Genomic DNA, 57,671 nt, shown 5'->3' with positions numbered 1-57,671 from the left:
GATTTATAATCCATTTTTTCATAGTTGATTGTATATTTTTTTAATGTGAAATTAAAGAAAAATCTAAATGTTTACGCTCCAAGTCGGTGTGTTTAACTTTTACAACAACATCATCTCCTAATTGAATTATATTATTAGAAGATTGCCCTACAACGGCGTATTGTTTTTCATCAAAAATATAATAATCGTCTTTTATATCTCTAATTCTAACCATTCCTTCACACTTATTCGATTTAATTTCAACGTAAATTCCCCATTCAGTAACACCAGAAATTACACCTTCAAATTCTTCATCTTTATGATCTTGCATGTATTTTACCTGCATGTATTTAATAGAATCTCGTTCTGCTTTAGAAGCTAATTCTTCCATTTTAGAAGAATGTTTACACTTTTCTTCATATAAATCTGCTTTTGGAGCATCTTTTCCATCAAGATAATGTTGTAATAAACGATGCGTCATTACATCTGGATAACGTCTAATTGGAGATGTAAAATGGCTATAATAATCAAAAGCTAAACCATAATGACCAACATTTTGTGTGGTATAAGCAGCTTTACTCATGGTTCTAATTGCAAGCGTTTCTACCATATTAGATTCGGCTTTACCATTAACATCTTTTAAAAGCTGATTTAAAGATGCTGTAGTGGTTTCTTTAGATTCTGTGTTAATCTTATAACCAAACTTACTAATAATGTTCTGTAGAGCTGCTAATTTCTCGTCATTTGGTTCGTCGTGTACACGATAAATAAATGTTTTGTTAGTTGGTTTTCCTTTAGAAAATCCAATAAATTCGGCAACTTTTCTATTTGCTAACAACATAAATTCTTCAATCAATTTATTAGCATCTTTAGATTGTTTAAAGAACACGCCAACCGGATTTGCATCTTCATCTAAATTGAACTTCACTTCTACTCTATCAAACGAAATTGCGCCATCTTTCATTCGTTTTTTACGAAGAATTTTAGCCAATTCATCTAATTTTAAAGTAGCTTCAACTATTTCTGGAGCAACTTCATATTCTTTATCAATTATTGAAATATCAAGCGGCATTGTATACGGCTTAATATCATCAGAAAGTTTACAATTTTCTATAATTGATTGTGCTTCTTCATACGCAAAACGCTGATCAGAATAGGTCACTGTTCTACCAAACCATTGATTTACAAGCTGTGCTTTTTCATTCAATTCAAAAACTGCAGAAAATGTTAATTTTTCTTCATGCGGACGTAAAGAACAAACACCGTTAGAAAGTACTTCTGGTAACATTGGTACAACTCTATCTACTAAATAAACTGATGTTGCTCTATCATACGCTTCATCATCTAAAATAGTTTTTGGTTGTAAATAATGCGAAACATCTGCAATATGAATTCCTATTTCATAATTACCATTTTCTAATTTTGTGAATGATAATGCATCATCAAAATCTTTTGCATCTTTTGGATCTATGGTAAAGGTTAAATCTTTACGCATATCTCTACGTTTTGCAATTTCTTTTTCGGTAATTTCTATAGGAAGTTTTGCGGCATCTTCTTCTACTTCTTTTTCAAACTCAAAAGGCAAACCGTATTCTAATAAAATAGAATGAATTTCCGTATTATGTTCTCCTGGTTTACCAAGAATTTGGGTAATTTTTCCAAACGGATTTTTAGAATTTTCTGGCCAGTCAATCATTTTGACCAACACTTTATCGCCGTCTTCTGCTCCGTTTAATTTATTTTGTGAAATAAATAAATCGGCATACATTTTATTGTTATCTGGTACTACAAAACCAAAGTTTTTATTGAGTTGTAAAACTCCCACAAATTCGGTTTTTACTCTGTCTAAAATTTCTACAACATCTGCTTCTTGTTTGCTACTTTTACGTCTACTGTACACATAAGCTTTAACAGTATCGCCTTGTAAACCTTTACCAAGATTGTTTGATGGAATAAAAATATCTTTTTCAAAATCATCACAAATAAAATATCCATTTCCATTAGATGTTAAATCTAAAGTTCCTATATGATATTTACGATCTTTGTTAATTTGATATTTTCCTCTATCGCCTTCTTTTATTTTTTTGGTTGCAGTAAGTTCTGCTAATTTTTTAAGAATTTGCGTTTTTCCATCAGTATCTACAATACCTATTTTAGCAGCAATTTGTTTGTAGTTGTATTGTTTATTAGTGTCTTCATTTAGAATTTTAAAGATATTTTTAGTTAAGTCTTTAATAATTCTTCCTTTCTTTTTATAAATTTTGTTTTTCTTTTTTGACATTTATTATTGTTCTATTTATCACTTCCAAAGTACAATTAATTAATCATTTTTACTATTAAATAATAGTTATGTATTTTGGCTGAATTATTTGTTATTATTTATGATACATTCTTGGTTTGTAATTGCAAATCCTACTTCAGGAAATAAAAAACTTTCTAAAAAATGGAAAGATATTGCGCAGTTATTAACCGAAAAAAACATCGATTTTTCTGTTGGGTATACAACACATTCTAAACACGAAATTGAATTGGTACACACTGCTATTCAACAAGGTTATAGAAATATAATTTCCGTTGGTGGAGATGGTACACTACACAATGTAGTAAACGGAATTATGACGCAAAGATATGTAAAAACTTCTGAAATAACAGTTGCAGTGATTCCTATTGGTACTGGAAACGATTGGATTAAAACCCACAACATACCAATAAACATAGAAAAAGCAGTTGAAATTATAGAAAAAAAGAAAATAATTTTACAAGATATTGGGGTTCTAAAATTAGAAAATTCAACCACTTATTTTAATAATATTGCCGGAATTGGTTATGATGGTTACGTTGTTAATAAATTAAATAAGTTAAAACGTTTTGGATCAATTTCGTACGTATTAAGCGGAATTGCAGGTTTACTTTTTTATAAAAAAACAACCTTTAAAATTGAAATTGCTAATAAAATTATTGAAACTAAATGTTTAATGACTTTATTTGGGATTTGTAAATTTTCTGGAGGTGGAATGAAAATGACTGATTATAAAAACGCTGCTGATGGTTTGTTTGATGTAACAATTGCTAAAAATATTGGTTTGTTAGATTTAGTTTTTAATCTTCCGAAGTTATATAACGGTAAAATTATCAATCATAAAAAAGTAGAGACTTATCTTACTAAAGAATTAAAAATAATACCGCAAACAGCTGATAAACCTTTTATACAAGTAGATGGTGAGTTAATAGGAACTGGAATTGTTACGGTTTCAATAAAAGAAAAAGCTATTAAGTTTGTAATACGTTAAAGAAATCTTAATAAAATTGTAACGTTTGTTAAATGTATTCGTCTTTATAGAAAGGAGTTACATTTTTTAACATGAAAAATCTACGTAAAATCATCGCTTTATTTGCATTTATATTTATTGCAGGAATATTTGTTACTGTAATAACTATAAATACTTCGTTGCATAAAAAAGCTACTCCAATAGAAACTGTTGAGATTCAAAAAGACTCACTTACACTTTATAAAGTTGAAAAGAAGACTGTATAAATTATCTAAAACTTAATTCTGATTTTTTTAAAAGACTTGAAATTGAAAAGTATTTCATTTTTAAAATTGAATCAAATTAACAGTTATCAACATTCTATATTATAATTATTTTTCTTTTATAAATTTTAAAAAACAAATGATGTTTATAATAGTGTGTTAATAGCTACTATAAAATTCTTATTTTTTATTTTAATATGTGAGTTATTAAAAACCATTTACATTTTATGAGTTATTTAAAAGCTTAAAAATCAACTTAAAAATGTAGTTATTAACAATAGTTATAAACAGCAATTAACTAAAAACTCTTAATAGTTAACAAACCAATCTATGTAAATAAATTGTAAATTTTATGTTGATAAACATTTATGAAAAACTCATAAAAAAAGTTGTGTATGTGCTTAGCTCCGCTGTATTGAAATAAAAATTAGATTCACCAAATAAAGTTACGAGTTTCTCATTACAACTTCTTAACATTCTCTTAAAACGTTAAAAACTTAAAAACTAAAGAGTTATTAAAAATGCTAAAATTTTGATTGTTTATAACTGTTGATAACCGTTAGTTTCTGTATTTTTGTACCATACAACACAATTAAAATCAATCTATTATGACAATCGCTATTGGTAACGATCACGCAGGAACACAATACAAGTTCGAAATTATAAAACATTTAGAAGAAAAAGGATATAAAGTTATCAATTTTGGAACCGATACTAACGATTCTATGGATTATCCAGATGCTATTCATCCAACAGCTAATGCTGTAGAAAGTGGTAAAGCAGCAATGGGTATTATTTTATGTGGAAGCGGAAATGGCGCACAAATGACAGCAAACAAACATCAAGGAATTAGAGCTGCATTGTGTTGGAATAATGAATTAGTTGAATTAACTAGACAACATAATAATGCTAATGTACTTACAATTCCTGCACGTTTTGTGTCTTTACAACAAGCTATAGGTTTTGTAGATATTTTTCTTGCTACAGAATTTGAAGGAGGAAGACATGCAAATAGAGTAAATAAAATTTCTTGTTAATGAAATTTACAGTAAAAAACTTTACAGAGTTAACTATTAATGAGTTGTATGCTATTTTACAATTACGCTCAGAAGTTTTTGTTGTGGAACAAGATTGTGTGTACCAAGATATTGATTATAAAGATCAAAAGTCTTTACATATTTTAGGTTTTAAAAACGATAAAATAGTTGCGTATACACGTATATTTAAACCTGGAGATTATTTTGATAATTCTAGTATTGGTAGAGTTGTTGTAGCTGCTGAAGAAAGAAAATACGGTTATGGACATCATTTAATGAAAGCCTCAATAGAAGCTGTAAATACTTATTTTAAAGTTGAAGAAATTACAATATCTGCCCAATTGTATTTAAAGAATTTTTATGAAACTCACGGTTTTAAACAAATAGGTGAGCAATATTTAGAAGACGGAATTCCACATATTAGAATGGATTTAAATCCGAATTAAAAGTTTACTCTAAAACTTAAATTTGGTGTAAAAGGTAAAGAATAATTATCTATCCGTCTCACATTATTTTCTGCTGTTTCATCAACAATATAATAAGAATCAATAATATTTTTTCTATCAGTAATATTGGTAAAACCAATACGTATTGTAGATTTTATTGCTTCAGAAAATTTAAATTTATAACTTCCAGAAACATCAACTCTAAAAAAATTATCTAACCTTTCTTTGTTTGGGTTATCGTAATTTACAATAGTGTTGTTTCCATTTTGTATAGTTTCATTACCCTTAATAGGCTTGGTAAAAGGTTTACCAGAACGTAAAACATTACCTAAAGAAATTTTAAAGTTTTTTGTAAAACTATAGTTAAAAGCGGCACTTAAAGAATGTGTAATATCTAAACTATTAGAAAATGTTTGAGGATTAAAAATATCAAACTCATAATCGTTTTTAGAATAGGTATAACTTAACCAAGTACTAATATTTTTAGCTTGTTTATTTACTAAGAACTCTACTCCTTTTGTTTCGTAATTTCCAATAGAATTAAAAGTTTGAGTATTGTTATAGAATCCTTGATTTGCAGCTGTTATTCCACTTACTTTTTTATAAAAACCTGTAATATCTAAAATTAGTTTATTCTTTGAATATGCTACTCCAAAGGAAGCTTGTTTACTTTTAATTATTGGTGTTTTATCGTTATCAGAAAGAATCCATCTTCTTTTTTCTATACCTAAAAAATTATCTTCAAAATCTATTTTTTGGGCAGTAGTTTGGTTTTTAAATTCACCTTCTAGTTTTAATGAAAATTCTGAATTTATTTTTTGTCTTATGTTAACTCTAGGTTCTAAAATGAATTTATTAAACTTATTAAAATGACTTACTCTAAACCCAAATCTTGCATAAGTTTTGTTTTTTTGATATTCAATTTCAGAATAAAAAGCACTTTTTAATAACACTTCTTTTAATGTTTTAGAAAAACTTGGAGCATTAACTGTAGTGGTATTTCTAATACCAATTTCATTAAATACTAAACCATTTGTAAAATGAAAAACATCAGAAAATTCATATTTAGAATGTAATTTAATTTCAGTTTCTAAAACGTTGTTAAATTGTGTTTGAAATTGTTCTGTTTCCTTATTATAATCTGAAGAATTAATTCTATAATCAGAGAAAAAGGCCGATAAATTTGTAGAAAATTTAGAACTCCAATCTGCTTCCCAATTAATTTTAGCTCCTAAATTTTCTTGTATTAAATTACTATTTTCTTCTATAGTATTGTTATTAGAAGTGTATTCTTCTTTAAATTCAAAACTATTTTTAATGTGAATAAAATTAGCTCTAATAGCATGGTTAAAATTTACATCGTATAAGAATTTAAAAGAATAATCGTAGAAATAAAAATTAGAATCAGCATCATTTTCTGAGTTAGAAGCAACCGAATTATTTTGAAAACTACGTGCAAAATAATTATTATATGTTGGTGTATTTAAATAATCTGTAAAAGATCTTCTTCCGGAAACATGAAACTCAATATTATCTTTAATAGGAACTCTTAAAAAAGCATCTGCGCTTAAGAAATTAAAACCACCACCTCCAGAAAATTTATTTGTAATTCTATTAGAAGTTTGCATGTTTATTGTTGAAGAAACTCCGTCCGAAAATGCACTACTTGTTCCATTTTTAGTTACTGCAACTTTCTTTGTTAAATAAGGGTTATAAGCTGATATTAAGCCAAAAAAATGACCAGAATGATACATTTTAATTCCATCCCAAAGCATTAAATTTTGGTCGTTTGTACCACCTCTAACATTAATATTAGAAATACTTTCGTTTACACTTTCTATTCCAGGTAAAATTTTAATTGTTTTTAAAATATCGGGTTCAATTAAACCAGGTAAAATTCCAAATTTTTCTGTGTTTAAAACTGTACTTCCATCTACATTTTTTTGTAAACCAGAAGTTAAAAATTGTGCAATTCTTACTTCAGACAATTCTTCAACTTCTTCTTCTATATAAATTGTTTTACAACCACCAGAAGAAAATAATTCTTTCACCAATATTTCTTTGGTTTTATTACTAATAAAAGAAATACTTACTTTGGCATTTACAGGTACATTTTGTAGATAAAAATCACCTTTTTCATTAGTTACAGTTCCTATTTTAGAATTATTTATTCTTACAGAAGCTAAAACTAGAGGTTCTAAATTTGTTGCATTAAATACGCTACCACAAATGGAAATAAGTTTATTTAAGTAAGATATAGTTACATATCTATTGTCTAAAGTATTAAACTGTAAAGTTGTATTTGTGTTTAAATAAGATAGGAGATCTTGGAGCGATAACCCTTTTTTAGGTGGCGTTATAGTAACGTTTTTTATATCATTATCTGAATAAGAAAACTTAATATCATACGTTTTTTCTAAATTCAATAATAATGAAGACAGTGCAATTTTATCAGAAGAGTTCTGACCAAAAGTTATACTAGTTATAAGTATAAAACTGATAAAAAAAAACGATAACTTATTTATCATAGTTAAAGATAGTAATTTTTTTACCATCAATTTTATAAGATAATTGTAAAGGAATTGTTATAGATTTTAATGCATTATTTACATCATTATGTGTAAAACCACCAGAATATAATATGTCTAAATTTATATCTTTAGTTTCTATAGTATATCCAAATTGATTTTCTATTTCTTCTAAAACAAAACGTAAAGCGGTACTTTTAAAATTGGACTCTTTTTCTAACCAAGATTTCTCATTTATATCAAAAGTATTTGTGGCATCTATTTTACCATTTACTACTTTAAAAATGGTTCCTTTTGGTAATTTAACAACAGTATTTTTATAGGTAACACTTACTAAACCTTCATAGGTTTTTACTTCAAAATAGTTTTCTCTTTCTTTTACATTAAACTGTGTTCCAAGTACAGTTACTTCTCCTATTTGAGTATTTACAGTAAATTTTTTTCCTTTTTGAACCTTAAAATATGCTTCTCCTTCTAAATTTAAATTTCTATTCTCTTCCCATTTATCTTTAGCATAAGAAATTTCAGAATTAGCATTTAAAATTACTTCAGAATTATCTGGTAAATTAAAGTTTTTTGTTTGTGCAAATTCTGTTTTAAAATTAGTGTTACTATTTGAAAATAGAAAATAAGTAGTTGTTAATAAAACAACTAAAATAGCAGCATATTTGTATAGTTTTTTAAAATTAAAACGAACAACTTTACCTTTTTTGGTTGTGTTTTGTGTTTTTAATTTTAAATCTTTTAATGCTTCTTCTACATTTACTTTTGGAGTATCTAACTGAGATGAATAATGTGCAATTTTTTCTAAAGTAGTAAACTCTTTAGTATTTTTTAGACGCATTAAATCTTCATCAGAGTTTTCTCTGTTTAGCCATTTTAAAATGTCGTTTTCGTTTTTCATTTTTGGTACTTCTATATATATAACAACTATAATGTGTTTTACCCTACTTTAAAAGAATACTAAATTCCTTCAATTTTTGATCTCAATTTTTTTAATGCTGATGACATTCTTTTTTCAACAGCTTTTTGAGAAATTTCTAAGAATTCTGCTATTTCTCTGTATTTTTTTCCATCAATTCTATTCATTAAAAAAACTTCTCTTTCTCCTTCAGTTAATTCTGAAATTGCATTTTGAAGTTTACTTTTAAACTCTTCTTCTTCTAATAAATATTCAGGATTTTGGTTATTAACATCTAAATAAGGACTAGCTTTTGCGTATTCAAAAACTACTTTATCATGTTTAACTTTGTTAAGAAAAAGGTTATTGACAACAGTAAATAAATAGGCTTTAGCTTTAGAAAAATCTACTTTAGTGCAGTTTTCCCAAATTTTTATAAATGCTTCTTGTGCTAAATCTAACGAAGTATTTTTATCTCCAGATTTATAGTATGCAAAGTTACTAGCATCCTGAATATGAGAAGTATAAAACTCATTAAAATAAACTTCATTACAAAGAGACTTATTAGCCATAAAAAAGGTTTTTTAAAAAAAAACGTAGTAACAAAGGTAGGTTAATTATATGTTTAGTTTATTTAGATATGTAAACAAGAAACATTAATAATTTAGATTGCTTTAATGCTTTATTAATTAAGTAGGAACTACTTATCTTCTTTTTTAGTCATCTTATAAATTAGGTAACCAAAACCAACTACAAAGTGTAGAATTACTACTCCAGCTACTATATATAAAGTTGTGTTAGAATTATTCATACAACAAAACTAAGTACAAGTTTTGCTACTTTATATGATAAATATCAAGTTAAATTATCAACTTCAATAACACCAGAAACTTCTAAATCATTTAATTGTATATCACCAATTCTAACTCTAATTAAACGTAAAGTAGGAAATCCAACAGCTGCGGTCATTTTACGCACTTGTCTAAACTTTCCTTCTCTAATAATTATTGAAATCCAACTTGTTGGTCCATGGCGTTCGTCTCTAATTTTTTGACTTCTCAGTGGAAATTTAGGATCTTCAATTAAAAAAGCTTTACTAGGTTTTGTAGTGTATTTTTTTCCGTTAAAACCAATTTCTACGCCATTTCTCAATTGTTCTATTGCAGTTTGCGTGATAATTCCATCTACTTGTACGTAGTATTCTTTCTCGTATTTTTGAGATCTAATTTCAGCAGAAACTTTTCCATCAGTTGTTAATAAAAGTAAGCCTTCAGACGGAACATCTAAACGTCCAATTGCCATTGTTCCTTCAGGAAAATCGTATAATTCACCTAATAATTTTTTCTTCCGCTTTGCGGGATTTACAAATTGAGAAATCATTCCCCAAGGTTTATGAATTATAAAATGACGGTGTTTTTGCATTGATTTTTTTGATGTTAACAATACTACAAAAATGACACTTATTTTTTAGGAAAATAGATTTATTATTTTGTAAATTGTCTCACTTTTTAAAAATAAAAATTAGAGCAAGATTTATGGCAGCAGCAGATAAAGAAAAAGCAGCAAAACTTAAAGCATTACAGCTTACTTTAGATAAATTAGACAAGACTTACGGAAAAGGTTCTGTAATGAAATTAGGAGATGTAGTTACACAAGAAGTAGATGCAATTTCTTCAGGTTCTTTAGGGTTAGACTTAGCTTTAGGCGTTGGTGGTTATCCAAGAGGAAGAGTTATTGAAATTTACGGACCAGAATCTTCTGGTAAAACAACATTAACATTACACGCAATTGCAGAAGCTCAGAAAGCTGGTGGAATTGCAGCATTTATTGATGCAGAACATGCATTTGATAAGTTTTATGCAGCTAATTTAGGTGTAGATATAGACAATTTAATTATTTCTCAACCAGATCATGGAGAGCAAGCATTAGAAATTGCAGACAATTTAATTCGTTCAGGTGCAATTGATATTGTTGTAATTGATTCCGTTGCAGCATTAACTCCAAAATCTGAGATTGAAGGAGAAATGGGAGATTCTAAAATGGGTCTTCATGCTCGTTTAATGTCGCAAGCATTACGTAAATTAACAGGTACAATTTCTAAAACTAACTGTACGGTTATTTTTATTAACCAATTACGTGAAAAAATAGGTGTAATGTTCGGTAATCCAGAAACTACAACGGGTGGTAACGCATTAAAGTTTTATGCATCTGTTCGTTTAGATATTAGAAGAAGAACACAACTTAAAGATGGCGATAAAGTTATAGGAAATATGACTAAAGTTAAAGTTGTTAAAAATAAAGTTGCACCACCTTTTCAAATTGCAGAATTTGATATTATGTATGGTGAAGGAATCTCTAAAGTTGGAGAAATTTTAGATATTGGTGTAGAATTAGGTATTGTTAAGAAAAGCGGATCTTGGTTTAGTTACGGAGAAACAAAATTAGGGCAAGGTAGAGATGCTGTTAAAGGCTTAATAAAAGACAATCCAGATTTAATGGAAGAATTAGAAGGAAAAATAAAAGATGCTATTGAAAATCAAGAATAAGTTTAATTAGAAGTTTTTATAATTATAAAACTGCTGCGGAAGTAATCAATCTGTAGCAGTTTTTTTATATTTTGAAATGATAAAAGTAACAGAAAGCATACAATTACAACCTATTTTCAGTTCAGACTCTGAAAGGCTTTTTAGGTTGATGAAAGAAGTATATCCGCTTGCGTATGCTCATTTTTGGACAGATAATGGCGCTTGGTATGTAAATACGCAATATTCAAAAGAAAATATTTTAAAAGAGCTTTCTCAAGAAAAAACTGAATACTATTTTGTGTTGTTTAAAGGTGAAATTATAGGTAATTTTAGAATTATTTGGGATGAAAAATTAGCTGATTTATCCGAAGAAAAACAAGTAAAACTCCACCGAATTTACCTTCACCCAAAAACACAAGGAAACGGTATTGGCAAAACATTGCTTTCTTGGTTAGACCAAAAATCGCTTGAAAAAGGCTATACAATTATTTGGTTAGACGCAATGGATGAACAACCACAGGCTTTTCAATTTTACAACAAATTAGGTTATAAATATCATTCACATACATTATTAGATTTTGACTTTATGTTTGATAAATATAGAAAAATGAGCCAAGTTTATAAAGTACTTAAATCTTAATAATCTATTTCTGATTTTTATAAACGAAAAGAATCAAGTCTTTAAAACCTTTAACCTCAACTTTTCTACAACTATTTTTTAAATGATTTTTTACAGCTGTATAATTTCTAATTAATTCTTCAGCAGTTTTTCTAATGGATTTATTTTTAACAAAACACTTCAAAACTTTAATGTCTCCTGTTGATAAATTATAAGTTTTTAAGAATTCAAAATCTAACTGATTGTAAGGATATTTTTCTTCATAATATTCAATTTTCTTAAGCTTATCTTCAGGTAATTTTACCACCTTTAAAAACTTAAATAATTTATTAAACATCTCTTAAAATTTAAACTCCAGTACTTCCAAATCCGCCAGCGCCACGTTCAGTTTCACTTAAAACGGTAACCTCTTGCCAGTTTACACGTTCGTGTTTTGCAATAATTAATTGCGCAATTCTTTCTCCATCGTTAATAATAAAGTTTTCATTGGACAAATTAACTAAAATTACACCAATTTCACCACGATAATCAGCATCAACAGTTCCTGGAGAATTTAAAACCGTAATTCCTTTTTTAGCAGCCAAACCACTTCTTGGTCTAACTTGTGCTTCAAATCCAATAGGTAAAGCTATAAATAAACCTGTTTTAATAATGGCTCTTTCTAAAGGTTTTAATGTTATTGCTTGTTCAATATTTGCTCGTAAATCCATTCCTGCGGCTCCTTCAGTTTCGTAGTTTGGAGTTGCGTGTTTAGACTTATTTATAATTTGTACGTTCATTTTAAAAGTTTTCACAAATATATCAATTCAAGTAAAAGCAAATGTTTAATTTTGAACAAATTGTTTTATTTTTAAATTACAGAATGAAAACCATACAAGAAGCTGTTGAAGCAACTATAAGAAAAACGCCTTTTATTGAAGAAGCGCTTAATGAGAAATTAATAAATGTATCTTCTTTAGCAAGAGTAATTTTACCTGAAGTAACTAAAATTTTACGTAAAGAAGTTAAGGTTGGGGCTGTAATGATGGCAATAAATAGGCTTTCTCCTGCAACCGATTTAAGGATTAGAAAGAACATAAAAAAGCTAGCCGTTAATCTAGGTGATTTTATTGTTAGATCAGAATTATGTGATTTCACCTTTAAAAACACACCAACTTTATTAAAAGAAATTGCGAAGATTTTAACCAAATCAGCAGCACAAACAGATACTTTTTTAACGATTTCTCAAGGTATTTTTGAAACCAATATTGTTACAAGTACAAGTTTAAAACCTTTTGTTGAAGATTTTTTTAAAAATGAAACATTAACAAGTACGGTTTTAGATTTGGCATCAATTACCATAAAATTACCGAAAGGAAACTTAGAACAATCAGGTATTTACTATTTTATTTTAAAACAACTTGCGTGGGCTAATATTGCTGTGCAAGAAGTTATTTCTACAACAAACGAAATGACAATAGTTGTTAAGGAAGATGAAATAAGTAATACTTTTTCTATACTAATGGATTTAAAAAAATAAGCTCGAATGAAAGATCCGTATGCTGCTCTTAGAATAAAAGAGTTTAACATTTTTTTATTCGTTAGGTTTCTATTGGTATTTGGTTGGTCTATGCAATTTATTGTAATAGAATGGCAAGTATATTCAATTACTAAAGATCCACTTTCTTTAGGTATTATTGGTTTAATGGAAATTATTCCAGCATTTTCCATGGCTTTATTTGCTGGGCATATTGTAGATCAACGAGAAAAAAGGAACCTTTTAGCCATTTGTACTGCAGCTTTTTCATTAATTAGTTTAGGATTATTTTTCTTAACTACAGAGCGTATAACTAGCAGTTGGTCTACAAATTCGGTTTTATATTCTATTTACGCTTTGGTATTTTTTGGAGGATTTTTACGTTCGTTCTTTGGGCCAACAATTTTCTCTTTAGTTGCTTTATTAGTGCCTAAAAAAATATATCATAATGCAGCAACTTGGAGTACAAGTACCTGGAAAACAGCTTCTGTTTCTGGAGCACTTTTTGGTGGATTTTTTATAAGTTGGATTGGTGTTGACAAAACTTTATGTTTAGTTTTTATACTTGTTATTTTGTCTTTACTATTTACTTTTTTAATCAAGAAAAAACCAATTTTAAATAAAAAAATTGGCGAACCGATGATGCAAAGTTTATCGGCAGGAGTAAAATTTGTTTTTAAAAATAAAGCTATTTTAGGTGTTTTAACCTTAGATATGATTGCCGTTTTATTTGGAGGAACTGTGGCAATTTTATCGGTTTTTGCACAAGACGTTTTAAAAGTTGGGCCAGAAGGTTTTGGTATTTTAAACGCTTCAATTTCAATAGGAAGCATTGTTACCATGTTTATTACAACCTACATTCCAATTGATAAAAATACAGGAAAAAAAATGTTGATTTCTGTATTTATTTTTGGTCTTAGTATTATTGCCTTTGGCTTATCTTCTATTTTTTGGGTAAGTATTTTAGCGTTATTTATTAGTGGAGCTGCAGATGGAATTTCTATGGTTATTAGACAAACTATTTTACAATTAAAAACACCAGATGAAATGCGTGGTAGAGTATCTTCGGTTAATTCTATGTTTGTAGGTTCTTCTAACGAGCTTGGTGCTTTTGAAAGTGGTTTAGCAGCAAAAATACTAGGACCAGTTGTTGCAGTTGTTTTTGGTGGAACTATGACCTTAATTACCGTTGTTGCCACAGGTGCTTTAAATCCAACCTTAAGAGATTTAGATTTAACAGAAGATATAGAAGCAAACGAAAAAGAGTAATTTTTTTATAAAAAAAACAGCAAGAATTATCTTGCTGTTTTTAATTTTATGCAATCTTTAATTAAGATTGTACTTCTAAAGAAGTGATAGATTTTACAGTTATTTTATCACCTGTTTCTTCACCATCGTCATCATATTCATCTATTTGTTTTTCTAACCAAGTAATGGTAAATTTTTTACCCTTGTTTTCATCATCAAAAAGATCTATTTGTACATCTTCATATATATCATAAAATAGAATTTCGATATTTTTTTCATCCTTAAAAGAATAAAAATCAGATTCAGTAACTCCAGTAAAAGTTGCAATAGTTTTGTTTTCTTTTTGAATTGATGTAAAAGAAAGAGATACGACAATAAACAGCACACAAAGTGCTGAGGTATATATTGTTTTCATTATAATTAATTTAAGTTTAAATTGTTTTTTAAATAAGCCACGTTCTTTTCTAAAAAGAAGTTGCTTTAGCCGAAGTAAGAAAAATTATAGATTCATAAGCCTTAAAAAATTAATAATGTCTATATCAAATATACTATTTTTTTTAATTGAAATTACAAGCTAAATTTATTTTTTCTTTTAATTCTTTTTGATGTTTTTTAGCACTATTTGCATCCCAATCAAAATAATTTATAAACTCTTGTAATACTAAATCTTGATATTTATAAACGCTGTTTATATCAAAAAATAAACGCCCAGTTCTACGCATAAAAAAATCGGTTGGTGTACAAACCATTTCATTTTCAATGGTAAACCAAACTTCTGCTTTTATCATTTTTTCTTGCTGATTTTCATCAGTTAAAGCATCAAATTTCTTTAAGATAACGTCAGTTTGTTTCCCGTAGTTATACACTAAATATTCTGCATCTTTTTGATCAAAATCTACTTCAGCAATTCTATTATATATTGCATCAGTATAACTTTGTACTTCGCTAGAATCTTTAAAAGTTCCGCCAGATAAAATTAGATTTTCGGTTTTTACTCCTTTAAACTTTTTATCATAACGACGACGGTATTTTTTAGCAACTAAATCTACAATACGTTCTGCCATTTTACGGTAACCGGTTAATTTTCCTCCAGCAATAGAAATCAACTCTGTGTCTGAAACAAAGATTTCATCCTTACGAGATAATTCTGAAGCCGACTTTCCTTCTTCGTGAATTAACGGACGTAAACCAGCCCAAGAAGATTCTATGTCTTCTAAAGTTAAATTTATATCAGGAAACATATTATTTACGGCAGAAATTAAATAGGTTGCATCTACTAAATTAGTTTCCACATTGTTTTTATCTAACTGAAAATTAGTGTCTGTAGTTCCGAAATAGGTAACGCTACCACGTGGAATTGCAAACATCATTCTTCCGTCTGGAACATCAAAATAAACCGATTGCTGTACAGGTAATTTTTCATGAGGAACCACCAAATGAACACCTTTTGTTAAATGCAAACGCTTACCAATTTTTGAGTTGTTTATTTGACGTAATTCATCAACCCAAGGTCCGGCAGCATTTACCACATATTTGGATTTTATTGTAAATTCTTCCGAAGAAAAAGTATCTTTTATTGTTGCTCCAACTACTTTATCATCTTCATATAAAAAGGCTGAAGCTTCCGCATAATTTAAACAAACCGCTCCTTTTTCTGCTGCAGTTTTTAAGACTTCAATTGTTAAACGCGCATCGTCTGTTCTGTATTCTGCATAATAACCTGCACCGTTTAATATTTTCTTAGGAAGTAGCGGTTCTTTTGCTAAACTTTCCTTTTTAGTTAGCATTTTACGCTTGTCTTCACCTTCTACAGAAGCCAAAATATCATAAACTTTTAAACCGATTGAAGTTAGCCAAGAACCATAAGTTCCACCATCAATTAGAGGTAAAATCATCTTTTCTGGAACTACTAAATGCGGCGCTAATTTGTGTACAATTGCACGTTCAGTTCCTACTTCTTTTACCAACCAAAAATCGAATTGTTTTAAATAACGTAAACCACCATGTATTAATTTTGTTGATTTACTTGAAGTACCAGAAGCAAAATCGTTCTTTTCTATCAGAGCAACTTTCATTCCGCGAGAAATTGCATCTAAAGCAATTCCTGCACCTGTAATTCCACCACCAATAATTAGTAGGTCGAATTCAGTATTTTGTAAATTTTGTTGTGTTTCTTTTCTGTTGAAGTACGAAAAATTCATAGACAATTTGTTAGACAACAAAACTAAGGTTTATTTGCCATGAATTCACGAATTTTTTGATTTGAAGATTTTTATTTTTAAATAAAAACAAAAAGTATTTGTCATTGCGAGGAACGAAGCAATCTCTACATTAATAAATAGATTCCTGCCTACGCAGGAATGACAAAAATTGTCTATTTAAACTGTAATTTCTGCCAGTTTTTATCTGCTTGGCTTTGCAATTTCTCAGGATTTTCTTTTGTCCAAAGTTCTAAAGTATTAGTTCCCCAAGAATTGTAAAACAGGTATAATTTACCGTCTCTAATCTCAAAAGTTTTTGGGTTTATGGAAACTTTCTCTCCATTTAAACCAATTGCGTAGGCACAATAACCACCAAATTGAGGTATATATTTTTCAGGAGAATTTTTAAACCTTTCTAAATTTTTTATTGAAGAAAAACGAAAAGAAACACCATTGTGTTTTGTTGTAATTTTTTTAGAACCTTTTACAGCTTTATTATTAAAATATTCAACAACGTCATAACCATTAGCAATAGCTCCTTTTTTGGTGTTATAATCTATTTGTTGACTATAAACCCCTGTTGAAAAGAGGAATATAAAAATATATAAAAACTTCATTTTATTTATGCTTTAAAGTTTCCCAGTTTTTATCTCCTTTTTGCTGCTTACTTTTAACATCTCCTTCTTGCCAATTTTCTAAAGCACTTCCAATCCAAGGATCATAAAAAAGGTATAATTTACCATCTCTAATTTCATAAAATTCAGGATCTATGTACATTTTTTTATTCTTCTCTGCAACAGCATATGCACAATAACCACCGTATTGTGGAATATATTTACCTGGATTTTCTTTGAATAATTTTAAGTTTTCTTCAGAAGAAAACCGAAAAGAAACACCATCGTGTTTTACGGTAAGTTTCTTACTTCCTTTTTTAACCTGATTGCTAAAATAAGCGACTACATCATAACCACTTGCAACAGCTCCTTTTTTGATATTATAATCAATGTTTTGCCCGAAAAACACAGTTGAAAAACTAAGAAATAGAATAAAAAAAGCTTGTTTCATTATAGTTGATTTTAATGTGTAGTCGAAAAAATGATTATGAAATTACAATTAAATCTAAAGCCATTTTACAATAAAGTTAATTAAGGATTAGTAGACCATAAAGCAGCACTTTTAAGCATTGCTCTTCTGGGTAGTTTTAACCCTGCAACTATTAATTCTGCAAAATCTTCAGGTTGTAAAACACTGTCTTCAGAGTTTTTATCTGCAATTCCTAAATCTATAGACATGTCTGAAGCAATTGTACTTGGTGTTAAGGTGCAAACTCTAATGTTATTTTTACGTACTTCTTTCATTAAAGATTCCGACATTCCAATAACAGCAAATTTTGATGCAGAATAAGCTGAAACATTGGCATTTCCATTTAAACCTGCGGTTGAAGAAACATTAATTATATCTCCTTCATTTTTATCAATTAAATGCGGTAAAACTTCTTTAGTAACATAATAAATTCCCATTACATTGGTTTGTATAATTTGGCTCCATTGGCTAACTTCCATATCGCTAAAAGAACCAAAAGCAGCAATTCCTGCATTATTTACTAAAATATCTATCGTTCCTAAAGTGTCTATAATAGTTTTAATACCGGTTTTAACTTCTTCATAATTTCCTACGTCAAATACGGAATATATCGCCTTAATTCCAAATGCTTCTAATTCAGCAACTGTTTCTCTTAATTTTTTTTCATTTCTTCCTGTAATGGCAACATCAATACCTTCTTTTGCAAATGCAATTGCAGTTGCTTTTCCTAAACCTCTACTTCCTCCGGTAATTATTGCTTTTTTATTTTTCATTTTATAGTTTTTTTAAGTTTGAATATATATGTTATAAGACCATTAAATTACAGCCTCTTATGTCTGAATTATCAAAACGACCAATAACTTCAAAAGTTCCGTTTTGGTGTGATTTTCCTAAATCTTGTGTGGCAATAAATGAGCAAGAATTAAAATTTGCCAAATCTACTACGTTGATTCCTCCAGATTTTCCTGGTTTTTGAATTGATAAAGCATCTTCTGTATCGCGTGTTAAAATTTTCATCCAAGGCGGACAATCAAAAACTCCGTTTCCCTTAGAGTAACCTTGACTTAATAATTCTGTCATTCCATATTCTGAATGAATTTCTGAAACTCCAAAACCTTCAGAAATAATTTTATGTAACTCGTTTCTTACCAATTCTTTTCTTTTTCCTTTCATTCCACCAGTTTCCATAATTATGGTGTTTTTTAGGTTAAATTGTTGTTTTTCAACCAAATCTAACAAAGCGAAAGAAACTCCAATTAAAAGAATTTTTTGCCCTTTTTGCTCCAAAAAAGCTAATTTTTGAACTAAATCGTCCAAATTATGCAAATAAAATCCACTTTCTGGATTTTTAGATTTGGTAATTAAATCATCAACCATAAAAACTAACGAAGAGCCTTTTCGTTCTAAATAATTAGGCAATAATGCTAAAACTGCATAGTCTTCTATATTTCCGTAAAAATGTTGAAATCCTTTTAAATAAGATTTTGTGTACCAAGATACATCGGTAATAAAATGTTTACTTGTTGTACTTCCTGTAGTTCCAGAACTTGTAAAGGTTTCTTGAATTGCTTCTGAAGAAGCAATAATTTCATGCGATTTAAAAAACTGAATTGGCAAAAACGGAATTTCTTCAACCTTTTTTACATCAGAAGGATGCACATTTATTAAGTCGCAAAAAGAACGATATGTTCTATTATTCTTAAACTGATGTTTAAAAACTTTTAGCGTAGCATTGGTAAATTGTGCTTCGGTTTGTATGTTAAAAATTTCGTCTTGCATGCAAGACAAAAGTAGTTTATTCCGTATAAATTTTTACCACTAATTCGTCTTTATCATTCATAGAAGCTCTATACATTCCAGCAGTGTTAAATTCAAAAGACATATTTCCGTTTTTATCAAGTGCAACAACACCTCCAGTTCCTCCAAGTTTTGTTAATTTATGTTGAATAACGTCTTTAGTAGCTTCTTTTAAGGTTTTATTTTGATATTCCATTTGTGCAGAAATATCATACGCAACTTGACTTCTAATAAAATATTCTCCCCAACCTGTTGAAGAAACTCCACACGTTAAATTATTTGCATACGTTCCAGAACCAATAATTGGCGCATCTCCAATTCTTCCCCAACGTTTATTGGTCATTCCTCCAGTTGAGGTTCCTGCAGCAATATTTCCATTTTTATCTAAAGCAACACAACCAACGGTTCCAAATTTTGCGTTTTTAATATCTGCATCGTAAAATGCGGCTTTTTTATCGTCATGATCTAATTCCGTTTTTGCTTTATTTTTTATTCGTTGTAAAGATTTAAAACGTCTTTCAGTATAAAAATAACTTGGATCTACAATCTCTAAACCTTTTTCTTTAGCAAAAGTAGCAGCACCTTTTCCAGAAAGCATAACATGGTCAGAATCTGTCATAACTTTAATAGCTAATTCTATAGGGCTTTTTACACTTGTAACACCAGCAACTGCACCAGCGTTTAATGTTTTTCCGTCCATAAAAGAAGCATCTAATTCGTTGGTTTCTTCATGCGTAAAAACAGCGCCTTTTCCTGCATTAAATAATGGAGATTCTTCCATAACTTGTATCGTTTTCATTACAGCATCTTGGCTTGTTCCTCCATTTTTTAAAATTGTATGCCCAACTTTTATTGCTTCTTCTAACTTTGCTTTGTATGCAGCTTCTTTTTCATCAGACATATTTTTCTTTAAAATAGTTCCTGCTCCACCATGAATTATAATAGCGAACTCATTTTGTTTTACAGTTGATGTTTTTTCTTCGGATGATGATTTAGTTTCGTTTTTACAGCCAAAAGAAATCAATAATAATGCAGTAACTAAAAGGATTTTTTTCATGATAATTTGTTTAGAATTAAACAAAAACAGTTAATTCTGTTTAATTTATAAATGTGTAAAATTATTTGTATTTTCGAACCTCTAAATTAAACAACTAAAATTTAACCACAAAATGACTGATTTTGGAATTAAAGAAGCCTTATTAGAATTAGGTTTACAAGACATAAATAACGGAACTTCTACAGGTTCTAACAATTTTTCTAACGGAGAAATTATTGAAAGTTACTCTCCAGTTGATGGAAAATTAATTGGTAGTGTAAAAGCTACTACAAAAGAAGATTACGAAAAAGTGATGGATGCTGCTACAAAAGCGTTTTTATCATTTAGAGACATGCCAGCTCCACAAAGAGGAGAAATTGTACGTCAGTTTGGTAATAAATTAAGAGAAAAGAAAGAAGCGCTTGGTAAATTGGTTTCTTATGAAATGGGAAAATCGTACCAAGAAGGTTTAGGTGAAGTGCAAGAAATGATTGACATCTGTGATTTTGCCGTGGGTTTATCACGCCAATTAAACGGACAAACAATTCCGTCCGAAAGACCAGGACATGTAATGAGAGAACAATGGCATCCATTAGGAGTTGTTGGTATTATATCTGCGTTTAACTTTCCAGTTGCAGTTTGGGCTTGGAACACTGCTTTAGCATGGATTTGTGGTGATGTTTGTGTTTGGAAAGCATCTGAAAAAGCACCTTTATGTTCAGTTGCTTGTCAAAATATTATTGCTGAAATTTTAAAAGATAATAACTTGCCAGAAGGAATTTCTTGTATTATAAATGGAGATTATAAAGTTGGTGAAATGATGACAACGGATACTCGTATTCCATTAGTTTCTGCAACGGGATCTACAAGAATGGGAAGAATTGTTGGAGCAACTGTTGCAAAACGTTTCGGAAAATCTTTATTAGAATTAGGAGGAAACAATGCAATTATTATTACACCAACTGCCGATTTAAAAGTGGTTGTTCCTGGTGCTGTTTTTGGCGCTGTTGGAACGTGTGGACAACGTTGTACTTCAACAAGAAGATTAATTATTCACGAATCGGTATACGATAAAGTAAGAGATGCAATTGTTGGCGCTTACGGACAAATTAAAATTGGTAATCCGTTAGATGAAACAAAACATGTTGGTCCATTAATTGATCACGATGCTGTAAATACCTATTTAGCTGCTATTGAAAAAGCAAAAGCTGAAGGCGGAAATGTATTAGTTGAAGGTGGAGTTTTAAAAGGTGAAGGTTATGAATCTGGTTGTTACGTTAAACCAGCAATTATTGAAGCTGAAAACCATTTTGAAATTGTACAACATGAAACGTTTGCACCAATTTTATATTTAATGAAATACTCTGGAGAAGTAGAAAATGCAATAGGAAAACAAAACGGAGTTGCTCAAGGATTATCTTCTGCAATTATGACAAATGAAATGAAAGAAGCTGAGAAGTTTCTTTCTTATGCAGGATCTGATTGTGGTATTGCAAACGTAAACATTGGAACTTCTGGTGCAGAAATTGGTGGTGCTTTTGGAGGTGAAAAAGAAACTGGTGGAGGACGCGAGTCTGGTTCAGATGCTTGGAAAGTGTACATGAGAAGACAAACAAATACTATAAATTATTCTGATGAATTGCCATTAGCGCAAGGAATTAAGTTTGATTTATAAGTCGATAATCGACACTTAATAACACTAAAAAGGCTTCACAAATTGTGAAGCCTTTTTTAATTCAAATAATTAAATAGAAATTATGCTGTTTCTAAAGCTGTTTTTATAACAGAATACGCATCTTTTGCTTTAGACATTTTTGCATATTCTAGCGCAGTAAATCCTTTTTCAGATTTTACATTTAATTTTGCTCCATGTTTAATCAATAATTTTGCAATTTTAGTTTTGTTGTAACGAGCAGCAAACATTAACGGAGTTAATCCAGTAGATTTTCTATTAATATCGGTTCCGTTTTTAATTAAACTTTCAACAGCATCGTAATTTCCAGCTACAATTAATTGGCATAATGCACTTAATTTTGGAGCTTCAATAGATGTTGTAACTAAAGAACTGTTTAAATTGTTGTTTGCATTTACAGTGTTAAATGATAATGTAAAGACTACTAAAATAAAGGCTAATTTTTTCATAATGTTAAGTTTTATAAATTTAGGTTTGTATTATATAGACTATTGAAATTAAATTTAGTTTCAACAAAATCAGAGACTTAACATTTATTTGTGATTATTTCTTAAAATACTCTTAATGAGGAAACAAACAGACTTAACCTCAAAACACTCAAAAAAGGTGACTTTTAAGCTAAAGTTGTTTCTTATAGATAGTTAGAAGAATAGTTTTATTTTTCAATATTATTTAATACTTTCACAATCAACAATTTAAATCACTAACTAATGAGTAAAAAAACAAGTTATTTATTGGGTATTTTGTTAACCATTATTGTCGGTACATTTTTGTACTGGAAACTTTGTTGTAGCGCTTGTTGCGGAGGAAAAACCTGCAAGTTAAACAAAGAAAAAGTAGACAGTGATTCGGTTACACCTGATAAAAAAGCAGCAACATTATGGCCTTTTAGTATTAAAGACGCTAATGGAGATTTATCTTTTTCAACAAAAGATAATTTTAAGTTTAATAGTTCTAATTTTAAAATTTTAGATTCTGTATCTTCATCAATTAACGATGGAATTTTAAATGTAAAGGAATATTTAGATGCTAATGGGAAAAAAAGATTTAACATTACTGGTTATTATACTAGTGATGAAAAAAACCCTTCAGCTTTTCCAAATTTAGGATTAGCAAGAGCAAATTCTGTAAAAAACCATATGGTTTCTAAAGGAATTTCTTCAAAATTAATAAACACTTTTGGAAAATTAAATGATGAAATGGCACCCGATGCTAACGGAATTTTTCATGGTCCATTAGGTTTTGATATTTTTACAAGAAGTGAAGATTCTTCTTCTTCTGATGAAGCATTAGCAAAAGCCTGTGAAGCAATTAAAGCTAATCCGTTAGTATTGCATTTTAATACAGGACAAGCAAGTATAAATTTAACGGCAGAACAACGTCAAAAAATAGCTGATATCTCTAGATGTGTAGATAAATTAGGCGCTAAAGTTCAAGTTGTTGGTCATACAGATAATACTGGTAATGCAGATAATAACATGGTTTTAGGGCAGAATAGAGCAGATTTTGCAAAAAAATACCTAGTTAACAATGGTATTTTAAGTAATAATATTAATGCTACTTCTAAAGGTCCAAATGAACCTATTGCAGACAATGCAACTGATGAAGGTAAAGCAAAAAATAGACGAACAGTCGTAACAATTAACTAAACAAACTTTAAAAATATAAATTATGAATTGGTGTATATTAATCCCATTATTAGTAGGTCTTATTTCGGCTATATTAGGTTATTTATTAGGAAAACTTCTTGGTGGAAGTGGAGATAATGATGCTTATAATGCTAGAATTGCAAGCTTAGAAGCAGATTTAAAAGTGTGTAAAGCAAGTAGAATTCGTTTAGAAAGTGACTTGTCTTCAGCAAAATCAAGTTTATCTAGCGGAAGTGGCGCTGCTAACATGGCATCTTCTTTTGCAGGTGCTGCAGCTACAGCAATTGCATTTGATGGAGCAGCAGCAAAAGCTGCTTTTGGTAAAAAGGTAAAAGAAAACGACTTAACAGTTGTTGAAGGAATTGGACCAAAAATTCAAGAGTTATTCCATAATTTTGATGTAAAAACTTGGGCTAGTTTAGGAGCAACTTCAGTAGAAAAATGTCAAGAAGTTTTAGAAAGCGGTGGTGCACGTTTTAAAATGCACAACCCAAAAACTTGGCCTAAACAAGCAGGTTTAGCTGCAGCAGGAAAATGGCAAGAATTAAAAGACTGGCAAGATGCTTTAGACGGCGGAAGATAATAGTCTTTACAATAGTTAAAAGCCTCATTACACAATTTGTAGTGAGGTTTTTTTGTTAATAATACGTTACTTTTCTAAGTACACGCATTGCTTCTTTATATTTAATATAGGTTGTTTTGTTATCTAACATTTTAATATAATTTTTAGCTTTTTTAAGTTGCTCAGGAGCATCTAAAAAACCATTGAGAAAGCAAATTAAAGAACTTGTTGGAAGCTTAAAAACTGCTTCATGTTCTGTTAACGAAAGCGGAATTTTATTTTCAATTTTAGTAATTATTGTAATGTTATTAGTGTAAATTTTTTCAATTACATTTTTATTGTATTGTGGTGGATCGAATAAAAACTCATTAACAATATCGTGCTTTCCATTGTCTTTAAAGTTAATAATTGTTTTCTCTAACGGATAATGGGTTTCATTTTTATCAATACCTAATAAAATGTACTCTGTAACTATAAAACTGTTGTTATTGTATTCAATTTGTACTTCATCTAAAGACGAATAAAACAATCGAACTTGCTCGTTTATCAACTCAATATCTACTCTAGAATAAAACTCTTTACTATTAATAATTGTTTTTTCTCCAGCCCAACACAACACAAATTGTTCTTTAAAAACTTTGTACTGTGGATTGTATTTTGGCTTATGGTTGTTTATAAAATCGAAGACACCATCTAAGGTTAATTCAATATTATTTCGAGCATTTTTTTCAATAGCTTCAACAATATCTTTGTTGGTGTTTCTAAGCTCAAAATTAGTTCCAAGAAAAGGCATTGAGTTACTTCCTCTTCTGTAAAAAATAGTTTCTCGCCTATATTTCCAAGCGTTTTTAAGTAAAGAAGTGATGTTGTTGTTTGAATGAATTGTAACCAAACCAATTACCTTATGTCTCGGTAAACGCGGAAAAGCAACATTCTCGTATTCAATTTTTGGTGGATTTTTTAAATACGCATTTACTAAATTCTGAATCTTACTATCATCAAAAAAATCGACTCCAAGAATTTTACTTTCTTCATCTTCGATACCAATTACTATGTAAGAATTATTAGCCGGATTAGAATTAGAAAGTGCGCAAATATGCTTTAAAAACTTCGCTTTTCCTTCTTTAGAATTTAAGGATAATTTTTGCTTTTTATCATAAAAACTATTCTCATCGTTATGAGAAAGTAGATTTTTGATAAGTAAACGTTTGTTAATCATTTACGATAAAGATACCAAAGAGTATTGTTTTTTTTAAAAAAAGCATTGATTTCTCTTGCATATTTATTTATTTATTTATTTATTGTGTGAATATTAATCAATAAATATTTACACACATGAAAAAATTATTATGTATTGCATTATTTAGTATTGCAATTATGGCAAATGCTACTGACAAAAAAGAAATTATCCTTAAATTCTAAAGAAGTTAAAGTTGAAAAAACCGATTTTAATTCAGAAATTTCTGAAGATGATGTGCTTTTTGGATGTAGCAGTGAAGGGAATCAATGGTATGATATTTGGAGAGAAGAAGGACATTCTCATAGAGAAGCAAGATCTTTAAGAAGAGCATTTGTTAGAGAATGTAGAGGTGGAGGTTGGAATTGGGTTTTTGGAGTATACACTTTTGGAAGTGTAGGTCTTTAATAAAATAATTTTACTTAATACAAAAAAGTTTATTGTTACTTCAATAAACTTTTTTTAATTTTTACGTAATGAATAATAAAACGATACACTTATTTTTAAGTTTTTTATTAATAAGCAATATAATATTTTCACAAACCTCAAAACAGTATGCTAAAGCAAAAGTTAGCTACAGTGTTAAAACACATTTAGACAAAAATTTAAAAAGTTATAAACTTTTACAACAAAGAATGCCGGAATTGGCAAAAAAAAGAGAATCGATAGCATCAGAAATTGATTTTTCTTTAACTTTTAATGATTCTATTTCTATATTCTATTTAGAGAAAAAATTATTTTCTAATAATAGCGCAGCTGTTTTTGCACTTATAGACGCAGGCTATTTTGGAAGAATTAAACAGCAACCCAACAATTATGTTACTGAAGAATTACAAGAAGATTTTGGAAAGTTTTTAGTATCTCGCTCATATCAAAAATGGGAGCTACATGATGAAACCAAAATGATTGGAGAGTACTTATGTTTTAAAGCTACCACATCACATACCACTACGAACCCTAAAGGTAAATTGTTTAAACATAATTTTACAGCATGGTATGCACCACAGTTACCCTATAAATTTGGACCTGCTGGTTATGGTAATTTACCAGGTTTAATTATAGAGTTACAGGGAGAAAAAGCTACTTATGGTGTTAAAAAAATACAATTTTATGAAACTGTGGAAAAAAGTAAGAAAAATAGAATGCCAAAGCTAAAAAACAAAAAACTTATTACTGAAGAAAAATTTGAAAAACTGGCTGCTGAAGACGAGAAACGTTGGAGAGCACGTAATAAATAACCTTACTTTTCTTCTTTGTTTAAACAATGAATTTTAAAAAATTAATAGTTTATTACTTTTTATTCTTTTGTGCTGTAACTTTCACACAAAATAATAGAGTTATTGTTGGTGGTGTGGTTACAGATAGTTTACAAAACCCGTTACAAAATGTAACTTTAATAGCTAAACCTAAACAACAAAATATAAAAATAAAATATGCTATAACAGATACTAAAGGTTATTATAAACTACAATTAAAAAAAGGAGTATTTTACCAACTAAGTATTTCTCACTTAGGCTATAACTCAATAAATAAAGAAGTTCTTCTTTCAGAAAATAATTCTACGCATAATTTTAAACTAAATACTAAAAAAGAAAATTTAGATGAAGTTGTTATCAATTATAAGTATCAACCTATAAAAAAAAAGAAAGACACTATTACCTATAACTTAAAATCATTTACCAATGGCAATGAATTTAAGATGAAAGATGTCCTTAATAAGTTACCAGGCATAAAAGTAGATAAAAATGCTATAAAAGTACAAGGAAAAACGGTAACCAAATTGTTGGTAGAAGGTAAGCCTTTTTTTAATGGAAGCACAAAATTAGCTATTGAAAATATACCCGCAGATGTTATGGATAAAATTGAAATTATCTCTAACTATAAAGAATCTGAACTATTGAGAAACTTGGCAGACAATGAAGATTTAGCCTTAAATGTAGTTTTAAAAGAAGATAAAAAAGATTTTGCTTTTGGAGATATAGAAGCAGGTGTAGGGTTAGATAATTTTTATAGTTTACACGCTACTTTATTTAAGTACAATCCAAAATCTAATATTAGTTTTATAGGAGATATCAATAGTTTTAATAATAGTAGTTTAAGTTTTAGTGATTTATCAAGATTAGTTGGAGGCTCAAGCAACCTGTTTAAAAGAAGTGCTTTATCAAATACTTTATCTTCTTTTGCATCAAATAACGCAGAAAGATTTGAATCCGTAACAAGATTTTCTGCTTTAAATTTTCAAAAGGAGTTTAGTACAAAATTTACTATTTCTGGTTATGTTATTTACTCAAATAATGACATTGTTAACAAATCATCATCTATACGAGAGTATTTGGGTGAAGAACCTATTTTTGAAACTAGAAATGATATTGGAGATACGGATAATAGTGCTGCATTATTCAATATAAAATTTGATTATAACCCTAGTTCAAGTCAAAAATGGATTTACAATGTTAATTATATAAAAAACACTACAAATTATGAAAAAGAATCGATATCAAATTTAGAAAATACAAATCAATTTTTCACAAGTGTAGAGGGTAAAAGTGATAGTTTTTCACACAATTTAGAAGGTTATTTAAAACTGAATGATAAGCATACCATGGGTTTGGCTTTACATCATAGTATTACCAACTCTAATTCTACAGATAATTGGTCAAGTAATACTGTTTTTTTAGAAGAATTTTTACCATTAACTCAAACAACAAATTATCAAATAAACCAAATAAACGATATTAATGCTCAAAGATTTAATATTCTCCTAAAAGATTATTGGCTTGCTAGTAGGTATTTTCATCTATTTTATAATATTGGTTTTAATTATAAAAACTCAAAGATAAGAAATGATATTAGTCAGGTTTTTCAAGATAATTCTAGAATAGATTTTTCTGAACTGGGTAATAATAATCCTTTAACCCTTTCTGATTTAAATTTTGGTTTTGGAATAAAGTCCAAATTAGGTAAATTTGAATTTAATTTAGAAGCCAAACCACATTATTACAGATTTAAACGTGCTCAAATTAAAGACACTAATTTTTTTATTGAACCAAAATTAAATATCAATTATAAAATAGAAGATGATATAGATTTAGATTTTGACTATACGTTTACCAACAGATATTTAAATGATTTGAATTATTTAGAAAATTTAAAAGTAACTGGCTTTAATTCACTGCTACAAGGAAATCCAAACCTTATCGATGAACGTTCTCATAATTTTAGCTTATATTATAGTGATTATGAAAACATTGATGATTATTTTCTTGATTTTTCTATTGATTATAGTATTAATAATCCGGTAAAAAACAACAGCATAACTCAAAGTGGTATATATCGGTTAAGTACACCTGTTATTCTTAACTTACCTGAAGAAAACTTAAGTTTTAATACAAATTATGGACTTATTTTTAGTAAATCTAGCTTAGAATTTGAAGTAGATTTAGATTGGTTTAAAACCAATCAAGTAATTAATGAAGATGTAAGCATTATAAATTCTTTTGAGTATCTATTAAGTAGTAAATGGCTATTAAAATTGACTAAAAACACACAGATTAATTTAAAATATAAACATTCTGGGTATCAAGTAACTTCTGATGAAGATTCCCGTTCTACAGAAAATACATTTTCATTAAACTTTGATTCTAAATTTTTAAAGAACTTTATTTTTAAAACTGATTTCTCAACACATTTTGTTAAAAATTTTAGTGATAATACTCTAAATTACACATTACAAAATTTATATTTAGGATACGCTAAACCAAACAGTAAGTTTTCTTATAGTTTAAACTTTAGGAATATTTATAATAATGGTGTTATAACGACAAATTCTTTTAGTTCTAATTTACTTATATCTAATCAAGTTTTTACATTACCTCGTGTTTTTTTAGTTGAGTTGAAATACAAATTTTAATCACTAAAATCAGGTTTCTTTAAATTTCAAACTTAATTTTTATTAATAATAGTCGCACTTGCTTGTGCTGTTGGATACACAACTAAATCTTCAATATTTACATGATATGGTCTAGTAATTACAAAGTGAATAATATCTGCAATATCTTCTGCCTGTAATGCTTTATAACCTTGGTAAACTGTTTTTGCTCTTTCGATATCGCCTTTAAAACGAACGTCAGAAAACTCGGTTTCTACCAAACCTGGATGAATTGCAGAAACTCTTATGTTATGTTGATTCAAATCCAACCGCATAGACTTGTTTAAAGCATCTACAGCATGTTTTGATGCACAATACACATTTCCGTTTGCGTACACTTCTTTTGCGGCAATAGAACCAATATTTACAATAAAACCGTTGTTATTTTCTATCATATTAGGAATAATTGCTTTAGAAACATACAACAATCCTTTTACGTTAATATCTAACATTGCGTCCCAATCGTCAATACTTCCATCTTGAATAGCACTTAAACCATGAGCATTCCCAGCATTGTTGATTAAGATATCTATTTCTTTAAAACTATCTGGAATAGATTTTATAGCTTTTTCTACTTCGTCTCTTTTAGAAACATCGAATTGTAAAGTGGTTACTTCTGTTAATTTACTTAATTCTTGTTGCAATTCTTGTAAACGTTCTGCACGTCTTCCGCAGAGAATTAATCTAATATTATTTTTTGCAAACAACTCTGCTGTAGCTTTTCCAATACCAGAAGTTGCGCCTGTTATAAATGCTGTTTTACTCATTAAATTTTGTTTTGGTTAAAGGTAGTTGTTTCTATTAAAAAAAGAAAATAAGACATAGAAAAAGCCACCTCTCTCGAGGTGGCTTTCCTTTCAATTGGTTATTGTGAAATAACCAACCAAAAATCAACTAACCAAACTTTATTTTAAATTTCTTCTAATCTTTTTTTCTCTTACTACTTTAGTACGTTTTCTACCGCTGTTCCTTACAGCTGGCTTAGCATCTCCGCCCTTTAAGTATTGGATAAATCCTCTTCCAGAAAAATCGTACGTTGTGTCTGAATCTATATGATATAAACTTATCTTTCCGTCATTTATAACGCTCAATTCAAATTCTTCAATATCTCCAGCATCATAATTAAGTGTTAAAACTTTTAAATCCTCATAACCATCTACATCATATATTTTGTAATCTCCTACATAATCCCAATCTATAGAATCAACATCCGTGCCAAGCGCGTCTTGTGAAGAATAGAAAGTTGTTATATTTTCTGGTGTAAAAGCTAAAAAATTTTCATCATCAAAAGCATTTGGAGTTCCACCAGTTACTGCTGTTTTTTCCCAATCTATATATTCTTGTAAAAAGTATTCAATATTTTCATAGAACAATTTATCGTAATCAAAATTGTTTTTCTGATAACCAATTAAATAGTAGTTTACATTTTCTCTTGGGTTGTATATTCTTATTTCGTTTGATGAAATTTGATGTACATCAAAATCGTTATAACCATCTAAATCGTGATTGGTTTCTAAAATGCCATTGTAAGTGTCGTAATTTCCAACTAAAATTCCAAGACCATTTCCAGTTCTACCAATATCTACAATATTGTTATTGGCATATAAACGACCATTTAAAAATGATAAAGTAAACGCTCTTGATACAAAAGGAATATCTCCTGTTCCGCTTGTTCTATGGTAATCTATATACCATAAATCGTAATCGGTAACTAATTGCTCTAAAGAAACACTTGTGTCATCTATGTAAGTGTCGTTGCTTACTACACAAGATGTAAATAGCAAACTACTTAATAGGAGTATTGAGAGTAATTTTAAAGTTTTCATAAGTATAAGTTTTAAGGTTATGCTTATACTAAGACAAATTGCGTGCCAAAAATAAAAAACACCCTTTTAAGAGTGTTTTGTTTATTGATATTCAGTAATTTAATTATTATTTTTATTTCCTAGGTTTTGCTGAAGGATAAAAAATTTCTTCTCCTTTTTTAATGTTTTCTACTTTAAAAAATTTAGTTTCTCCATTTTCTAAGTAACTTATTACAGCTTCGCTTTCTTTCAATTCGAATGGAAATTTCTTTTCAGGAACTTTATTTCCGTATTCTTTTTTACCATCTTTATGAAGGACTAAATCTTCTTTAGAGTTTACTGTTGAAGTATTAAAATGCCCTTTAATATAGTTTTTCTTTCCACTAGTTTCTAATTCTATTTTAGCTTTTCTTCCTTTAAAAAATAAACTATCAAAATTAACCGTAGTACTTGTTTCGTAATTTATAACTACGTTAGTTCCGCTAACTCCAGGCATTCCGCCAACATAATTTTTAAACGTTGCACTATTTATTTTAAACGGCGGATTGTCTTCAAATTTTAAACTTGCACATTGAAATAATGTTGCAATTACTGCAAAAAGACTAAAAAGTTTCATATTCTTCATTTATATAAAATATAATTTACAAGTAGTGTGCCAAGGTACAAATTATTTAAACAGATTATGTAACTTTACTCAAACGCCATTTTCAAAAAGAAGTATAAACTTTTAACATGCAGGTTTCTTAAATTATGATAACAGATTGTATTAGAACAAACTCTAAAAACCAAGACTTTAAAAGTTTGGTAAAGCATTTAGATGCGTACTTAAAAATTACCGATGGAGATGAACATGACTTTTATAATCAGTATAATAATATTGATGTTTTAAAACAAGTAATTGTTATTTATGATGCTAAAAAACCGATTGGTTGTGGCGCAATTAAAAAGTTTGATGACACTTCTGTTGAGGTAAAAAGAATGTTTGTTTCTGAAGAATGTAGAGGTAAAGGAGTTGCTCAAAAAATACTAACCGAACTAGAAATTTGGGCAAATGAATTGGGTTATAAAAAATGTGTTTTAGAAACCGGGAAAAGACAAATAGAAGCTGTACAGTTTTATAAAAAAAGCGGGTATAAAATTATCCCGAATTATGGCCAATACAAAGGTCTGGAGAATAGTATTTGTTTTGAAAAGACAATTTAAATGAATTATAGTTATTGGGAATATAAAGAATGGTTTTCTAACATTGATTTTACAATTGTTGGAAGCGGAATTGTAGGTTTAAATTGTGCCTTAGAACTTCAGAAGAAACATCCAAAAGCTAAAATTTTGATTCTTGAAAAAGGAATGTTACCACAAGGAGCAAGTACAAAAAATGCAGGTTTTGCTTGTTTTGGAAGTCTATCTGAAATTATTGACGATTTAAATTCGCACTCAGAACAAGAAGTTTATAATTTGGTTGAAAAGCGCTGGAATGGTTTACAATTACTTCGGAAGAATTTAGGAGATTCCAATATAGATTTTCAGCAGAATTTTGGATACGGATTATTTAATGACAAGCAATTTTTTGAAGAATGTTTGGCACAAAAAGAAAAAATAAACAAGCTACTTTTTCCTATTTTTAATGACGAAGTATTTTCAGTTTCCGATAATATTTTTAACTTTAAAAACACTTCGGATAATTATATTGTAAACAAATTTGAAGGTCAAATAAACACTGGTAAAATGGTTTCTGAATTAGTACATAAAATTCAAAAATTAGGAATTAAAATTTTAAACAATATTTCTGTTGATAGTTTTTCTGAAAGTGGAAATGTTGTTGCAATAAAAACCGATAAAATTACCTTTAAAACAAATAAACTATTTATTGCTACAAATGGTTTTGCCAACAAACTTTTAAAAGAAAATATACAACCTGCAAGAGCACAAGTTCTCATAACAAAACCAATTGAAAATTTATACATAAAAGGAACTTTTCATTTAGATAAAGGCTATTATTATTTTAGAAATATTGATAATAGAATTCTGTTTGGCGGTGGAAGAAATCTCGATTTTAAAACCGAAGAAACTACCGAATTTGGTGAAACAGAAATTATTCAAAATAAATTAGAAGAAATATTAAAAACTACAATTTTGCCAAACACAAATTTTGAAATTGAACACAGATGGAGCGGAATTATGGGTGTTGGAAATCAGAAAAACGCAATTGTAAAACAATTGTCTAATAATGTATTTTGTGGTGTTCGTTTAGGCGGAATGGGAATTGCAATTGGCTCTTTAGTTGGTAAAGAATTAGCAGAATTAATAGATTAATGTCATTTCGATCGCAGTAGAGAAATCTTATGGAAACAAAAGAAGAACTATATAAATTATGTAAAGAGTACGTAAATAAACGTTTACAAACCGTTGAAGATATAATTTCTTCTAACCAGAAAGCGTTGCAATCGGAAACCAAAAGTTCTGCTGGCGATAAGCATGAAACTGGGCGCGCAATGTTGCAATTAGAAATGGAAAAAGCAGGACAGCAATTGGCAGGAATTACCCAAATGAAAGAAGTTTTAGCAAGAATAGATGTTAAAAAAACCTCTAAAGTTGCACGTTTAGGAAGCTTAATTAGTACAGACAAAGCTAATTACTTTTTAAGCATTTCTGCCGGCAAGCTCACTGCATTTGGTAAAGATTACTTTGCTATTTCTGTGGTTTCTCCAATTGGAAAATTGTTGTTAGGAAAACAAATAAAAGATGAGGTGTTTTTTAATGGAAATAAATTTAAAATTGAGGAATTAAGTTAATATTTTGTATTTTTAAGGTTGTAAATAACTCTATAAATGCCAATTAATATTTTAAAAAATAATTTCCCTTTTAATTCTCAAGAATCAGATTTCCAGATTTTTAGGTTTGAAGATTTTTTAAAATCAGAAAGCACAGATTTTATTACTACAAATCATGTTATTGGTTTTTATACGTTGTTTTTTATATCTGAAGGTGTTGGAAAACATTCTATAGATTTTACAGATTATAATTACGAAAAAGGAACTATTCTCTCCGTTAGAAAAAACCAAATACATAAATTTTATTTAAATTCTAATACAAAAGGATTTATACTCTGTTTTAAAGAAGAGTTTTTAAATAGTTATCTAAATGAAAATGAGGTTGCAAATGCTATACAGATGTTTAATGAGTTGTTAGTGTCTCCCAAAACACAAACAAGAGAAAGAGAGTTTCATGGAGTTTTTCAATTAGTAACCGGAATTGAAAATGAAATTTTACATATAAATGATAAATATTCTCTAAAACTAATTAGAAGCCTTATTCATATTTTAATTACCCTTATTTATAGAATAAAGTCTGAAGGACATAATAAGGTTCAATTAAGTAAATATATTAAAGAATTTATAAGGTTTCAAAATCTACTTGAACAAGATTATTGTAAAACCAAAAAAGTTTTTGATTATGCTAGTAAGCTCGGTTTTTCAACAAAAAAATTAAACACAATTGTAAAATTTATTACAAATAAACCTGCTAAAGAGTTTATTGACCAAACAGTTATGGTGAAATTAAAAAGCCTTCTTTTACACTCAAGTTTATCTGTAAAGGAAATTGCTTTTAAAACAGGTTTTAATGATTCAACCAACCTTTATAAGTACTTTAAAAAACACAATAATACTACTCCAGAAGAATTTAGAAAGCTAAATAAAGATTAATTTTTCCCATTTTTACAGTTTAAAAGCATATTGTTACCTTTTTTAAATGTAAATCTGATATATATTTGCGGAAATAATATTTGATAAAAAAAATTTCCCCCACCCTTCTTTAACAGATATTTTAAATCATCTTAATTATTTAATTAAGATGATTTTTTTTTTATAATTTTAGTTGAATAAGATTTCCTTTTTCTACTTCAGAAGTATGATTTAAAAACACACTTTTTCCATTAAAATCTACTTCAATTAACCAATAAAACCCTTTAAAGTAAGCGTTTAAAACGGTTGCCTGTGCTGAACTTGATTCAGTACCTATAGATTCTACAATTTTAATTTGATGTGGATACAATAAAAGGGTTTCGCTGTTTATGGTAATTTCATTTACATCGTTGAACAAAGAAGCAATGTATTTACTTTTTGGGTTGTTGTAAATTGCTATTGGAGTATCGTTAGCAATTATTTTTTGATCTTGTATTACAATTAGTTTATCAGAAAAAGAGAGTGCATCATTTTCATCATGTGTTGCAATTATACAGGCAATATTTTTTTCTTTTAAAAAGGTAAATAAATTTCTTCTTAACGAGTTCTTTTTAAAATTATCTATTTGTCCAAAAGGTTCGTCTAGCAATAATACTTCGGGTTCTTTTGCTAATGCTCTTGCAATAGCAACACGTTGTTGTTGACCGCCACTTAGGTTTTTAACCTTTGTGTTTTCAAAAGGTTTCATTTCTATGACTTCTAACAATTCTTGCGTTCTTTTTTCGCTTTCTTCTGGATAAAAACGAGATAAGAATTTTTTAATATTTTCTGAAACTGAAGTGTATGGCATTAAATCGAAATCTTGTGCTACGTATTTAAAGTTTTCGAAACCTGGTACTAAGTTATGTTTTGGTCCTAAAACGGGTTCTTTGTTCCAAGAAATGTCTCCTTTTTCTAGGTCTAATAATCCGTAAATTATTTTTAAAAGTGTCGATTTTCCGCTTCCGCTTTCGCCCATTATACACAAATGTTCTCCTGCTTTTAGTTGAAAATTGATGTCTTTTAAAACATTTTTACTTTCTTTATAATTAAATGATATGTTGTTTACTTTTAGCACAAAACAAAAATAGGTTTTTATTGTTTTAATGGATATTAAATTAGTTGATAAATACGCCCGCGTTAGCGATTGTAATGGCATCCTTTTTTGAAGAATGAAAAAAAGATATAGTGGAAAGCGCGGCCTGAAAGGTAACGCCCAAATTTTGGCTACACTAAATGAAATAAAAAAACCGACACTTTCGTATCGGTTTTCTATGATATAATTTGTACAATTCTCCGTAAAGAGAATCATAACAAAAGACACTGCGTGTCTACCAGATTCTAACTCTTTCTTCTGGTTTTATGTACATTTTATCACCTTCTTTAACACCGAAAGCTTCATAGAAAGCATCTACGTTTTTTAGCGGCATATAAGCTCTGTATTGTCCTGGCGCGTGTGTGTTTGTCATAATTAAATTCTTAAGAGCTTCATCACGCATTTTAGTTCTCCAGATAGTTCCCCAAGAAAGGAAGAAACGTTGTTCTGGAGTATAACCATCTATATTTGCTGGTCTTCCTTCTTTTTCTAAGAAAATTTGTAAACCTTCATAAGCAGCTTGTACACCACCTAAATCTCCAATATTTTCTCCTAAAGTGAACTCACCATTTAAGTGCATGCTGTCTATTGCAACAATATCGCTGTATTGTTTTACTAATTGTTTACCAATTACTGCAAACTTTTCAGAATCTTGATCTGTCCACCAGTTTTTAAGGTTTCCGTCTCCGTCAAAACGCGCTCCAGAATCATCAAAACTATGCGAAATTTCGTGTCCAATTACTGCTCCAATTCCACCATAATTTACAGCTTCGTCTGCTTTATAATCATAAAATGGAGGTTGTAAAATTGCTGCTGGAAATACAATTTCGTTATTTACGGGATTAAAGTAAGCGTTTACAGTTTGTGGAGACATTCCCCATTCTGTTCTATCAACTGGCTTACCTAATTTAGCCATGTTTTTGTTGTAGTTCCACTTGGTAACGTTTTTAGCGTTTTCGAAATAAGTACCACCTTTTTCTAATCCTTTAACTTGTAAAGCTGCATAGTCTTTCCAAACATCTGGATAGGCAATTTTAACTGTTAATTTGTGTAATTTTTCTAATGCTTTTGTTTTCGTTTCTTCACTCATCCACTCTAAACCAGCAATACGCTTTTCGAAACCTAACATTACATTATCAATCATTTCTTCAGCTTTCTTTTTCGCCTCTGGCGGAAACATTTTGTCAACGTATAATTTACCTAAAGCTTCACCAACGGCACCGTTTAGGTTTCCTAAAGCACGCTCGTCTCTTGGACGTTGTTGTTTTGCTCCACGCATTTCTTTGCTGTAAAACTCCCAGTTTGCAGTTTCTAAATCGGTAGATAATACACCTAAAGAACCGTTAATTGTGTTCCAACGTAATAATAATTTAATATCTTCTACAGAACGAGAAGCTAAAACACCGCTTAAGGCTTTAAAGTATCCTAAATCTGTAACAATTATTTTGTCTAAATCTGTAACACCAATTCCTTTTAAGTGCGCATCCCAATCAATACCAGGAGATAATTTAGACAACTCTGCAACCGACATTGGGTTGTACATTTTACGAGTATCTCTACGCTCTTCTTTTGTCATCTGAGGTTCTGCTAAGCTTTTTTCGAAAGCAACAATTGTTGCTGCGTTCTTTTTAGCAGTAGCTTCATCATCTCCAAAAGTTACGAACATCTTAGCTACAAACTCTTGATATTTAGCTAATTTGTCTGCTACTTTAGCATCTACGTAATAATCACGAGACAAACCTAAACCGCCAGCACCCATATAACCTGCATATTGGCTACTGTTTTTTAAATCGTTATAAACACCAAAACCGTAAAAACCTCCACCACCGTAAGGCGCCATGTTTGTTATGTATGTTTCAACATCTTTCTTTGTTTTAATTTCATCAATTTTAGCTAAAAACGGCTTTATTGGCTCAATACCTTGCTCGTTTCTTGCAACAGTATCCATTATAGTTTCATAATAGTTTACTGCTTTTTCTTGATCTGAATCTATTTCATTTCCGTTTGCATCTTTTACCTTCGGAAAATCTCTTTGTTCAATTGCTTCGTTTAAAATGTCCAAAACATCAGCATCGGTTTTTTTACGTAATTCTCCAAAACCTCCCCAAGAAGTTCTGTCTGCTGGAATTTCAGTTTTGTCTAACCAAGTTCCGTTTACATATCTAAAGAAATCATCTGTTGGTTTTACAGAAGTATCCATGTTTTCAAGGATAATACCTGCCGATTTTTCTTCGGATTGATCTGATTTACAAGCAATCATTCCTGCTGCAATTGCAGAAACAAAAAGTGCTTTTTTAATTATTTTCATTGTGTTTAATTTAGATTGATTTAAGTATTAGTGTCTTAAATTTTAATATGTTACAGTTTTTAACGCTAAAACTTTAACTTTTAAAAGGATGATGTTAAAAACATAGTTTTTCAAAGATAAGGAATTAATAAAAAACATTGATTTATAATGGTTTTATGAACTAATTTCAGAATATAAGTGAAGGTCTTTTAAATAGCGTAGTTTTGTAGTAGAATTAATTTATATGAAAGATTACATAATTATAGGAGCTGGTCAATCTGGTTTAGCAATTGCTTATTACCTTAATAAACACAAGGAAAATTATGTAATAGTTGATGCGAATGCTGAAATTGGGGCTCCTTGGTTAAAAAGATGGGATTCTTTAAAACTATTTACACCTTCTGAGTTTAATAGTTTACCCGGATTTAAATTTCCTCATAAAAAAGGACATTATGCAAACAAGTTTGAAGTTGCTACTTATTTAAAAAAGTATGTTGCTAAGTTTAATATTCCAATTGAATTTAATCAGAAAATAATAGCACTTAAAAAAGAGAATGGTGTTTTTACATTAAAAAGTGAAACCCAAAATTTTGAAGCAAAAAATGTAATTATTGCAACAGGTCCTTTTCATAAACCATTTACTCCAAGTTGTCACACAAAGATTTCAAAAGATATTTTTCAAATACATAGTGAGCATTATAAAAGTCCAAATCAATTGCAAGAAGGAGCAACTTTAGTTGTTGGTGCAGGAGATTCTGGAGTTCAGATTTTAGAAGAAGTTTCTAAAACTAACAAACCTGTTTACTTTTCTGGAAACACTAATATTACTTCACTTCCGCAGGAAATATTAGGAAAAACGTTGTGGTGGTGGTTTAGTAAAGTTGGTTTTTTAACTGCTAATAAATATTCTTGGATTGGTAAAAAACTAAGTAAAAGTGGACAACCCGTTATTGGAACGGATGTAAAAACGTTGTTTAAAAAGAAAAATGTTACCTGCGTTGGTAGAACATTAGATGCAAATGAACAAACCATAATTTTTGAAAAGCAAAAAGTAAACGATATTAAAAATATTGTTTGGGCAACAGGCTTTAAACCAAATTTTAATTGGATTGAAGGTATTGAATTAGATGAAAGCTACTATCCAAAAAATTACAGAGGCGTAAGCGAAAACCTTGACGGATTGTACTTTTTAGGACTTCCGTGGTTGTACACAAGAGGTTCTGCAACTTTAGGCGGAGTTAAAAAAGATGCCAAATATTTGAAGAAGTATATTTTTAAAAAAGCAGAAAAGAAGTAATTAGATTCTTACAAATAAAAAAAGCCAGCTATAAATTAGCTGGCTTTCTTGTTTATTCTAAGTGGTAAAAATTAAGATTTAATTTTAGCCTTCGGCGGATTTGGTAATTGGTCAAATCCCATATTAAATAATGTAAATCCGAATATATCTGAATACTGCTCAATGGTTTTTGCAACTGGAGTTCCAGCTCCATGACCAGCATTGGTTTCAATTCTTATTAATGTAGGATTATCTCCTGTCTGTTTGTCTTGCAATTCTGCAGCAAATTTAAAACTATGCGCTGGTACAACTCTATCATCATGATCTCCCGTTGTTACCATTGTTGCAGGATACGAAACACCTTCTTTTACATTATGTACTGGCGAATATCCTTTTAAATATTCAAACATTTCTTTGCTTTGTTCTGCTGTTCCGTAATCGTACGCCCAACCTGCTCCTGCAGTAAATGTGTGGTAACGTAACATATCTAAAACTCCAACGGCTGGTAAAGCAACTTTCATTAAGTCTGGCCTTTGTGTCATTGTTGCTCCAACTAATAAACCTCCGTTAGAACCTCCACGAACAGCTAAATAATCTGATGAAGTATAGTTTTCAGCAATTAAATATTCTGCAGCAGCAATAAAATCATCAAAAACATTTTGTTTCTTCATTTGTGTACCTGCATCGTGCCATTTTTTACCATATTCTCCACCACCACGTAAGTTTGGTACAGCGTAAACTCCGCCTTGTTCCATCCAAACTGAATTTGCAATGCTAAAACTTGGTGTTAAGCTAACATTGAAACCTCCATAACCATATAAAATAGTTGGGTTTTTTCCGTTTAACTCAATTCCTTTTTTATGTGTAATAATCATTGGAACTTTTGTTCCGTCTTTTGATGTATAAAAAACTTGGTTGCTTTCATAATCATCAGAATTAAAATCTATTGAAGGTTTCCAGTAAGATTCATACGTTCCGTCTTTTGGATTAAATTTATAAGATGAGTTTGGGGTATTGTAGTTTGTAAAAGAAAAATACAATTCTTTTGCTTCTTTTTTTCCTCCAAAACCACCAGAAGAACCAACTCCAGGTAATTTTACTTCTCTTACTAATTTCCCGTCATAATCATATTGTAACACTTTAGAAACTGCATTAACCATATATTCTGCAAAGAAATAACCAGCACCAGAATTTAAACTTAAAACATTTTCTGTTTCAGGAATAAAATCTTTCCAATTTTCTGGAGTTGGATTTGTAATATCTACTGTTACAACTTTTTTATTAGGAGCATCTAAGTTGGTTACTAAATATACTTTATTACCAATAATATCAATTGGATATGTATCGCTATTAGTATGGTCTAAAACAGTTACTAACGGGCTATTTGGTTTTCTAAGATCTTTAAAGAATAACTTATTTCCTGAAGTTGAAACACTTGCTGTAATAATAAGAAAGTTATTGTCTTCTGAAACGCCACCACCAACATATCTATGTTTTTCTGATGGAATAGCTCCAAAAATAACAGGATCGTTTTTTTGTAATGTCCCTAATTTATGATAGTATAATTTGTGTTGATCTGTTTTTGCAGATAACTCGCTTCCTTTAGGTTTGTCGTAACTTGAGTAATAAAAACCTTCGTTTTTGTACCAAGAAATTCCTGAGAATTTAACATCAACTAACGTATCTTCTTTTATGGTTTTAGATTCAGCATCTAAAACTATAATTTTACGCCAATCAGAACCACCTTCAGAAATTGCATACGCAGCGGTTTTTCCGTCTTTAGAAAAACTTAACGAACTTAAAGAAGTTGTTCCGTCTTCAGAAAATTTGTTTGGATCTAAAAACACTTCTGGTTCTCCACCATCTTTTTGTCTGTAAACTACATATTGATTTTGTAAACCATCATTTTTATAAAAGTAGGTGTAACCTCCTTCTTTAAATGGCGTTCCAACTTTTTCGTAATTCCATAATTCAGACAAACGGTTTTTAAGTTGTTCTCTGTATGGAATCTTGCTTAAATAATCGAAAGTAACTTCGTTCTCAGCTTTTACCCATTCTTCTGTTTCTTTACTTCTATCGTCTTCTAACCAACGGTAATTGTCTGTAACCGCTGTTCCGAATAATGTATCTACAACAGCTTTTTTGGCAGTTTCTGGGTAATTCACTTCTATATTTCTTTGTTTAATTTCTTCTTTACAAGAGATAAAAATTGCACTTGCACATAAGATTGGAATGATTAATTTCTTCATTTTGATTGAATTAGTGATTGTTCAAAGTTAGTTGAAAAAGCCTTAAAACCCTATATTTTAAGAGGAATTTAACACTATGTAATGTTTCCTAAATAAAACGACTATTTTTGTGAAAATGTTTCTACTAATTTGGAAACACTTAAATTTAAAAAAATGACAGAAAATTTAACAAAAGCTACTTTTTTAGAAAAAGTATTTAATTACGAAGAAAATAAAACATGGAAATTTGAAGGAGACAAACCAGTCTTAATCGATTTTTATGCAGATTGGTGTGGACCATGTAAAGCATTAGCGCCAGTTTTAGAAGTGCTTTCTGAAGAATACGGAGATAAAATACACATTTATAAAATAGATACTGAAGCAGAACAAGAATTGGCTGCTGCATTTGGAATTAGAAGTATTCCATCAATGTTATTTTGCCCAATGGAAGGTGAACCTCAAATGGCAAATGGTGCGTTACCAAAACCAGAATTGGAGCGAATTATTGCCGATGTTTTAAAAGTGACAAAATAAAACAAATCATTTTTTTGTCAAGCTGAACTTGTTTCAGCTTCTAATAAATATTTTGGTATTAAAGCTAAGGAATAAATCAAAATTATAAAACGAAAAAATCCCGAGACATTATCTCGGGATTTTTGTTTTATAAAAATTTACCTGAAAGTAATTATATCAAATTATTTGCAACTAAATATTCTGCAATTTGTACTGTATTTGTTGCTGCACCTTTTCTAAGATTGTCAGAAACAATCCATAAGTTTAAGGTGTTTTCTTGAGACTCATCTCTTCTAATTCTTCCCACAAAAACTTCATCTTTATCATGAGCGTTTATTGGCATTGGATATACATTATTTGCTAAATCATCCTGAACAACAACTCCTGGGAAATCATTTAAAAGTTGACGAACTTCAGCTACATCAAAATCATTTTCAAACTGCACATTTACCGCTTCAGAATGTCCACCAGCAGTTGGTATTCTAACCGCAGTTGCAGTTACAGAAAAAGAATCGTCACGTAAAATTTTCTTAGGTTCTTTAACCAATTTCATTTCTTCTTTTGTATATCCGTTTTCTAAGAAAATATCACAATGAGGTAAAGCATTTCTTCCAATTTTATGCGGATACGCCATTTCGCCATCAATACCAGCTTCTTCGTTATCTAATTGTTTTACAGCTTTTACACCAGTTCCGGAAACCGATTGATAGGTAGAAATTACCAAACGTTTCATTTTATATTTATCATGTAAAGGAGATAAAGCCATTACTAACTGAATTGTAGAACAGTTTGGATTTGCAATAATTTTATCTTCAGCAGTTAAAACATCTCCATTAATTTCTGGGACTACTAACTTTTTTGTCGGATCCATTCTCCAAGCAGAAGAATTATCGATAACAGTTGTACCAACTTCAGCAAATTTTGGTGCCCATTCTAAAGAAGTATCTCCACCTGCAGAAAATAATGCTACATCTGGTTTCATTTTTACAGCATCTTCTAAAGTTACAACGGTATAATCGTTTCCTTTATATGCTAATTTTTTACCAGCAGATCTTGCCGATGCAACCGGAATTAATTCTGTTATTGGTAAATTACGTTCTTCTAAAACTTGTAACATTACGGTTCCTACCATTCCTGTTGCTCCTACTACAGCTACTCTCATACTTATTTTTTTGATAAATAAATTATTTACTAAGACTACGCAAAGGTTTAAAAAAAATGAATTAATTTCATTCTATTTTATTGAAAATTTCAGTTAAAGTGTAAGAAATATCAAATTTGCTGTAAAAGTGTAATTTTAAACATCAAAATTCAAAAAAGCAGTATATTTGCAGTGATTTTTAGATAAATCGCAACATTTTTGTATAACTTTAAAAAGTATAGCATGCAACTGTACAACAAGTTAAGCGCAATAGAACGTGCTGAATTAATAGACCAAGCGGGTAAAGACCGTCTTACCATTTCATTCTATCAATATTACAAGATAGAAAATCCACAATTATTAAGAGATAAGTTGTTCCTAGAATGGAATGCTTTAGATGTTTTAGGAAGAATTTATGTTTCTTTTGAAGGAATAAATGCTCAACTTTCTGTTCCTTCTGAAAATTTCCTAGCGTTAAAAGAACAATTAGATAGTATTTCTTTTTTGAAAGATATCCGATTGAATGTTGCCGTAGAGCAAGACAACAAATCGTTTTTAAAGTTGAAGGTAAAAGTGCGTAATAAAATTGTTGCCGATGGTTTAAATGATGATACTTTTGATGTAACCGCAAAAGGAGTTCATTTAAATGCTGCGGAATTCAACGAAATGTTGGCAAATCCAAACACGGTTTGTGTAGATATGCGTAACCATTACGAAAGTGAAATTGGTCATTTTGATGGTGCAGTAACTCCAGACGTAGATACGTTTAGAGATTCTTTAGATATTATTGAAGAAGATTTAAAAGACAATAAAGAAGATAAAAATTTATTGATGTATTGTACAGGCGGAATTCGTTGCGAAAAAGCTTCAGCATATTATAAACACAAAGGTTTTAAAAACGTTTTTCAATTGGAAGGCGGAATTATAGAATATACACGACAAGTAAAAGAAGACGGATTAGAAAATAAATTTATTGGTAAAAACTTTGTTTTTGATCACCGAAGAGCAGAACGTATTACAGACGATGTTATTTCTAATTGTCACCAATGTGGTAAAGCTTGTGATGAGCATACAAACTGTGCAAACGAAGCGTGTCATTTATTATTTATTCAATGTGACGAATGTTCAGAAGCTATGGAAAACACCTGTTCTACAGATTGTCAAGAAATAATTCAGCTATCTTTTGAGGCCCAAAAAGAACTCCGAAAAGGAAAAGGAAACAGCAATAAAATATTCAAAAAAGGACGAAGCGAAGTTTTGAAATTTAAGAAGTAAAAACGTTCTAAATTTGTTTTAGAACCTCAAATTATAAATAAAAAAAAGCTCACAATTTGTGAGCTTTTTTTTATTTAATTTTTTTCAATATTGATAACACTTCCTTAGGTTCAGCTCTTTTAGTATAATCTGCATCTAAAAAAGCATATTTAATAATTCCATTTATATCAATAACATACGTTGCAGCTAAAGGCAACTCATTACTAGTATCACCATTTACATTGTTTAGCCCAAAACCAGCATTGTAAATAGTAGCAACATCATCGGTTAAAGAATAAACGACACCATATTTTTTACCAATAGTGTTTCCTAAATCACTTAAAACGATAAATTCAAGGTTGTTTTTTTCTGAAGTACTTAACGAGTTATCTGGTAATTCTGGAGTTAAAGCCAAAAGCGTAGCTCCTTCTTGTTTAAATTCAGGTAATTTTTCTTGTAAGGCGTGTAATGTAATGTTGCAATATGGACACCAACCACCTCTGTACCAAGTTAAAACTACAGGTCCGTTTTTTAACTCGTCATATAAAGTAACGGACTCATTTAAAGCATTTTTTAAAGTGAAATTGTGCGCTTTGTCACCAACTTTTAAAGCCGACTCTAAAACTCCAGAGTTTGCTACACTAGAAATTCCATCTGCATATATTTGTTTCTTTTCGTCTGTGAATTTTGCTGCTCCTGCTTTTCGAACTTCATCTAACAATACATCTAATTCTCCTTTATTATTTGAACTCATATCTTTCTTTTCTTTTGAAAAATTATAAAACTAAACGGCTTGTTGTTCAGCAATTAACTCTGTTAATACTTGTTTAAAAGTATCTACAGGTTGTGCTCCTGTTACTGCACTTTTACGATTAAAAACAATAGTTGGTACAGAGTTTACACCCATGTTTTTCCAATAGTTTTGTTTATTTCTTACTTCCAATCGCGTTTCATCGTTATCTAATTTTGCCAATGCTTCATCTGCATTTAAACCAACTCCTAAAAGGGCTTCTTTTAAAATGTCTTTTTTAGACACGTCTTTTCTATCGCTAAAAAAGGCTTTAGTTAAAGTCATTTTTAATTCGGTTTGTTTGCCAAAATTTTTAGCGTATTCTAATAAAACATGCGCATCAAAGGTGTTTACCATGCGCATCTCGTCAAAATAATCGAATTTAAAACCTAATTCTGTACCAATTTCTGTCATATTGCGCTTAGATTCATTTTGCTGCTCTTTAGTAGAACCGTATTTTTCTGTAATATGCTCGTTTACATTTTGACCTTCGGCTGGCATATTTGGGTTCAACTCAAACGGTTGCCATTCAATGTCAATTTTATCTACGATACCCAATTCTTGTATTGCTTTTTCTAAACGTTTGTAGCCAATGGTACACCAAGGACACACAACGTCTGAAACGATATCTATTTTTAATTTATTTGCCATTATTAAAATGTTATTAGTTCACTAATTTGAAGTACGCCTTGTACATTACTATAGTTTTTTACATCAGCAGCAAAGGTTTCTGCATGAGGTCCAAAAGATTGTTGAAAAGCTTCTACACTATCAAATTTTAAATGTGCAATAGCTACGTAAGGAGCAAGTTACCCTGGAACTCTGCTAGCAATTCCTAGGTCTAATTCTAAACTTTTTAATGCACTACCAACTAATTTTGATACCATTGGTAAGTGCGTGTTTTTATAATAATCTGCATCAAACTGTACATCTTTACTGTTAGGATACATTACGGATACTTTTATCATGATTTATTTTTCACTAAAGTTTTTAATTTGAATATAGAAAGAGTAGAAAGGATTATTGCTATTATTACAAGTAAATAATCTGGTTTTTGTCTAGCAAAAAACTCCATTGTTAAACCACCAATCATTGTTGATAATAATAAAAAGTAAGCAATTTTTCCTATATTTTTCTTGTTATTAATGGTGTAAAATATAAGAAGTAGCGCAATTAAAAGCTCAACTATTCCCGTAAATATTCTAAACATATTTGGATCTAAAGGCACTAAAGATTTAAATTGCTCAAATCCTTTTACACTTTTTTCTACTCCTAAAAGTTTTGGTATTGCAAATAAAAGCATAAGCAATGCTGCTATTAAATTACTGGTTATTTTTAAAATTTTTACTTTATGCATTTTTTTAGTTGGTTTAATAAACCCTCCATTACTATTGGAAGGTTTATGATTGATAATCTAAATTCATTTTAGATTTTAAGATGCTGTATTTTCTTTTGACCAAGCAAATTTTTGAAAAGCTTCGTCTACAGGTGTATTTGCAATGTGGTTTGTGTAGTTACTAATTGTTTTTTGAGATAATCCCAAAATGATATCTAAAACGTGTTTTTCTTCGTATCCAGCTGCGTAAAAAGCATCTAAATCTGCCTGAGAAACATTACCACGATTTCTAACAATAGATAATGTCATTGTGCGTAAAGCTTCAAGTTTAGCGTTTTCTAAAGGAGTTTCATTACGTAAAGCCTCTGTAATACCTGCATCTACTTTCATCATATGTGCAATTCCTGTATGTGCAGGAACACAGTAGTGACAAGCATGTTCAACATTAATTGTTTGCCAAACTACCGTTAATTCTTCCTCATCAAATGAAGATTGCGTGAATAACTCGTGTATTGTTTGATATGCTTTTAATATTTGAGGTGAACTTGCTAAAACACCGTGTAAACCAGGAATCATTCCGTATGCTTTTTGAGAGTTTTCTAATAATGCTTTGCTTCCTTCAGGAGCAGTTTCAATGTTGTGAATTTTTAAAGTTGTCATAATTCTTGTTTTTATTATTCTGTTAATATTTCTAAACGTTCGTTTAGTTATTGTGTAAAAAAAATGTTTATAAATTTTTGAAGACCATTTCTATGTAATCTTCAATTTCTTTTTTTGTATTTACTCTTGCGGCAGCAGCTAAACCATGCTTTGCTAATAATAAATAATTAGCTTGTTTTGTTATCGTTTCTTCGTTTTTAGAAGCGTCCATTTCTAGTTTTTCAATAATTATGGTTTTTAAATTGTCCATAAAACTATTCATTTGATTAGCAATGCATTCATCTTCTTTTTCAGAAAACTCATTGTATGTGTTTGTAACAAAACAACCTTTTATGTTGTCGCTTTTAAAATTTGAACTTACAGAATCATAAAAGAATTGTTTAATGTCAGCAACTCCATTAGTACCTTTTCTAAATTTTTCTAAAACACCAAGACCTCTAGATTTATATTGTTTTAAACTTTCTAAAAACAAACCATGTTTATTACCAAAACTAGCATAAATAGAAAACTTATTTATGCCCATTTCTTTTTCAAGCATTTGCATAGAAGTAGCTTCATAACCATTTTTCCAAAAAAGGTGCATTGCTTTTTCTACTACTTCGTCTTCGTTATATTGTTTTTTTCTAGCCATTAAATCTAAATACGATGCAAAACTAAACAATCGTTTAGTATTAAAAAAATGTTTAACTCTTTTTTTTTGGAATAAAAATTGTGGAGTAACTTGAAACCAAAAAACTACTTTATGAAAAAAACTACATTAGTATTCGCTTTACTGATTTCAATTTCAACATTTGCTCAATTTACTGTTTCCGACGGAATAAACACAGGTAAACAAGTAGATAAAGACTCAAAATCTACAAATTATGCGCTCGAAAAACAATGGATTCAAACCGCAGAATTAGAACTTATTTTACCTTCTGAAATTAAATATAAACAAAGTGAGCTTGACAATAAACTTTCTTTCGGTGCTTTATATACCATAAATTATCCGCTATTTAAGAAGTTTACTTTAGGAGCTGTTGGTGGTTTTCAATATCAATCTCAACAATCAATTTCTGCCGTTAAACTTGGTGGAATGTTTCGTTATTATTTTCAAGATTATGAAAATGCAAACATGTATGCTTTGCTTGCAAAAAATATTGCTGTTTCAGAAAAAATAAACTCCGCAATGGCAAATCTTAGGTTAGGACTCCAATTTCCAATTGATAAAGACCCAAATTATACCTTAACAATGAATATTTTTTGGGATTATAATTATTACGATTTTAAGAAACCGTTGTTAGATTTAAATGAAAACCCAGGGAGTTTAACCGCAAGAGGTTATGGTATAAGTTTTGGATTTCAGTTTTAAGAAGATTTTCTACGAATTCTAAATAAATGCCTTCAAATTCTAAAAGAATACAACTCCTTAAAAACTTACTGATTACCTTTGATTTATAATAAAAATTGAAAGAAACCAGAAGAACTTTTTAAACCTATTTTTTCATTGTTTGAGAATGCGTATATTTACTGATTAAAGAAAAACTGCACTTTTTTTGTAGTATTCTAAAAATCAAATAATTAATACAAAGAGTTTTTATTTTTTCTTCGGAAGAAAACCAAAGACCTCAAAATATATAGATACATGGCGTGTGGAAATTGTGGTACAACCGAAAACGGTGTACCAAAAGGATGTAAAAGTAATGGTAATTGCGGAACAGGTGGTGCTTGCGGAAGCGGAAGTAAATTAGCTGTTTTTGATTGGTTATCTAACATGACTTTGCCAACTGGCGAAGCTCCTTTTAATATTTATGAAGTCCGTTTTAAAAACGGAAGAAAACACTTTTTTAAGAACACAGAAAACTTAACCCTCTCAATGGGAGATGTTGTTGCAACAGAAGGTTCTCCAGGACATGATATTGGAGTTATTTCTCTTGGTGGTGAGTTGGTAAAAGTGCAAATGAAAAAACGTAATGTTAAAGCAGACAGCGAAGACGTTAAGAAAATTTTCAGAAAAGCTTCTCAAAGAGATTTAGATATTTGGAAAACAGCAAGAGATAAAGAGCTGGAAACACAACGAAAAGGAAGAGAAATCATTAGTCGTTTAGAATTAAAAATGAAGCTTTCTGATGTTGAATATCAAGGAGACGGTAAAAAAGCAACATTCTATTACACAGCAGATGAACGTGTAGATTTTAGGCAGTTAATTAGAGATTTAGCAGGTACGTTTTCTATTCGTGTAGAAATGAAACAAGTTGGTATGCGCCAAGAAGCAGCACGTTTAGGCGGTATTGGTTCTTGTGGTAGAGAATTGTGTTGTTCAACTTGGTTAACAGATTTTAGAAAAGTAAATACAGCGGCAGCTCGTTACCAACAATTATCGTTAAATCCGTTAAAATTATCAGGACAATGTGGTAAACTTAAATGCTGTTTAAATTTTGAATTAGATACGTATTTAGACGCATTAAAACATTTTCCGAAGCAAGATAAAATACTGAAAACAGAAAAAGGAGATGCCGTTTTTGTAAAGATGGATATTTTTGGAAGTTGGCTTTGGTACACTTATAAAGATGACAGTTTTAAATGGTATAAATTATCATTAGAACAGGTTAATGAAATTATAGCATTAAACAACAATAAGGAAAAAGGACTACCGTTAGAAGAATACGAATCTGATATAGCTGTAACACCAAAAGTAGATTTTGAAAATGTTGTTGGTCAAGATAGTTTAACACGTTTTGATGCGCCAAAAAAATCGCGTAATAATAAAAAGAGGCGTAATAATCGTAACAAGCGTAAACCAGCTACGGCTAAGGCAAATAATAATCAAAATAAGCCAAAGCAAAATCCGCCTCAAAAGAGGCAGCCTCAAAAGCAACAACCTAAGAAACAACAACCAAAGGCAGAAGCTACAGGTCAAAAACCTCGTAGGAAAAATAACAATCGACGCAAAAAAACAGGGAATAAAAATGGTCAAGACAAGCCAAAAGAATAAGCTAATTACAGTTCTTTTTGCTGTAATACTGTTGGTTTCTTGCGATTCCAAAAGAGTTTTTGATAACTATCTTTCTGTACCAAGTGGAATTTGGGAAATTGATAGTACGTTAGTTTTCAATTTTTCTGTTGAAGATACTTTGGCACGTAGAAATTTATTTATCAACCTAAGAAACAATAACGATTATCCATTTAGCAATTTATTCTTAGTAACAAAATTAAAGTTACCTTCTGGAGAGCAAATTGTAGATACTTTAGAGTATGAAATGGCAGATGTAACAGGAAAGTTTTTGGGCGAAGGTTTTTCAGAAATAAAAGAAAATAAACTTTTTTACAAAGAAAGCATAACATTTCCTTCTTCTGGAGAATATAGTTTATCAATAGCGCAAGCAATGCGAAAAAATGGTGATGCTGAAGGTATAGCACCGCTTGAAGGAATTACAGATGTAGGATTTAGAATTGAAAAAATTGAACAGTAAAATGACAAAGAAAACAACAACGGATACAACAAGCTTTAAAAAATACATAAAATGGTTTTGGATGCTTGTTTTAGGCGGATTCCTTTTTATATGCTTCTTGTTTTTATTAGCTTCTTGGGGTGTTTTTGGTGAATTACCAAGTTTTGAAGAATTAGAAAACCCGAAAAGTGATTTAGCTACGGAAGTAATTTCTGCAGATGGAAAAACATTAGGAAAGTACTATGTAAAAGCAAATAGAACACCAATTTTATACAAAGATTTACCGCAAAACTTAGTAGACGCTTTAGTTGCTACAGAAGATGAACGTTTTTATGAACATTCTGGTATCGATTTTAGAGGTTTAGCAAGAGCCGTTGCTAAATTAGGTGCTGGTGGAGGTGCAAGTACAATTACTCAACAATTAGCTAAAAACTTATTCACTGGAAGAGCTTCTAGCAATATCTTTATAAGAATTTCTCAAAAGATGAAAGAATGGGTTGTAGCTACAAAATTAGAGCGTCAATATACCAAGCAAGAAATTATTGCCATGTATTTAAACACACAAGGTTTCTTATTTAATGCAACTGGTATTCGTTCTGCATCTCGTATTTATTTTGGTAAAGAACCTAAAGAATTAGACTTACAAGAATCGGCAATTTTAGTTGCCATGTTAAAAAATCCAAGACAATTTAATCCACACAGAGAACGCTCTAAAAAGAAATCGTTAAGTCGTAGAAATGTGGTTTTTGGACAAATGGAAAAAAATGGATTATTATCTGAACAAGAAAAAGACTCGTTGCAAAAACTACCATTAAAAATAAATTTTACTCCAGAAAGTCATAGTGACGGATCTGCTACTTATTTTAGAGAACACCTAAGAGATTTTCTTAAAAAATGGGCAAAAGATAATCCAAAAGCAGATGGCTCAAATTATAATATTTATAAAGATGGTTTAAAGGTCTTTGTTACTATTGATTCTAGAATGCAAAAATATGCTGAAGAAGCGGTGGCAGAACACATGACTAATCTTCAAGATCACTTTTTTAAAGAACAAAAGAGAAATAAAACAGCGCCTTTTTACGATATTGAAAAATCGGATATAACAAAAATTTTAAACAGAGAAAAAAAGAATTCAGATCGTTATAAGCGTATGAAAGCGCAAGGAAAATCTTCAAAAGATATAGAAAAAGCGTTTACTACAAAAACAGATATGCGTGTTTTTTCTCATAAAGGAGATATAGACACAATAATGTCACCTTACGATTCTATTAAATATTACAAACACTTTTTACGTTCTGGTTTGGTTTCAATAGAACCACAAACAGGTCATATAAAAGCTTGGGTTGGCGGTATCAATAACAAGTATTTTAAATATGATGCTGTAGCACAACAAAAAAGACAAGTTGGTTCTACATTTAAACCCTTTGTGTATGCAACAGCAATTAATCAGTTAAACATGTCTCCTTGTGATCAATTTCCAAATACATTATACACAATTCCAAAAGGAAAATACGGAATTCCAGAAGATTGGACACCAGAAAACTCAAGTCCAAAATATGGAGAAATGTTAACTTTAAAACAAGGTTTAGCAGGTTCTGTAAATACAATGTCTGCAAGATTAATAGATAAAGTTTCTCCAATTAATGTAGCACGTTTAGCAGCATCTGCAGGTATAGAAACAGAAATACAAGCAAATCCCTCTATAGCTTTAGGAGCGGTAGAATTAGGTTTATTAGAAATGGTAAGTGCCTATTCAACCTTCGCAAATAAAGGTTTACGAGTTAGTCCAATGATGATTTCTAGGATTGAAGACAAAAATGGAACCGTTTTAATGGAATTTGTTCCAGAATCTAAAGAAGTTTTAAGTGAAGACTCTGCGTACACAATTTTAAATTTAATGGAAGGTGTAACACAATCGGGTTCTGGTGCAAGATTACGTTCTAATTGGACATCAGGAAAAGACGCAGTTACCGGATTTCCGTATAATTTTAAAAATGCAATAGCAGGTAAAACTGGTACCACGCAAAATCAATCTGATGGTTGGTTTATGGGAATTGTACCTAATTTAGCAACAGGTGTTTGGACTGGTGGAGATGATAGAGCAACTCATTTTGCCGGAATTACAAAAGGGCAAGGAGCAACAATGTCTTTACCAACTTGGGCACTATTTATGAAAAAATGTTATGCTGATAAAACATTAAAAATTAGCAAAAGCAATTTTTCTAAACCAGAAAATCTTTCAATAAATTTAGATTGTAGTAAAACAGCTAAAGACGAAAAAGATGGTGAAGAAAATAATGACCAAAAGAACGAAGAAGATACAGATTTTTAGTTTTTTCCGCTACGCGGGAATTTTAAATAACATAAATAACTAAGCAAATGATAAATAAAAAAGTAAGTAACGTGCAACAAGCCTTAACCGGTGTAAAAGACGGAATGACTTTTATGTTAGGTGGTTTTGGTCTTTGCGGAATACCAGAAAACGCAATTGCAGAATTAGTAAAATTAAATGTTAGAGATGTTACTTGTATTTCTAATAATGCTGGAGTAGATGATTTTGGTTTAGGCTTATTACTACAAGGAAAACAAATAAAAAAAATGATTTCTTCTTACGTAGGAGAAAATGATGAGTTTGAGCGTCAAATGTTATCGGGCGAGTTAGAAGTAGAATTAACACCCCAAGGAACTTTAGCTGAAAAATGTAGAGCCGCACAAGCTGGTTTTCCTGCATTTTATACTCCTGCAGGTTACGGAACAGAAGTAGCTGAAGGAAAAGAAACACGTGAGTTCGACGGAAAAATGTATGTTTTAGAACCCGCTTTTAAATCAGATTTTTCGTTTGTAAAAGCTTGGAAAGGCGACACGGCAGGAAACTTAATTTTTAAAGGAACTGCGCGAAATTTTAATCCAAATATGTGTGGAGCCTCTACAATTACAGTTGCAGAGGTTGAAGAATTAGTTCCAGCAGGAACTTTAGATCCAAATCAAATACATATTCCAGGAATATTTGTACAGCGTATTTTTCAAGGAGAAAAGTATGAAAAGAGAATAGAACAACGAACGGTTCGTACTAAAGATTAATTGATTTAGAGTCTGTCATTCCTGCGTAGGCAGGAATCTATACAGAAAAAGTAAAAATTCTTAGTACAAGTATCAAATCGCGCAAAGCAAATTGATACACTGTTAAATTATTTAAATTGATACATTAATAAAGATGGCTTTATCAAAACAAGAAATAGCGCAAAGAATTGCAAAAGAATTACAAGATAAATGGTATGTAAATTTAGGAATTGGAATACCAACATTGGTAGCAAATTATATTCCTGAAGGAATTGAAGTTGAATTTCAATCTGAAAACGGATTACTTGGAATGGGGCCTTTTCCTATTGAAGGAACTGAAGACGCCGATTTAATAAACGCAGGAAAACAAACGGTTACGGTTTTAGACGGTGGTTCAATTTTTGATTCTGCTACAAGTTTTTCTATGATTCGTGGTAAACACGTTCAATTAACGGTTTTAGGTGCCATGGAAGTTGCTCAAAACGGAGATATTGCCAACTGGAAAATACCCGGAAAAATGGTAAAAGGAATGGGTGGCGCAATGGATTTAGTTGCTTCTGCAGATAACATTATTGTTGCCATGATGCACACCAACAAACGTGGAGAATCTAAGATTTTAAAACAATGTTCTTTACCTCTAACGGGTGTTGGTTGTGTAACAAAAGTGGTCACTAATTTAGCAGTTTTAGAAGTAAAGAATGGTGCTTTTCACTTATTAGAAAGAGCTCCAGGAGTTTCTGTTCAAGAAATAGAAGCAGCAACAGAAGGAACTTTAATTGTAAACGGAGAAATTCCTGAAATGAGTATTTAAGATGAATTTTCTAAAAAAATATTACTTCCTAATTTACCCAATTGTATTTGTAACTCTCTTTTTTGGAATGAAGTTTTTAGGTTTAGAAAGTACAATTACAAGAGCAATTATTGCTGCAGGAATTGGTATAATTTTATCACCAAGAGTTAAAAAAATACAAACACAATCAGGAGAAAAGAAGCAATTAACGTGGCTTTTTTTAAAAGAACCAATCATTTTAAACTAAATGAAAATAATATCATACAACGTAAACGGAATTAGAGCTGCCTTAAAAAAAGGCTTTTTAGATTGGTTGCAAGCTGCAAATCCAGATATAATTTGTATTCAAGAAACTAAAGCACATAAAGAACAATTAGATTTAGAATTGTTTGAAAGCGCGGGTTATCCATATCATTATTGGTTCTCAGCAGAAAAAAAAGGCTATTCTTCAGTAGCTATTTTCTGTAAAGAAAAACCTAACCATATTGAATATGGAACAGGAATTGAGTCGATGGATTTTGAAGGAAGAAATCTTCGTGTAGATTTTGATGACGTGTCTGTTATGAGCTTATATCTTCCGTCAGGAACAAACGCCCAACGTTTGGATTTTAAGTTCAATTATATGGATGAATTTCAAGAATACATCAATAATTTGAAGAAAGAAATTCCGAATTTAGTTATCTGTGGAGATTACAATATTTGCCATGAAGCAATTGATATTCACAATCCAAAAATGAAAGGTGTTTCTGGTTTTTTACCAGAAGAAAGAACTTGGATTGGCGAGTTTATCAACAACGGATTTATAGACAGTTTCCGATTTAAAAACCCAGAAAGTCAAGAGTATTCTTGGTGGAGTTACAGAGCAAATTCTAGAGCAAATAATAAGGGTTGGCGTTTAGATTATGCAATGGTTTCAGAACCGTTACAAAACAACATTTCTAGAGCCTATATTTTACCAGAAGCAAAACATTCAGATCATTGTCCAATTGTCGTAGAACTCGATTTATAAAATGAAAAAACTACTTTTACTACTACTTATAATTTCTGCGCAAGCATTTTCTCAAGAACCAATAATTGATTCGGTTTTTGTGCAAAAAGACACCATTATTCAACTGAAAGATAATCTTCAAGTATTGGATACAATTCAGCCAATTCAAACAGAAATTGTAAAAGAATTTTATACAGATGACGATTTAAAACTAATTGATAGTTTATTGGTGGAGGCCAAGTTTAAATCGCCTTTATTTGATAGCAATCAATATGTAATAAATGATGCAGACATTATTGGAAATGTAGAAAGTATTGTTTCTTCAGATTTATTAAAAGCACGTTTAGCAGAGATAAATGCAACAACTCCTTTTCATTTAAATTACAACCCTTCGTTAGAAAAGGTAATCAATAATTACATAAAATACCGCAAAAAATATTATCCAGCGTTAATGGCAAGAGCCCAATATTATTTTCCAATGTTTGAGCAACATTTAGATCAATATGATATTCCTATTGAGATGAAATACTTGGCAATTGTAGAATCTACCTTAGATCCAAGAGCAAAGTCTAGAGTTGGTGCAACAGGTTTGTGGCAATTTATGTACGGAACAGGAAAACAGTTTAAATTGGCGGTAAACTCTTATGTAGATGAACGTCAAAGCCCTGTAAAAGCAACTATTGCAGCGTGTAAATATTTAAGCCAATTATATGATATTTTTGACGATTGGGATTTAGCGTTAGCAGCCTATAACTCTGGCCCAGGAAATGTATTAAAAGCCATAAAACGTTCCGGAGGATATAGAAATTATTGGAATATTCGTCCGTATTTACCAAGAGAAACAGCAGGTTATTTACCAGCATTCTATGCAACAATGTACATTTTTACGTATGCAGACGAATTAGGAATTTATCCAACAGCACCAGATATTTACAACTTTCAAACTGATACAATTCAAGTAAAAAGAACAGTTACTTTTGATCAAATTTCAGAAAAAACAGGTGTAGAAAATGAAGTGTTGTCTTTTTTAAATCCGCAATACAAAATGGATGTAATTCCGTTTGTAAAAAACAAGCCATTTTCAGTTCGTTTACCAAGAAACAAATTAGTAGATTTCTTAGACAAAGAACAAGAAATTTATGCCTTGGCAGCTTATGATGATAGCAAGCGAGAAAAACCATTACCTAAGTACTTAGAAATGGATAAACGCACAACTTACAGAGTAAAAAGCGGCGATTATTTAGGTAAAATTGCCAAAAAATTTGGTGTAGGAGTTAGTAAAATAAAACAATGGAATAATATGCGAAGCACAAAACTAAAGATTGGGCAACGTTTGTATATTTATCCCAAAAGAATGTAAAACGGAACAGTTTTTGATTTTAACCATCAAACTAAACGAAAAACTATCATGAAAAAATTAATATTATTATTTACAGTGATTTTTGCATTTTCATCTTGCGAGCAATCAAAAGAAGATATTATTTTTCCAACATCTACAGGAACTATTAATGAAATTTTAGTAGTAATAAAAGGAAACGATTGGGAAGGTAAAGTAGGAGACGAGTTAAGAACTGTATTTGGAGAACACCAAGTTGGTTTACCACAGCCAGAAACAATATTATCTGTAACACAAGTAGATCCAACTGGTTTTGCGAGTTTTATGAGAAACAGCAAATCTATCTTAGTTTTAGAAAAAGGAGCCAAAGAAAGCTTCTCTATTAAAGAAAATAAATACTCAAAACCACAAGTTGTTATGTTTATAACAGCTAAAGATGAA

60 protein-coding genes and 1 pseudogene (2 of these 61 cut by a window edge) are annotated in these 57,671 nt (G+C 30.0%); 31 read left to right on the top strand and 30 right to left on the bottom strand.

The features are described from left to right. A protein-coding gene (locus tag LPB136_RS10805; RefSeq protein WP_072556337.1) for a hypothetical protein crosses the window boundary here: on the bottom strand, positions 1-22 show its beginning. It extends 599 nt beyond the left edge of the window; 22 of the gene's 621 nt are visible here — the first part of the coding sequence; its start codon is at positions 20-22; its stop codon lies off the left edge, out of view. 18 nt (positions 23-40) lie between these two features. Continuing rightward, the gene (rnr, locus tag LPB136_RS10800) at positions 41-2,260 is read right to left on the bottom strand and encodes a ribonuclease R (RefSeq protein ID WP_072556336.1); all 2,220 of its coding nucleotides are present in this window, start codon (positions 2,258-2,260) and stop codon (positions 41-43) included. 100 nt (positions 2,261-2,360) lie between these two features. Between rnr and LPB136_RS10795 the strand changes: the two genes are divergently transcribed. From LPB136_RS10795 to LPB136_RS10785, 4 genes are all read left to right on the top strand, one after another. After that, a complete protein-coding gene (locus LPB136_RS10795; RefSeq protein WP_072556335.1) occupies positions 2,361-3,269 on the top strand; it encodes a diacylglycerol/lipid kinase family protein in 909 nt (302 codons plus the stop codon). Positions 3,270-3,340: 71 nt separating this feature from the next. Further along, the gene (locus tag LPB136_RS14075; protein ID WP_204218328.1) at positions 3,341-3,514 is read left to right on the top strand and encodes a hypothetical protein; all 174 of its coding nucleotides are present in this window, start codon (positions 3,341-3,343) and stop codon (positions 3,512-3,514) included. A gap of 605 nt (positions 3,515-4,119) precedes the next feature. Beyond that, entirely contained in the window at positions 4,120-4,548 is a 429-nt protein-coding gene (rpiB, locus tag LPB136_RS10790) for a ribose 5-phosphate isomerase B (RefSeq protein WP_072556334.1), read from the top strand. Continuing rightward, positions 4,548-4,994 (top strand): GNAT family N-acetyltransferase, encoded by a 447-nt coding sequence (locus tag LPB136_RS10785; protein WP_072556333.1) that lies wholly within the window; start codon positions 4,548-4,550, stop codon positions 4,992-4,994. Before rpiB ends, LPB136_RS10785 begins: the two co-directional genes overlap by 1 nt. On the opposite strand, the gene LPB136_RS10780 is transcribed toward LPB136_RS10785, so the two are convergent. The 4 genes from LPB136_RS10780 to LPB136_RS10765 all read right to left on the bottom strand — a co-directional run bounded on the left by LPB136_RS10780 (position 4,991) and on the right by LPB136_RS10765 (position 9,845). Continuing rightward, positions 4,991-7,522 (bottom strand): TonB-dependent receptor, encoded by a 2,532-nt coding sequence (locus tag LPB136_RS10780; protein WP_072556975.1) that lies wholly within the window; start codon positions 7,520-7,522, stop codon positions 4,991-4,993. The genes LPB136_RS10785 and LPB136_RS10780 overlap by 4 nt on opposite strands. Beyond that, a complete protein-coding gene (locus LPB136_RS10775) occupies positions 7,512-8,426 on the bottom strand; it encodes a FecR family protein (RefSeq protein WP_072556332.1) in 915 nt (304 codons plus the stop codon). The genes LPB136_RS10780 and LPB136_RS10775 overlap by 11 nt, the downstream gene beginning before the upstream one ends. Positions 8,427-8,485: 59 nt before the next feature. After that, on the bottom strand, positions 8,486-8,995 hold the full coding sequence (locus LPB136_RS10770) for an RNA polymerase sigma factor (RefSeq protein WP_072556331.1): 510 nt from the start codon (positions 8,993-8,995) through the stop codon (positions 8,486-8,488). A 283-nt stretch (positions 8,996-9,278) separates the two neighbouring features. Then, the gene (locus tag LPB136_RS10765; protein WP_204218326.1) at positions 9,279-9,845 is read right to left on the bottom strand and encodes a pseudouridine synthase; all 567 of its coding nucleotides are present in this window, start codon (positions 9,843-9,845) and stop codon (positions 9,279-9,281) included. Between the two features lie 113 nt (positions 9,846-9,958). Between LPB136_RS10765 and recA the strand changes: the two genes are divergently transcribed. Both recA and LPB136_RS10755 read left to right on the top strand, forming a co-directional pair. Then, entirely contained in the window at positions 9,959-10,969 is a 1,011-nt protein-coding gene (gene recA / locus LPB136_RS10760) for a recombinase RecA (RefSeq protein ID WP_072556973.1), read from the top strand. Positions 10,970-11,045: 76 nt separating this feature from the next. Beyond that, positions 11,046-11,588 carry a GNAT family N-acetyltransferase gene (locus tag LPB136_RS10755; protein WP_072556330.1) on the top strand — a complete coding sequence of 181 codons (543 nt, stop codon included), beginning with the start codon at positions 11,046-11,048 and terminating at the stop codon, positions 11,586-11,588. 4 nt (positions 11,589-11,592) lie between these two features. Here LPB136_RS10755 and LPB136_RS10750 read toward each other — a convergent pair whose 3' ends face one another. Beyond that, the gene (locus LPB136_RS10750; RefSeq protein WP_072556329.1) at positions 11,593-11,904 is read right to left on the bottom strand and encodes a helix-turn-helix transcriptional regulator; all 312 of its coding nucleotides are present in this window, start codon (positions 11,902-11,904) and stop codon (positions 11,593-11,595) included. A gap of 10 nt (positions 11,905-11,914) precedes the next feature. Further along, entirely contained in the window at positions 11,915-12,346 is a 432-nt protein-coding gene (gene dut, locus LPB136_RS10745; protein WP_072556328.1) for a dUTP diphosphatase, read from the bottom strand. An 83-nt stretch (positions 12,347-12,429) separates the two neighbouring features. Here dut and LPB136_RS10740 point away from each other — a divergent pair, with 83 nt between their 5' ends. Continuing rightward, on the top strand, positions 12,430-13,086 hold the full coding sequence (locus LPB136_RS10740) for a hypothetical protein (protein WP_072556972.1): 657 nt from the start codon (positions 12,430-12,432) through the stop codon (positions 13,084-13,086). Between the two features lie 6 nt (positions 13,087-13,092). Beyond that, positions 13,093-14,352: an MFS transporter gene (locus LPB136_RS10735; protein ID WP_072556327.1), complete on the top strand. Its 1,260-nt coding sequence runs from the start codon at positions 13,093-13,095 to the stop codon at positions 14,350-14,352. A 61-nt stretch (positions 14,353-14,413) separates the two neighbouring features. Here LPB136_RS10735 and LPB136_RS10730 read toward each other — a convergent pair whose 3' ends face one another. The 7 genes from LPB136_RS10730 to LPB136_RS10700 all read right to left on the bottom strand — a co-directional run bounded on the left by LPB136_RS10730 (position 14,414) and on the right by LPB136_RS10700 (position 20,469). After that, entirely contained in the window at positions 14,414-14,746 is a 333-nt protein-coding gene (locus LPB136_RS10730; protein WP_072556326.1) for a hypothetical protein, read from the bottom strand. A gap of 142 nt (positions 14,747-14,888) precedes the next feature. After that, the gene (locus LPB136_RS10725) at positions 14,889-16,532 is read right to left on the bottom strand and encodes a glycerol-3-phosphate dehydrogenase/oxidase (protein WP_072556325.1); all 1,644 of its coding nucleotides are present in this window, start codon (positions 16,530-16,532) and stop codon (positions 14,889-14,891) included. A gap of 173 nt (positions 16,533-16,705) precedes the next feature. Next, a complete protein-coding gene (locus LPB136_RS10720) occupies positions 16,706-17,149 on the bottom strand; it encodes a YHS domain-containing (seleno)protein (RefSeq protein WP_072556324.1) in 444 nt (147 codons plus the stop codon). Between the two features lies 1 nt (position 17,150). After that, the gene (locus tag LPB136_RS10715) at positions 17,151-17,597 is read right to left on the bottom strand and encodes a YHS domain-containing (seleno)protein (protein WP_072556323.1); all 447 of its coding nucleotides are present in this window, start codon (positions 17,595-17,597) and stop codon (positions 17,151-17,153) included. An 80-nt stretch (positions 17,598-17,677) separates the two neighbouring features. Then, positions 17,678-18,388 carry a 3-ketoacyl-ACP reductase gene (locus tag LPB136_RS10710; protein WP_072556322.1) on the bottom strand — a complete coding sequence of 237 codons (711 nt, stop codon included), beginning with the start codon at positions 18,386-18,388 and terminating at the stop codon, positions 17,678-17,680. A gap of 31 nt (positions 18,389-18,419) precedes the next feature. Then, positions 18,420-19,394 (bottom strand): LuxE/PaaK family acyltransferase, encoded by a 975-nt coding sequence (locus tag LPB136_RS10705; RefSeq protein WP_072556321.1) that lies wholly within the window; start codon positions 19,392-19,394, stop codon positions 18,420-18,422. Between the two features lie 16 nt (positions 19,395-19,410). Continuing rightward, positions 19,411-20,469, bottom strand: coding sequence for an isoaspartyl peptidase/L-asparaginase family protein (locus tag LPB136_RS10700; RefSeq protein ID WP_072556320.1), 1,059 nt, complete (start codon positions 20,467-20,469; stop codon positions 19,411-19,413). A 112-nt stretch (positions 20,470-20,581) separates the two neighbouring features. On the opposite strand from LPB136_RS10700, the gene amaB reads away from it, so the two are divergent. After that, positions 20,582-22,123 carry an L-piperidine-6-carboxylate dehydrogenase gene (gene amaB / locus LPB136_RS10695; protein WP_072556319.1) on the top strand — a complete coding sequence of 514 codons (1,542 nt, stop codon included), beginning with the start codon at positions 20,582-20,584 and terminating at the stop codon, positions 22,121-22,123. 80 nt (positions 22,124-22,203) lie between these two features. Here amaB and LPB136_RS10690 read toward each other — a convergent pair whose 3' ends face one another. Then, on the bottom strand, positions 22,204-22,590 hold the full coding sequence (locus tag LPB136_RS10690; protein ID WP_072556318.1) for an ankyrin repeat domain-containing protein: 387 nt from the start codon (positions 22,588-22,590) through the stop codon (positions 22,204-22,206). A 261-nt stretch (positions 22,591-22,851) separates the two neighbouring features. Between LPB136_RS10690 and LPB136_RS10685 the strand changes: the two genes are divergently transcribed. Together LPB136_RS10685 and LPB136_RS10680 are read left to right on the top strand one after the other, a co-directional pair. Next, positions 22,852-23,790 (top strand): OmpA family protein, encoded by a 939-nt coding sequence (locus tag LPB136_RS10685; protein ID WP_072556317.1) that lies wholly within the window; start codon positions 22,852-22,854, stop codon positions 23,788-23,790. Positions 23,791-23,812: 22 nt separating this feature from the next. Further along, on the top strand, positions 23,813-24,373 hold the full coding sequence (locus LPB136_RS10680; RefSeq protein WP_072556316.1) for a hypothetical protein: 561 nt from the start codon (positions 23,813-23,815) through the stop codon (positions 24,371-24,373). A 55-nt stretch (positions 24,374-24,428) separates the two neighbouring features. Here LPB136_RS10680 and LPB136_RS10675 read toward each other — a convergent pair whose 3' ends face one another. After that, the gene (locus LPB136_RS10675) at positions 24,429-25,571 is read right to left on the bottom strand and encodes an ATP-binding protein (protein WP_072556315.1); all 1,143 of its coding nucleotides are present in this window, start codon (positions 25,569-25,571) and stop codon (positions 24,429-24,431) included. A gap of 165 nt (positions 25,572-25,736) precedes the next feature. On the opposite strand from LPB136_RS10675, the gene LPB136_RS10670 reads away from it, so the two are divergent. The 3 genes from LPB136_RS10670 to LPB136_RS10660 all read left to right on the top strand — a co-directional run bounded on the left by LPB136_RS10670 (position 25,737) and on the right by LPB136_RS10660 (position 29,499). Further along, positions 25,737-25,997, top strand: a complete 261-nt coding sequence (locus LPB136_RS10670) for a hypothetical protein (protein WP_072556314.1) — start codon at positions 25,737-25,739, stop codon at positions 25,995-25,997. Between the two features lie 68 nt (positions 25,998-26,065). Then, positions 26,066-26,827 carry a GLPGLI family protein gene (locus LPB136_RS10665; protein ID WP_072556313.1) on the top strand — a complete coding sequence of 254 codons (762 nt, stop codon included), beginning with the start codon at positions 26,066-26,068 and terminating at the stop codon, positions 26,825-26,827. Between the two features lie 26 nt (positions 26,828-26,853). Beyond that, positions 26,854-29,499 (top strand): carboxypeptidase-like regulatory domain-containing protein, encoded by a 2,646-nt coding sequence (locus LPB136_RS10660; RefSeq protein WP_072556312.1) that lies wholly within the window; start codon positions 26,854-26,856, stop codon positions 29,497-29,499. A gap of 32 nt (positions 29,500-29,531) precedes the next feature. On the opposite strand, the gene LPB136_RS10655 is transcribed toward LPB136_RS10660, so the two are convergent. The 3 genes from LPB136_RS10655 to LPB136_RS10645 form a co-directional block, all read right to left on the bottom strand. Beyond that, entirely contained in the window at positions 29,532-30,284 is a 753-nt protein-coding gene (locus tag LPB136_RS10655) for an SDR family NAD(P)-dependent oxidoreductase (RefSeq protein ID WP_072556311.1), read from the bottom strand. Positions 30,285-30,422: 138 nt separating this feature from the next. Continuing rightward, the gene (locus LPB136_RS10650) at positions 30,423-31,343 is read right to left on the bottom strand and encodes a hypothetical protein (RefSeq protein WP_072556310.1); all 921 of its coding nucleotides are present in this window, start codon (positions 31,341-31,343) and stop codon (positions 30,423-30,425) included. Between the two features lie 112 nt (positions 31,344-31,455). Then, the gene (locus tag LPB136_RS10645) at positions 31,456-31,938 is read right to left on the bottom strand and encodes a hypothetical protein (protein WP_072556309.1); all 483 of its coding nucleotides are present in this window, start codon (positions 31,936-31,938) and stop codon (positions 31,456-31,458) included. 134 nt (positions 31,939-32,072) lie between these two features. Between LPB136_RS10645 and LPB136_RS10640 the strand changes: the two genes are divergently transcribed. From LPB136_RS10640 to LPB136_RS10625, 4 genes are read left to right on the top strand one after another with little or no spacing between them, the layout of a single operon-like run. After that, the gene (locus tag LPB136_RS10640) at positions 32,073-32,525 is read left to right on the top strand and encodes a GNAT family N-acetyltransferase (RefSeq protein ID WP_072556308.1); all 453 of its coding nucleotides are present in this window, start codon (positions 32,073-32,075) and stop codon (positions 32,523-32,525) included. Further along, a complete protein-coding gene (locus LPB136_RS10635; protein WP_072556307.1) occupies positions 32,526-33,635 on the top strand; it encodes an NAD(P)/FAD-dependent oxidoreductase in 1,110 nt (369 codons plus the stop codon). It abuts the gene before it with no gap. A 29-nt stretch (positions 33,636-33,664) separates the two neighbouring features. Further along, positions 33,665-34,114 (top strand): 3-oxoacyl-ACP synthase, encoded by a 450-nt coding sequence (locus LPB136_RS10630; RefSeq protein WP_072556306.1) that lies wholly within the window; start codon positions 33,665-33,667, stop codon positions 34,112-34,114. 36 nt (positions 34,115-34,150) lie between these two features. Continuing rightward, positions 34,151-35,026, top strand: coding sequence for a helix-turn-helix domain-containing protein (locus LPB136_RS10625; RefSeq protein ID WP_072556305.1), 876 nt, complete (start codon positions 34,151-34,153; stop codon positions 35,024-35,026). A gap of 160 nt (positions 35,027-35,186) precedes the next feature. On the opposite strand, the gene LPB136_RS10620 is transcribed toward LPB136_RS10625, so the two are convergent. Beyond that, positions 35,187-36,122 carry an ABC transporter ATP-binding protein gene (locus tag LPB136_RS10620; RefSeq protein ID WP_072556304.1) on the bottom strand — a complete coding sequence of 312 codons (936 nt, stop codon included), beginning with the start codon at positions 36,120-36,122 and terminating at the stop codon, positions 35,187-35,189. Between the two features lie 253 nt (positions 36,123-36,375). Further along, the gene (locus tag LPB136_RS10615; protein ID WP_072556303.1) at positions 36,376-38,448 is read right to left on the bottom strand and encodes a M13 family metallopeptidase; all 2,073 of its coding nucleotides are present in this window, start codon (positions 38,446-38,448) and stop codon (positions 36,376-36,378) included. Positions 38,449-38,671: 223 nt separating this feature from the next. Here LPB136_RS10615 and LPB136_RS10610 point away from each other — a divergent pair, with 223 nt between their 5' ends. Further along, a complete protein-coding gene (locus LPB136_RS10610; RefSeq protein WP_072556302.1) occupies positions 38,672-39,724 on the top strand; it encodes a flavin-containing monooxygenase in 1,053 nt (350 codons plus the stop codon). A 71-nt stretch (positions 39,725-39,795) separates the two neighbouring features. On the opposite strand, the gene LPB136_RS10605 is transcribed toward LPB136_RS10610, so the two are convergent. Beyond that, positions 39,796-41,952 (bottom strand): prolyl oligopeptidase family serine peptidase, encoded by a 2,157-nt coding sequence (locus LPB136_RS10605; protein ID WP_072556301.1) that lies wholly within the window; start codon positions 41,950-41,952, stop codon positions 39,796-39,798. A gap of 153 nt (positions 41,953-42,105) precedes the next feature. Here LPB136_RS10605 and trxA point away from each other — a divergent pair, with 153 nt between their 5' ends. After that, complete coding sequence (gene trxA / locus LPB136_RS10600; RefSeq protein ID WP_072556971.1) at positions 42,106-42,465, top strand: thioredoxin; 360 nt, start codon at positions 42,106-42,108, stop codon at positions 42,463-42,465. Positions 42,466-42,616: 151 nt separating this feature from the next. Here the strand turns inward: trxA and LPB136_RS10595 are convergent, their stop codons facing one another. Continuing rightward, positions 42,617-43,606, bottom strand: a complete 990-nt coding sequence (locus LPB136_RS10595) for an aspartate-semialdehyde dehydrogenase (RefSeq protein ID WP_072556300.1) — start codon at positions 43,604-43,606, stop codon at positions 42,617-42,619. A gap of 222 nt (positions 43,607-43,828) precedes the next feature. Here LPB136_RS10595 and trhO point away from each other — a divergent pair, with 222 nt between their 5' ends. Further along, entirely contained in the window at positions 43,829-44,860 is a 1,032-nt protein-coding gene (gene trhO / locus LPB136_RS10590; protein WP_072556299.1) for an oxygen-dependent tRNA uridine(34) hydroxylase TrhO, read from the top strand. A gap of 70 nt (positions 44,861-44,930) precedes the next feature. Here the strand turns inward: trhO and LPB136_RS10585 are convergent, their stop codons facing one another. The 6 genes and pseudogenes from LPB136_RS10585 to LPB136_RS10560 all read right to left on the bottom strand — a co-directional run bounded on the left by LPB136_RS10585 (position 44,931) and on the right by LPB136_RS10560 (position 48,256). Beyond that, positions 44,931-45,593 carry a peroxiredoxin-like family protein gene (locus tag LPB136_RS10585; protein ID WP_072556298.1) on the bottom strand — a complete coding sequence of 221 codons (663 nt, stop codon included), beginning with the start codon at positions 45,591-45,593 and terminating at the stop codon, positions 44,931-44,933. A 30-nt stretch (positions 45,594-45,623) separates the two neighbouring features. Continuing rightward, a complete protein-coding gene (locus tag LPB136_RS10580; RefSeq protein WP_072556297.1) occupies positions 45,624-46,280 on the bottom strand; it encodes a DsbA family oxidoreductase in 657 nt (218 codons plus the stop codon). A gap of 2 nt (positions 46,281-46,282) precedes the next feature. Further along, positions 46,283-46,579: pseudogene (locus tag LPB136_RS10575) on the bottom strand (EthD family reductase). A 14-nt stretch (positions 46,580-46,593) separates the two neighbouring features. Continuing rightward, positions 46,594-46,986, bottom strand: a complete 393-nt coding sequence (locus LPB136_RS10570) for a DoxX family protein (protein WP_072556296.1) — start codon at positions 46,984-46,986, stop codon at positions 46,594-46,596. 75 nt (positions 46,987-47,061) lie between these two features. Beyond that, complete coding sequence (locus LPB136_RS10565) at positions 47,062-47,625, bottom strand: carboxymuconolactone decarboxylase family protein (RefSeq protein ID WP_072556295.1); 564 nt, start codon at positions 47,623-47,625, stop codon at positions 47,062-47,064. Between the two features lie 67 nt (positions 47,626-47,692). Next, the gene (locus LPB136_RS10560) at positions 47,693-48,256 is read right to left on the bottom strand and encodes a TetR/AcrR family transcriptional regulator (protein WP_072556294.1); all 564 of its coding nucleotides are present in this window, start codon (positions 48,254-48,256) and stop codon (positions 47,693-47,695) included. Positions 48,257-48,367: 111 nt separating this feature from the next. On the opposite strand from LPB136_RS10560, the gene LPB136_RS10555 reads away from it, so the two are divergent. The 10 genes from LPB136_RS10555 to LPB136_RS10510 form a co-directional block, all read left to right on the top strand. Then, positions 48,368-48,976, top strand: a complete 609-nt coding sequence (locus LPB136_RS10555) for a hypothetical protein (RefSeq protein ID WP_158009631.1) — start codon at positions 48,368-48,370, stop codon at positions 48,974-48,976. A gap of 273 nt (positions 48,977-49,249) precedes the next feature. Further along, complete coding sequence (locus tag LPB136_RS10550) at positions 49,250-50,599, top strand: PSP1 domain-containing protein (RefSeq protein WP_072556292.1); 1,350 nt, start codon at positions 49,250-49,252, stop codon at positions 50,597-50,599. Next, on the top strand, positions 50,574-51,077 hold the full coding sequence (locus tag LPB136_RS10545) for a gliding motility lipoprotein GldH (RefSeq protein ID WP_072556291.1): 504 nt from the start codon (positions 50,574-50,576) through the stop codon (positions 51,075-51,077). Before LPB136_RS10550 ends, LPB136_RS10545 begins: the two co-directional genes overlap by 26 nt. 1 nt (position 51,078) lies before the next feature. Beyond that, positions 51,079-53,388: a transglycosylase domain-containing protein gene (locus tag LPB136_RS10540; protein WP_072556290.1), complete on the top strand. Its 2,310-nt coding sequence runs from the start codon at positions 51,079-51,081 to the stop codon at positions 53,386-53,388. 47 nt (positions 53,389-53,435) lie between these two features. Then, on the top strand, positions 53,436-54,137 hold the full coding sequence (locus LPB136_RS10535; RefSeq protein WP_072556289.1) for a CoA transferase subunit A: 702 nt from the start codon (positions 53,436-53,438) through the stop codon (positions 54,135-54,137). Between the two features lie 133 nt (positions 54,138-54,270). Beyond that, entirely contained in the window at positions 54,271-54,927 is a 657-nt protein-coding gene (locus tag LPB136_RS10530) for a 3-oxoacid CoA-transferase subunit B (RefSeq protein WP_072556288.1), read from the top strand. A gap of 1 nt (position 54,928) precedes the next feature. After that, a complete protein-coding gene (locus LPB136_RS14030; protein ID WP_072556287.1) occupies positions 54,929-55,153 on the top strand; it encodes a hypothetical protein in 225 nt (74 codons plus the stop codon). After that, entirely contained in the window at positions 55,154-55,915 is a 762-nt protein-coding gene (locus LPB136_RS10520; protein WP_072556286.1) for an exodeoxyribonuclease III, read from the top strand. A gap of 1 nt (position 55,916) precedes the next feature. After that, positions 55,917-57,254: a lytic transglycosylase domain-containing protein gene (locus tag LPB136_RS10515; protein ID WP_072556285.1), complete on the top strand. Its 1,338-nt coding sequence runs from the start codon at positions 55,917-55,919 to the stop codon at positions 57,252-57,254. A gap of 48 nt (positions 57,255-57,302) precedes the next feature. After that, positions 57,303-57,671 carry the 5' end (the start) of a DUF4837 family protein gene (locus LPB136_RS10510; protein WP_083426213.1) on the top strand. It continues 618 nt past the right edge of the window, so 369 of the gene's 987 nt are visible here — the first part of the coding sequence; it begins with the start codon at positions 57,303-57,305; the stop codon falls past the right edge of the window.

The sequence above is a fragment of the Tenacibaculum todarodis genome (assembly GCF_001889045.1).
Taxonomy (GTDB): domain Bacteria; phylum Bacteroidota; class Bacteroidia; order Flavobacteriales; family Flavobacteriaceae; genus Polaribacter; species Polaribacter todarodis.
This window is presented reverse-complemented; position numbering and strand designations above follow the sequence as displayed.

Coding starts and splice junctions, on each gene's coding strand:
- rnr (WP_072556336.1), bottom strand. CDS start 2,260: ATGTCAAAAAAGAAAAACAAAATTTATAAAAAGAAAGGAAGAATTATT.
- LPB136_RS10795 (WP_072556335.1), top strand. CDS start 2,361: ATGATACATTCTTGGTTTGTAATTGCAAATCCTACTTCAGGAAATAAA.
- LPB136_RS14075 (WP_204218328.1), top strand. CDS start 3,341: ATGAAAAATCTACGTAAAATCATCGCTTTATTTGCATTTATATTTATT.
- rpiB (WP_072556334.1), top strand. CDS start 4,120: ATGACAATCGCTATTGGTAACGATCACGCAGGAACACAATACAAGTTC.
- LPB136_RS10785 (WP_072556333.1), top strand. CDS start 4,548: ATGAAATTTACAGTAAAAAACTTTACAGAGTTAACTATTAATGAGTTG.
- LPB136_RS10780 (WP_072556975.1), bottom strand. CDS start 7,522: ATGATAAATAAGTTATCGTTTTTTTTTATCAGTTTTATACTTATAACT.
- LPB136_RS10775 (WP_072556332.1), bottom strand. CDS start 8,426: ATGAAAAACGAAAACGACATTTTAAAATGGCTAAACAGAGAAAACTCT.
- LPB136_RS10770 (WP_072556331.1), bottom strand. CDS start 8,995: ATGGCTAATAAGTCTCTTTGTAATGAAGTTTATTTTAATGAGTTTTAT.
- LPB136_RS10765 (WP_204218326.1), bottom strand. CDS start 9,845: ATGCAAAAACACCGTCATTTTATAATTCATAAACCTTGGGGAATGATT.
- recA (WP_072556973.1), top strand. CDS start 9,959: ATGGCAGCAGCAGATAAAGAAAAAGCAGCAAAACTTAAAGCATTACAG.
- LPB136_RS10755 (WP_072556330.1), top strand. CDS start 11,046: ATGATAAAAGTAACAGAAAGCATACAATTACAACCTATTTTCAGTTCA.
- LPB136_RS10750 (WP_072556329.1), bottom strand. CDS start 11,904: ATGTTTAATAAATTATTTAAGTTTTTAAAGGTGGTAAAATTACCTGAA.
- dut (WP_072556328.1), bottom strand. CDS start 12,346: ATGAACGTACAAATTATAAATAAGTCTAAACACGCAACTCCAAACTAC.
- LPB136_RS10740 (WP_072556972.1), top strand. CDS start 12,430: ATGAAAACCATACAAGAAGCTGTTGAAGCAACTATAAGAAAAACGCCT.
- LPB136_RS10735 (WP_072556327.1), top strand. CDS start 13,093: ATGAAAGATCCGTATGCTGCTCTTAGAATAAAAGAGTTTAACATTTTT.
- LPB136_RS10730 (WP_072556326.1), bottom strand. CDS start 14,746: ATGAAAACAATATATACCTCAGCACTTTGTGTGCTGTTTATTGTCGTA.
- LPB136_RS10725 (WP_072556325.1), bottom strand. CDS start 16,532: ATGAATTTTTCGTACTTCAACAGAAAAGAAACACAACAAAATTTACAA.
- LPB136_RS10720 (WP_072556324.1), bottom strand. CDS start 17,149: ATGAAGTTTTTATATATTTTTATATTCCTCTTTTCAACAGGGGTTTAT.
- LPB136_RS10715 (WP_072556323.1), bottom strand. CDS start 17,597: ATGAAACAAGCTTTTTTTATTCTATTTCTTAGTTTTTCAACTGTGTTT.
- LPB136_RS10710 (WP_072556322.1), bottom strand. CDS start 18,388: ATGAAAAATAAAAAAGCAATAATTACCGGAGGAAGTAGAGGTTTAGGA.
- LPB136_RS10705 (WP_072556321.1), bottom strand. CDS start 19,394: ATGCAAGACGAAATTTTTAACATACAAACCGAAGCACAATTTACCAAT.
- LPB136_RS10700 (WP_072556320.1), bottom strand. CDS start 20,469: ATGAAAAAAATCCTTTTAGTTACTGCATTATTATTGATTTCTTTTGGC.
- amaB (WP_072556319.1), top strand. CDS start 20,582: ATGACTGATTTTGGAATTAAAGAAGCCTTATTAGAATTAGGTTTACAA.
- LPB136_RS10690 (WP_072556318.1), bottom strand. CDS start 22,590: ATGAAAAAATTAGCCTTTATTTTAGTAGTCTTTACATTATCATTTAAC.
- LPB136_RS10685 (WP_072556317.1), top strand. CDS start 22,852: ATGAGTAAAAAAACAAGTTATTTATTGGGTATTTTGTTAACCATTATT.
- LPB136_RS10680 (WP_072556316.1), top strand. CDS start 23,813: ATGAATTGGTGTATATTAATCCCATTATTAGTAGGTCTTATTTCGGCT.
- LPB136_RS10675 (WP_072556315.1), bottom strand. CDS start 25,571: ATGATTAACAAACGTTTACTTATCAAAAATCTACTTTCTCATAACGAT.
- LPB136_RS10670 (WP_072556314.1), top strand. CDS start 25,737: ATGCTACTGACAAAAAAGAAATTATCCTTAAATTCTAAAGAAGTTAAA.
- LPB136_RS10665 (WP_072556313.1), top strand. CDS start 26,066: ATGAATAATAAAACGATACACTTATTTTTAAGTTTTTTATTAATAAGC.
- LPB136_RS10660 (WP_072556312.1), top strand. CDS start 26,854: ATGAATTTTAAAAAATTAATAGTTTATTACTTTTTATTCTTTTGTGCT.
- LPB136_RS10655 (WP_072556311.1), bottom strand. CDS start 30,284: ATGAGTAAAACAGCATTTATAACAGGCGCAACTTCTGGTATTGGAAAA.
- LPB136_RS10650 (WP_072556310.1), bottom strand. CDS start 31,343: ATGAAAACTTTAAAATTACTCTCAATACTCCTATTAAGTAGTTTGCTA.
- LPB136_RS10645 (WP_072556309.1), bottom strand. CDS start 31,938: ATGAAACTTTTTAGTCTTTTTGCAGTAATTGCAACATTATTTCAATGT.
- LPB136_RS10640 (WP_072556308.1), top strand. CDS start 32,073: ATGATAACAGATTGTATTAGAACAAACTCTAAAAACCAAGACTTTAAA.
- LPB136_RS10635 (WP_072556307.1), top strand. CDS start 32,526: ATGAATTATAGTTATTGGGAATATAAAGAATGGTTTTCTAACATTGAT.
- LPB136_RS10630 (WP_072556306.1), top strand. CDS start 33,665: ATGGAAACAAAAGAAGAACTATATAAATTATGTAAAGAGTACGTAAAT.
- LPB136_RS10625 (WP_072556305.1), top strand. CDS start 34,151: ATGCCAATTAATATTTTAAAAAATAATTTCCCTTTTAATTCTCAAGAA.
- LPB136_RS10615 (WP_072556303.1), bottom strand. CDS start 38,448: ATGAAAATAATTAAAAAAGCACTTTTTGTTTCTGCAATTGCAGCAGGA.
- LPB136_RS10610 (WP_072556302.1), top strand. CDS start 38,672: ATGAAAGATTACATAATTATAGGAGCTGGTCAATCTGGTTTAGCAATT.
- LPB136_RS10605 (WP_072556301.1), bottom strand. CDS start 41,952: ATGAAGAAATTAATCATTCCAATCTTATGTGCAAGTGCAATTTTTATC.
- trxA (WP_072556971.1), top strand. CDS start 42,106: ATGACAGAAAATTTAACAAAAGCTACTTTTTTAGAAAAAGTATTTAAT.
- LPB136_RS10595 (WP_072556300.1), bottom strand. CDS start 43,606: ATGAGAGTAGCTGTAGTAGGAGCAACAGGAATGGTAGGAACCGTAATG.
- trhO (WP_072556299.1), top strand. CDS start 43,829: ATGCAACTGTACAACAAGTTAAGCGCAATAGAACGTGCTGAATTAATA.
- LPB136_RS10585 (WP_072556298.1), bottom strand. CDS start 45,593: ATGAGTTCAAATAATAAAGGAGAATTAGATGTATTGTTAGATGAAGTT.
- LPB136_RS10580 (WP_072556297.1), bottom strand. CDS start 46,280: ATGGCAAATAAATTAAAAATAGATATCGTTTCAGACGTTGTGTGTCCT.
- LPB136_RS10570 (WP_072556296.1), bottom strand. CDS start 46,986: ATGCATAAAGTAAAAATTTTAAAAATAACCAGTAATTTAATAGCAGCA.
- LPB136_RS10565 (WP_072556295.1), bottom strand. CDS start 47,625: ATGACAACTTTAAAAATTCACAACATTGAAACTGCTCCTGAAGGAAGC.
- LPB136_RS10560 (WP_072556294.1), bottom strand. CDS start 48,256: ATGGCTAGAAAAAAACAATATAACGAAGACGAAGTAGTAGAAAAAGCA.
- LPB136_RS10555 (WP_158009631.1), top strand. CDS start 48,368: ATGAAAAAAACTACATTAGTATTCGCTTTACTGATTTCAATTTCAACA.
- LPB136_RS10550 (WP_072556292.1), top strand. CDS start 49,250: ATGGCGTGTGGAAATTGTGGTACAACCGAAAACGGTGTACCAAAAGGA.
- LPB136_RS10545 (WP_072556291.1), top strand. CDS start 50,574: ATGGTCAAGACAAGCCAAAAGAATAAGCTAATTACAGTTCTTTTTGCT.
- LPB136_RS10540 (WP_072556290.1), top strand. CDS start 51,079: ATGACAAAGAAAACAACAACGGATACAACAAGCTTTAAAAAATACATA.
- LPB136_RS10535 (WP_072556289.1), top strand. CDS start 53,436: ATGATAAATAAAAAAGTAAGTAACGTGCAACAAGCCTTAACCGGTGTA.
- LPB136_RS10530 (WP_072556288.1), top strand. CDS start 54,271: ATGGCTTTATCAAAACAAGAAATAGCGCAAAGAATTGCAAAAGAATTA.
- LPB136_RS14030 (WP_072556287.1), top strand. CDS start 54,929: ATGAATTTTCTAAAAAAATATTACTTCCTAATTTACCCAATTGTATTT.
- LPB136_RS10520 (WP_072556286.1), top strand. CDS start 55,154: ATGAAAATAATATCATACAACGTAAACGGAATTAGAGCTGCCTTAAAA.
- LPB136_RS10515 (WP_072556285.1), top strand. CDS start 55,917: ATGAAAAAACTACTTTTACTACTACTTATAATTTCTGCGCAAGCATTT.